Annotated in this window: 58 protein-coding genes and 3 pseudogenes (1 of these 61 only partly in view); 23 read left to right on the top strand and 38 right to left on the bottom strand. The window is 37.8% G+C overall.

The window, feature by feature from the left end; translation table 11 throughout:
• Positions 1 to 289, bottom strand: partial view of a cytoplasmic protein gene (locus AC3E7H_RS05760; protein ID WP_224212471.1) — the 5' portion only. It extends 8 nt beyond the left edge of the window; only the first 289 of its 297 coding nucleotides appear in the window; its start codon is at positions 287 to 289; its stop codon lies off the left edge, out of view.
• Between the two features lie 34 nt (positions 290 to 323).
• Positions 324 to 506: a hypothetical protein gene (locus tag AC3E7H_RS05755; protein ID WP_224212470.1), complete on the bottom strand. Its 183-nt coding sequence runs from the start codon at positions 504 to 506 to the stop codon at positions 324 to 326.
• Between the two features lie 663 nt (positions 507 to 1169).
• Here AC3E7H_RS05755 and AC3E7H_RS05750 point away from each other — a divergent pair.
• The 11 genes and pseudogenes from AC3E7H_RS05750 (at position 1170) to AC3E7H_RS05700 (ending at position 10278) form a co-directional block, all read left to right on the top strand.
• The gene (locus AC3E7H_RS05750) at positions 1170 to 1511 is read left to right on the top strand and encodes a helix-turn-helix domain-containing protein (RefSeq protein ID WP_224212469.1); all 342 of its coding nucleotides are present in this window, start codon (positions 1170 to 1172) and stop codon (positions 1509 to 1511) included.
• Between the two features lie 21 nt (positions 1512 to 1532).
• Complete coding sequence (locus AC3E7H_RS05745; RefSeq protein ID WP_004248846.1) at positions 1533 to 1685, top strand: helix-turn-helix domain-containing protein; 153 nt, start codon at positions 1533 to 1535, stop codon at positions 1683 to 1685.
• 33 nt (positions 1686 to 1718) lie between these two features.
• Positions 1719 to 2348, top strand: coding sequence for a DUF6037 family protein (locus tag AC3E7H_RS05740; protein ID WP_224212468.1), 630 nt, complete (start codon positions 1719 to 1721; stop codon positions 2346 to 2348).
• Between the two features lie 153 nt (positions 2349 to 2501).
• Complete coding sequence (locus tag AC3E7H_RS05735) at positions 2502 to 3362, top strand: ImmA/IrrE family metallo-endopeptidase (RefSeq protein WP_000344060.1); 861 nt, start codon at positions 2502 to 2504, stop codon at positions 3360 to 3362.
• A gap of 8 nt (positions 3363 to 3370) precedes the next feature.
• Entirely contained in the window at positions 3371 to 4057 is a 687-nt protein-coding gene (locus AC3E7H_RS05730; RefSeq protein ID WP_000284678.1) for a LexA family transcriptional regulator, read from the top strand.
• Between the two features lie 56 nt (positions 4058 to 4113).
• On the top strand, positions 4114 to 4320 hold the full coding sequence (locus AC3E7H_RS05725) for a hypothetical protein (RefSeq protein WP_224212467.1): 207 nt from the start codon (positions 4114 to 4116) through the stop codon (positions 4318 to 4320).
• Positions 4321 to 4936: 616 nt separating this feature from the next.
• Positions 4937 to 5014 (top strand): annotated as a pseudogene (locus AC3E7H_RS05720) (salivaricin M family lantibiotic); the annotation flags it as partial.
• A 269-nt stretch (positions 5015 to 5283) separates the two neighbouring features.
• Entirely contained in the window at positions 5284 to 6018 is a 735-nt protein-coding gene (locus tag AC3E7H_RS05715; protein ID WP_050543105.1) for an ABC transporter ATP-binding protein, read from the top strand.
• 12 nt (positions 6019 to 6030) lie between these two features.
• Positions 6031 to 8046, top strand: coding sequence for an FtsX-like permease family protein (locus AC3E7H_RS05710; RefSeq protein ID WP_490676229.1), 2016 nt, complete (start codon positions 6031 to 6033; stop codon positions 8044 to 8046).
• 926 nt (positions 8047 to 8972) lie between these two features.
• Entirely contained in the window at positions 8973 to 9701 is a 729-nt protein-coding gene (locus AC3E7H_RS05705) for a sensor histidine kinase (protein ID WP_490676228.1), read from the top strand.
• Positions 9682 to 10278, top strand: coding sequence for a response regulator transcription factor (locus AC3E7H_RS05700; protein ID WP_161544219.1), 597 nt, complete (start codon positions 9682 to 9684; stop codon positions 10276 to 10278). The genes AC3E7H_RS05705 and AC3E7H_RS05700 overlap by 20 nt, the downstream gene beginning before the upstream one ends.
• Before the next feature lie 134 nt (positions 10279 to 10412).
• Here AC3E7H_RS05700 and AC3E7H_RS05695 read toward each other — a convergent pair whose 3' ends face one another.
• The 4 genes from AC3E7H_RS05695 to AC3E7H_RS05680 all read right to left on the bottom strand — a co-directional run bounded on the left by AC3E7H_RS05695 (position 10413) and on the right by AC3E7H_RS05680 (position 12453).
• Positions 10413 to 10775, bottom strand: a complete 363-nt coding sequence (locus AC3E7H_RS05695; RefSeq protein WP_070590144.1) for a hypothetical protein — start codon at positions 10773 to 10775, stop codon at positions 10413 to 10415.
• A 276-nt stretch (positions 10776 to 11051) separates the two neighbouring features.
• Positions 11052 to 11606 (bottom strand): histidine phosphatase family protein, encoded by a 555-nt coding sequence (locus AC3E7H_RS05690; RefSeq protein WP_135782884.1) that lies wholly within the window; start codon positions 11604 to 11606, stop codon positions 11052 to 11054.
• Between the two features lie 219 nt (positions 11607 to 11825).
• Positions 11826 to 12101: a helix-turn-helix domain-containing protein gene (locus tag AC3E7H_RS05685; protein WP_135782885.1), complete on the bottom strand. Its 276-nt coding sequence runs from the start codon at positions 12099 to 12101 to the stop codon at positions 11826 to 11828.
• On the bottom strand, positions 12088 to 12453 hold the full coding sequence (locus AC3E7H_RS05680) for a type II toxin-antitoxin system RelE/ParE family toxin (RefSeq protein WP_061597416.1): 366 nt from the start codon (positions 12451 to 12453) through the stop codon (positions 12088 to 12090). Before AC3E7H_RS05680 ends, AC3E7H_RS05685 begins: the two co-directional genes overlap by 14 nt.
• Positions 12454 to 12866: 413 nt before the next feature.
• Here AC3E7H_RS05680 and AC3E7H_RS05675 point away from each other — a divergent pair, with 413 nt between their 5' ends.
• Together AC3E7H_RS05675 and AC3E7H_RS05670 are read left to right on the top strand one after the other, a co-directional pair.
• Positions 12867 to 14309, top strand: coding sequence for a serine/threonine-protein kinase (locus AC3E7H_RS05675; protein ID WP_262407533.1), 1443 nt, complete (start codon positions 12867 to 12869; stop codon positions 14307 to 14309).
• 47 nt (positions 14310 to 14356) lie between these two features.
• On the top strand, positions 14357 to 14656 hold the full coding sequence (locus tag AC3E7H_RS05670; protein WP_135782887.1) for a hypothetical protein: 300 nt from the start codon (positions 14357 to 14359) through the stop codon (positions 14654 to 14656).
• Positions 14657 to 15056: 400 nt separating this feature from the next.
• Here the strand turns inward: AC3E7H_RS05670 and rpmG are convergent, their stop codons facing one another.
• The 4 genes from rpmG to AC3E7H_RS05650 all read right to left on the bottom strand — a co-directional run bounded on the left by rpmG (position 15057) and on the right by AC3E7H_RS05650 (position 16763).
• Positions 15057 to 15206, bottom strand: coding sequence for a 50S ribosomal protein L33 (gene rpmG, locus AC3E7H_RS05665; protein ID WP_001265622.1), 150 nt, complete (start codon positions 15204 to 15206; stop codon positions 15057 to 15059).
• A 15-nt stretch (positions 15207 to 15221) separates the two neighbouring features.
• Positions 15222 to 15404, bottom strand: coding sequence for a 50S ribosomal protein L32 (gene rpmF / locus AC3E7H_RS05660; protein ID WP_003009516.1), 183 nt, complete (start codon positions 15402 to 15404; stop codon positions 15222 to 15224).
• A 148-nt stretch (positions 15405 to 15552) separates the two neighbouring features.
• Positions 15553 to 15753 carry a type II toxin-antitoxin system antitoxin gene (locus AC3E7H_RS05655; protein ID WP_075228137.1) on the bottom strand — a complete coding sequence of 67 codons (201 nt, stop codon included), beginning with the start codon at positions 15751 to 15753 and terminating at the stop codon, positions 15553 to 15555.
• A 2-nt stretch (positions 15754 to 15755) separates the two neighbouring features.
• On the bottom strand, positions 15756 to 16763 hold the full coding sequence (locus AC3E7H_RS05650) for an SPFH domain-containing protein (RefSeq protein ID WP_075228138.1): 1008 nt from the start codon (positions 16761 to 16763) through the stop codon (positions 15756 to 15758).
• Between the two features lie 184 nt (positions 16764 to 16947).
• On the opposite strand from AC3E7H_RS05650, the gene ilvD reads away from it, so the two are divergent.
• Both ilvD and AC3E7H_RS05640 read left to right on the top strand, forming a co-directional pair.
• Entirely contained in the window at positions 16948 to 18651 is a 1704-nt protein-coding gene (gene ilvD, locus AC3E7H_RS05645) for a dihydroxy-acid dehydratase (RefSeq protein WP_000137339.1), read from the top strand.
• Between the two features lie 105 nt (positions 18652 to 18756).
• Entirely contained in the window at positions 18757 to 19125 is a 369-nt protein-coding gene (locus AC3E7H_RS05640; RefSeq protein WP_000492762.1) for a VOC family protein, read from the top strand.
• A gap of 194 nt (positions 19126 to 19319) precedes the next feature.
• On the opposite strand, the gene AC3E7H_RS05635 is transcribed toward AC3E7H_RS05640, so the two are convergent.
• The 3 genes from AC3E7H_RS05635 to tgt form a co-directional block, all read right to left on the bottom strand.
• Positions 19320 to 19661: a metal-sulfur cluster assembly factor gene (locus AC3E7H_RS05635; protein ID WP_001206377.1), complete on the bottom strand. Its 342-nt coding sequence runs from the start codon at positions 19659 to 19661 to the stop codon at positions 19320 to 19322.
• Between the two features lie 263 nt (positions 19662 to 19924).
• Complete coding sequence (locus AC3E7H_RS05630) at positions 19925 to 21742, bottom strand: acyltransferase family protein (RefSeq protein ID WP_001220901.1); 1818 nt, start codon at positions 21740 to 21742, stop codon at positions 19925 to 19927.
• A gap of 132 nt (positions 21743 to 21874) precedes the next feature.
• Positions 21875 to 23017: a tRNA guanosine(34) transglycosylase Tgt gene (gene tgt, locus AC3E7H_RS05625; RefSeq protein WP_490676227.1), complete on the bottom strand. Its 1143-nt coding sequence runs from the start codon at positions 23015 to 23017 to the stop codon at positions 21875 to 21877.
• Positions 23018 to 23133: 116 nt separating this feature from the next.
• On the opposite strand from tgt, the gene AC3E7H_RS05620 reads away from it, so the two are divergent.
• A complete protein-coding gene (locus tag AC3E7H_RS05620) occupies positions 23134 to 23991 on the top strand; it encodes a DUF975 family protein (protein ID WP_000876900.1) in 858 nt (285 codons plus the stop codon).
• A gap of 47 nt (positions 23992 to 24038) precedes the next feature.
• On the opposite strand, the gene AC3E7H_RS05615 is transcribed toward AC3E7H_RS05620, so the two are convergent.
• The 8 genes from AC3E7H_RS05615 to AC3E7H_RS05580 all read right to left on the bottom strand — a co-directional run bounded on the left by AC3E7H_RS05615 (position 24039) and on the right by AC3E7H_RS05580 (position 32127).
• Positions 24039 to 24401: a DUF1304 domain-containing protein gene (locus tag AC3E7H_RS05615; RefSeq protein ID WP_490676226.1), complete on the bottom strand. Its 363-nt coding sequence runs from the start codon at positions 24399 to 24401 to the stop codon at positions 24039 to 24041.
• 10 nt (positions 24402 to 24411) lie between these two features.
• A complete protein-coding gene (locus AC3E7H_RS05610) occupies positions 24412 to 24837 on the bottom strand; it encodes a MarR family winged helix-turn-helix transcriptional regulator (RefSeq protein ID WP_000723486.1) in 426 nt (141 codons plus the stop codon).
• 158 nt (positions 24838 to 24995) lie between these two features.
• On the bottom strand, positions 24996 to 25859 hold the full coding sequence (locus AC3E7H_RS05605; RefSeq protein ID WP_000184918.1) for a DUF2262 domain-containing protein: 864 nt from the start codon (positions 25857 to 25859) through the stop codon (positions 24996 to 24998).
• A gap of 149 nt (positions 25860 to 26008) precedes the next feature.
• Positions 26009 to 27154, bottom strand: coding sequence for a LysM peptidoglycan-binding domain-containing protein (locus tag AC3E7H_RS05600; RefSeq protein ID WP_049502673.1), 1146 nt, complete (start codon positions 27152 to 27154; stop codon positions 26009 to 26011).
• A 177-nt stretch (positions 27155 to 27331) separates the two neighbouring features.
• Positions 27332 to 27946, bottom strand: a complete 615-nt coding sequence (locus AC3E7H_RS05595) for an HAD-IA family hydrolase (RefSeq protein WP_490676225.1) — start codon at positions 27944 to 27946, stop codon at positions 27332 to 27334.
• 3 nt (positions 27947 to 27949) lie between these two features.
• Positions 27950 to 29230 carry an MATE family efflux transporter gene (locus AC3E7H_RS05590; RefSeq protein ID WP_000473992.1) on the bottom strand — a complete coding sequence of 427 codons (1281 nt, stop codon included), beginning with the start codon at positions 29228 to 29230 and terminating at the stop codon, positions 27950 to 27952.
• A 60-nt stretch (positions 29231 to 29290) separates the two neighbouring features.
• Positions 29291 to 30775 carry a threonine synthase gene (thrC, locus tag AC3E7H_RS05585; RefSeq protein WP_490676224.1) on the bottom strand — a complete coding sequence of 495 codons (1485 nt, stop codon included), beginning with the start codon at positions 30773 to 30775 and terminating at the stop codon, positions 29291 to 29293.
• Positions 30776 to 30849: 74 nt separating this feature from the next.
• A complete protein-coding gene (locus AC3E7H_RS05580; protein ID WP_490676223.1) occupies positions 30850 to 32127 on the bottom strand; it encodes a glutamate-cysteine ligase family protein in 1278 nt (425 codons plus the stop codon).
• A 380-nt stretch (positions 32128 to 32507) separates the two neighbouring features.
• On the opposite strand from AC3E7H_RS05580, the gene adhP reads away from it, so the two are divergent.
• The 4 genes from adhP (at position 32508) to AC3E7H_RS05560 (ending at position 36636) form a co-directional block, all read left to right on the top strand.
• On the top strand, positions 32508 to 33527 hold the full coding sequence (gene adhP, locus AC3E7H_RS05575; RefSeq protein WP_414258442.1) for an alcohol dehydrogenase AdhP: 1020 nt from the start codon (positions 32508 to 32510) through the stop codon (positions 33525 to 33527).
• Between the two features lie 351 nt (positions 33528 to 33878).
• Positions 33879 to 34868, top strand: coding sequence for a PTS sugar transporter subunit IIB (locus AC3E7H_RS05570; protein WP_485681246.1), 990 nt, complete (start codon positions 33879 to 33881; stop codon positions 34866 to 34868).
• Positions 34869 to 34897: 29 nt separating this feature from the next.
• Positions 34898 to 35710, top strand: a complete 813-nt coding sequence (locus tag AC3E7H_RS05565; RefSeq protein ID WP_001280303.1) for a PTS mannose/fructose/sorbose transporter subunit IIC — start codon at positions 34898 to 34900, stop codon at positions 35708 to 35710.
• A gap of 14 nt (positions 35711 to 35724) precedes the next feature.
• Complete coding sequence (locus AC3E7H_RS05560; RefSeq protein ID WP_000818311.1) at positions 35725 to 36636, top strand: PTS system mannose/fructose/sorbose family transporter subunit IID; 912 nt, start codon at positions 35725 to 35727, stop codon at positions 36634 to 36636.
• A 234-nt stretch (positions 36637 to 36870) separates the two neighbouring features.
• On the opposite strand, the gene AC3E7H_RS05555 is transcribed toward AC3E7H_RS05560, so the two are convergent.
• From AC3E7H_RS05555 to AC3E7H_RS05480, 16 genes and pseudogenes are all read right to left on the bottom strand, one after another.
• Positions 36871 to 37563 carry a leucine-rich repeat domain-containing protein gene (locus AC3E7H_RS05555; RefSeq protein ID WP_490676222.1) on the bottom strand — a complete coding sequence of 231 codons (693 nt, stop codon included), beginning with the start codon at positions 37561 to 37563 and terminating at the stop codon, positions 36871 to 36873.
• A gap of 364 nt (positions 37564 to 37927) precedes the next feature.
• Positions 37928 to 38188: a hypothetical protein gene (locus AC3E7H_RS05550; RefSeq protein WP_049529838.1), complete on the bottom strand. Its 261-nt coding sequence runs from the start codon at positions 38186 to 38188 to the stop codon at positions 37928 to 37930.
• A 166-nt stretch (positions 38189 to 38354) separates the two neighbouring features.
• Entirely contained in the window at positions 38355 to 38960 is a 606-nt protein-coding gene (locus AC3E7H_RS05545; RefSeq protein ID WP_060955179.1) for a DUF4230 domain-containing protein, read from the bottom strand.
• Between the two features lie 234 nt (positions 38961 to 39194).
• A pseudogene (locus tag AC3E7H_RS05540) lies at positions 39195 to 40510 on the bottom strand (ISL3 family transposase).
• Between the two features lie 138 nt (positions 40511 to 40648).
• A complete protein-coding gene (gene pepC / locus AC3E7H_RS05535; RefSeq protein ID WP_075228148.1) occupies positions 40649 to 41983 on the bottom strand; it encodes an aminopeptidase C in 1335 nt (444 codons plus the stop codon).
• Positions 41984 to 42093: 110 nt separating this feature from the next.
• Positions 42094 to 42816, bottom strand: a complete 723-nt coding sequence (locus AC3E7H_RS05530) for a pseudouridine synthase (RefSeq protein WP_075228149.1) — start codon at positions 42814 to 42816, stop codon at positions 42094 to 42096.
• 347 nt (positions 42817 to 43163) lie between these two features.
• On the bottom strand, positions 43164 to 43388 hold the full coding sequence (gene asp5, locus AC3E7H_RS05525; RefSeq protein ID WP_075228150.1) for an accessory Sec system protein Asp5: 225 nt from the start codon (positions 43386 to 43388) through the stop codon (positions 43164 to 43166).
• Positions 43389 to 43392: 4 nt separating this feature from the next.
• Positions 43393 to 43572, bottom strand: coding sequence for an accessory Sec system protein Asp4 (asp4, locus tag AC3E7H_RS05520; RefSeq protein ID WP_049508236.1), 180 nt, complete (start codon positions 43570 to 43572; stop codon positions 43393 to 43395).
• Positions 43565 to 44911 (bottom strand): accessory Sec system glycosylation chaperone GtfB, encoded by a 1347-nt coding sequence (gtfB, locus tag AC3E7H_RS05515; protein WP_075228151.1) that lies wholly within the window; start codon positions 44909 to 44911, stop codon positions 43565 to 43567. The genes asp4 and gtfB overlap by 8 nt, the downstream gene beginning before the upstream one ends.
• Positions 44895 to 46415 (bottom strand): accessory Sec system glycosyltransferase GtfA, encoded by a 1521-nt coding sequence (gene gtfA, locus AC3E7H_RS05510; RefSeq protein ID WP_075228152.1) that lies wholly within the window; start codon positions 46413 to 46415, stop codon positions 44895 to 44897. Before gtfA ends, gtfB begins: the two co-directional genes overlap by 17 nt.
• 11 nt (positions 46416 to 46426) lie before the next feature.
• A complete protein-coding gene (gene secA2, locus AC3E7H_RS05505) occupies positions 46427 to 48805 on the bottom strand; it encodes an accessory Sec system translocase SecA2 (protein ID WP_398578194.1) in 2379 nt (792 codons plus the stop codon).
• Positions 48792 to 49232 carry an accessory Sec system protein Asp3 gene (gene asp3, locus AC3E7H_RS05500; RefSeq protein WP_000586333.1) on the bottom strand — a complete coding sequence of 147 codons (441 nt, stop codon included), beginning with the start codon at positions 49230 to 49232 and terminating at the stop codon, positions 48792 to 48794. The genes secA2 and asp3 overlap by 14 nt, the downstream gene beginning before the upstream one ends.
• The gene (asp2, locus tag AC3E7H_RS05495) at positions 49229 to 50761 is read right to left on the bottom strand and encodes an accessory Sec system protein Asp2 (RefSeq protein ID WP_000031197.1); all 1533 of its coding nucleotides are present in this window, start codon (positions 50759 to 50761) and stop codon (positions 49229 to 49231) included. Before asp2 ends, asp3 begins: the two co-directional genes overlap by 4 nt.
• Positions 50745 to 52325, bottom strand: a complete 1581-nt coding sequence (gene asp1 / locus AC3E7H_RS05490; RefSeq protein WP_000291167.1) for an accessory Sec system protein Asp1 — start codon at positions 52323 to 52325, stop codon at positions 50745 to 50747. Before asp1 ends, asp2 begins: the two co-directional genes overlap by 17 nt.
• A 9-nt stretch (positions 52326 to 52334) precedes the next feature.
• A complete protein-coding gene (gene secY2 / locus AC3E7H_RS05485; protein ID WP_490676221.1) occupies positions 52335 to 53552 on the bottom strand; it encodes an accessory Sec system protein translocase subunit SecY2 in 1218 nt (405 codons plus the stop codon).
• A gap of 484 nt (positions 53553 to 54036) precedes the next feature.
• Positions 54037 to 54921, bottom strand: a complete 885-nt coding sequence (locus AC3E7H_RS05480) for a glycosyltransferase family 2 protein (protein ID WP_490676220.1) — start codon at positions 54919 to 54921, stop codon at positions 54037 to 54039.
• Between the two features lie 281 nt (positions 54922 to 55202).
• Here AC3E7H_RS05480 and AC3E7H_RS05475 point away from each other — a divergent pair.
• Positions 55203 to 56361, top strand: a pseudogene (locus AC3E7H_RS05475) (transposase).
• Between the two features lie 122 nt (positions 56362 to 56483).
• On the opposite strand, the gene AC3E7H_RS05470 reads toward AC3E7H_RS05475, so the two are convergent.
• A complete protein-coding gene (locus AC3E7H_RS05470; protein WP_007554870.1) occupies positions 56484 to 56666 on the bottom strand; it encodes an LPXTG cell wall anchor domain-containing protein in 183 nt (60 codons plus the stop codon).
• A gap of 34 nt (positions 56667 to 56700) precedes the next feature.
• Here AC3E7H_RS05470 and AC3E7H_RS05465 point away from each other — a divergent pair, with 34 nt between their 5' ends.
• Positions 56701 to 56865: a hypothetical protein gene (locus tag AC3E7H_RS05465; protein ID WP_007554857.1), complete on the top strand. Its 165-nt coding sequence runs from the start codon at positions 56701 to 56703 to the stop codon at positions 56863 to 56865.
• Between the two features lie 30 nt (positions 56866 to 56895).
• A partial coding sequence (locus tag AC3E7H_RS05460; RefSeq protein ID WP_490676219.1) for a hypothetical protein occupies positions 56896 to 57390 on the top strand: 495 nt, incomplete at its 3' end.

Genomic DNA, 57390 nt, shown 5'->3' with positions numbered 1-57390 from the left:
TTAGTACCAATTTTTCCGCAAAGACATTGAGATAAGGTGCAACAGTATTGCCATTTAAAGCAGTGTCTGGGAAAAAGATTGGGTTAACAGTCTCTACTAGAGCATCTTCTGGGAAGACCGTTGTAGAAGCTGGTGTGATGACATGAAAGGCACCGTGCTCTGCGCTGTTTAGAATGTGACGTTGGTATTTGCCTTCTTTTCTAAAAATAAATTTAGGAGCATCTCCTAAACGTTCGTAGTAAGCAGGGCCAATAAATTCTGGTTTCATTTTAAGTGTTTCTGAGATCATAAGATTTTCCTTTCTGAGTGTAAAATAAAAAGAGTTAAGCTAGTCGCTTTACTCTTGAGTAATAGTGTGTAAAAAGTTTGCGTTTAAACATCCGACTATAGAATTGAATATCCCCATGGGCATAGCCATTTCTACGAGCATCTTGAGCCAGATGATCTAGATCTATTTGAGCTTGAGCATAGAGTTTAGCCTGTAGTTTATCAGATTCACTAAACATACCATAGGTAAATTCATAGTTATCATAGAGTCGTTTACATTGTAGTGCGAAAAAAGTTTGTCATATCATTCTCCTTTATTGTAATAAGTAAAAAAGCTACTAAGTGAAAAAAGGAAAGAACTTAGTAGCTTGAGAGTAGGTCTATCTAATTAGATAGACAGCAGTAAAGAAAAGTTATTTGGTTGGAAAGATCCCTCTTTCCACGGTGGCAACGTTTAGCAAGGTGCTTTGCGTCAATTACCATCGCTTTCCCGGCCAATCTCATTGGGGAGTCATGATCATACCCTTAAGATTCTCTTACGCCCTTTGGCGAAGCCAGTTCACTTTACTATTCGGAAAAGTGCGAAAGTCCGAAATGCGTGGAAGCCCACAAGAAATTAGTCTTGTTTTATATCTTCACTTCAACCATAAAACGGACTTGACTTTTAGTATCAAAACATTTACAATAAAGGTACGAAGTTTATGTGTAGTTCTGATGATCAGTCCTCTGGTTGTCAGACGCACTTTTTATTTAATTGTCAATGATCGTGATTTAGCCTTGAAGATAAGGTTATTATTTTCAATCGCCATACAACTATCAGTTGTTGATTATATTATACAACTGATAGTTGTAAATGTCAACGATTTTCTGCAAAATTTTAAAATAATTTTTTGAGGTCACATATGGAATTCGCAGAACGCTTGAAAACACTAAGGAAACAAGTAAAACTAACACAAGCTCAAATAGCTGAAAAACTAAATATCTCCCAACAGGCATATGCTTCATGGGAGCGAGGAGTAAAAAAACCAACACAAGACAATCTTGTTAAGATAGCACAAATTTTAAATGTGTCAGTTGACTATTTAGTAGGAAACTCAGAAGAAAAATCAGATGAACTAGATAATATTGAATTGCTTTTCCGTATGAATTCAAAAGGCTTAACCGATGAAGAAAAAGAAATCTTTAAAAAAGAATTGATTGAATTTATGGAAAAACGGAAGAAAGCGTTTAGTAAGAGAAATTAATTTTCTACGGAAATAAAAGAGTTGAGACTTGAACGTGGATTAACCAAAGTACAAGTAACTAAAGAATTGGGTGGAAGTACAGGAACTATTATTCAATGGGAGAAAGATATGATATCTAATTCTTTGGGAAATGCAGTGAGTATAACAGATTTTTTTGAGATTCAAAAGAGTTAGTATTAAAAATATAAATTTAAAAGGAGTATAGTTATGACTAATATTAGATTTAATAATTTACCCAAATTGCTTAATAGTATGAGAACAAAGGGTTGGGTGATTGATAGCTTTCTATTTAATTATAACAATCACCGATACATTGTAATCTTAAAAACATATAGTGAAGCAGAACGAAAACCTAGTAAGTTTGCACAGGTTAAGTTAGAATTTATAAAAGCAGATGAGATTGAAAGCTCAATTTATGCGTATGCTGATTTTTATGATGTTCATTTTCACACAGCAAAAGAATTTTGTGATTTTTTTAATATCGATAACCAAGGGATAGGGAGAGATATTTTTAATGATTTTTCGAATATTTTTGCAAGATTTATTCCAGAAGAAAAAGTAGTCGAAAAGGATGGGCAACTACGTCAAATTCAAGGGGGAAGATGCGAAGGTAACGATCCAAATGCAATTTACTGCTATGATGTCCAACGAAATGGAAGAAGAAATGGTCGAAACAATACCAGGAGCATTGAAAATAGTAATAAGGCTGAGACATTGAGACCAACACTCTACAACAAATATAAAGATGATACAAATCTAAGTTTTTATTTCTCTGCGAATCCGGAAGATCATCGAACTGATGAAGAAATTTTTCAATTAGTAGCGGGTAGAATTTAACTCATCTTTAAGTCAGATTCAAGTGTAACAAATTATTTTTAGATAGCAGTTGGTTTCTAAGACTGTAGTGGACATCTGTCCACTTTTTTTATATAATAAACTCAACCAAATTAGTTTAGTTTTGTAATTTATACTTAAAGGAGGTATCATTCTTTGGATGAATTGTATACAAGAATAAGTAAGTCTACAAAACATGTGTTATACCAGTACATGAAAGATAATGATATTTCATTACTTAACTATAATTTCAATTACTTCTTTCAACATTGTATTCAAAAATCTCAGATTCAAGTGATTAGTCACCACTTCTCAAATCATAAAATTGAAGGATTGACTGTTATTGATGAATTAGGTATTAGTTTTTCTTATGAAAAGGATAATCCGATTGTAAAGCAGAATTTTACTCTGTGTCACGAACTGGGGCATTTCATACTTAAGCATGAAGGCACTTATTTTGCTGAATCTATTGATAATCAAGAGAGCCTACTAGAGCGAGAAGCAAATATTTTCTCTGCTGTAGTATTAATGCCTGACATTGTTTTGCTGTCTAAGATTTATTATAGTTGCGACACCTTTCAACATATTCAAAATAGCCTGGATGTTTCAAAACAAGCACTGTTTTTTCGCCTCTTAGATCTTTTACGAGAATATTATCCTGGGAAAGAAGGATTCATTAAGCAAGCTATTGAGGAATATATAGAAGGACAAAATGCTACACTCCTTCTTCTATTTCACAGTGTCAAAGAACAAATTATTAAAGAGTTTAATAACTATCAAGCTTCTCTTATTACAAGGATAGAGCAATCTATGAACAAAAGAGCCTTTGTTACTAGCCAAGAGTATCCAGAACTTCTAGATCAAGAGAATTGGAAAACAATAAAGACTTACTGTGACAATTTAAAAGTATGGCTTATTTATGATAGAGGAAAATCAATAGCTTATGTTTGGGATAAAAATAAGCTAACAGACAAAGAAGCAAAACAAAAAGCTGAATTGAAATTATTGTTAATGTGAGGTAAATGATGTACCAACCAGAAAAACTAAAAGCTCGTAGAAAAGAGCTAAAAATGACTCAAAAAGATATTGCAGATCAATTAGGTATTACCTACCAGGCCTATTCTGCATGGGAGCGTGGAATAAAACAACCATCTAGAGTAAAAATAAAGCTTTTGGAGCAGATTCTAAATGTTCCAAAAGGTTATTTTACAGAGGTCGAAATCATCCGACTATATAATACTTTATCGGATGAAGGTAAGAATAATGCACTTAGTTATGTCAGAGGACTAGTTCAAAAAGAAAAATGTAAGAACATTGTTTCAATGTCAGAAAAACTATACGAATACCATGTTTACGAACAAATGTCTGCTGGTATCGGTTCATCGGTGTACAACGATCAAAACTATGATACTGTCTATTTTGATGAAGAACTAGCCCATGACTTTGCCTCATGGATTTCTGGTGACTCAATGGAGCCCAAATATCAAAATGGCTCTGTGGCTCTCATTCGTGAAACAGGGTTTGATTATGATGGTGCAGTATATGCAGTAGTCTGTAATAATCAGACATACATTAAAAGAGTTTACCAGGAAGAACAGGGTTTACGGTTAGTTTCTATCAATCCAAAATATCGAGATATTTTTCTTTCGTATGATGAAGATCCTAGAATTGTAGGGATTATTGTAGGGAATTTCTTACCTGTTGAACAGTGATATTGTTAATGTAAAATAATAATAGTGTATTATTTTTTTGTTTATGGAGATTGAAAATGGGAAAAGAAAATAATGAAATAAAAAAGGCATATGATGAATTACTGAAAACTAAAAATAAATGTGGGAAATATAGTAAAACATTGTTTCACATCCATACACCAGCATCCCATGATTACAGGTTATTTAAAGTTTGGAACGATTTATCAGAGAAAGAATGGAATAAACTATCTGTAGAAGATTATCTTTTAGAAGTAAAAAAATAATAAGCTTTTTCCAGAGGAATATTTTAAAACAAAAGATGGTGATAGTATTATTTATAATAACTATCAAAAAAATGATTTTGAAAATGAAAAAGAGCAAATATCAAGATTGTTCAGCTACTTTTTAATTGGGAACTATAAAAATTTTTCTCGAAAATAAGAAACTTGCACGATTTACTCATTACTTAGCCAATACTAGAGTTTATACTAGTTACTGTAATGATGATCATCTAAAAGAAGGAAGGAGGCAACCTTATGTCTAAAAATACAAGTCGTCCAGAGATTGATTCTCTAAGTTTCGAGGTTGAAAACCAAGAACTTTCCGGGAAATCAGGAGCTAGTGGTGCATAGCTTTTAAAATGACACTAGCAGGTCGCTGTGGATTGTGTTTCACCTGTTCCTATGAGTATACAAGAAATAATGTTTGTTGTTAGATAAAACAAAAGGAAAATTCTTGAGTTTTATTACAAAACATTGACAACACTTTGATTTGGTGTTATATTTACGAGGAGAAATACAAATGAAACAAGACCATTTTGAGATTGATTCTTTGGATTATGAAATTAATAGCCAAGAGTTAAATATTAAATATACTGCTGGGTGACGTACGACTGTTAGATTAACAGTACAAGGTCGCTGTGGTTGGTGGTTTACATATTCTTATGAATGTACTTCGCCAAACGTGCGCTGTGGATAAAACTACCTCTATTTTTTGATAGGAGGATAAAATGGAAGGAATTATTGGAACACTAGAATTCTATGCACCTGTACTGGTCTTAGGAGTTATTGTCATAGGGATTGTTTACTTTATGAAAAAAAGAAACGATCGCAAATAATCAACATCGACCGATACCTGAAAAAGGTATCGGTTTTTTATAACTTGAATATACTGCACAAAATACTCATGGAAAACCTTGAAAGAAACCGTATAATGAGAGAGTAATAAAGAAACGGAGGAATGAAATGATGAAACAGCTTATTGTGACAGGATTAACGAAAACATTTGGTCAAGGGGATAATATCGTTCATGCTTTATTAGATGTGAACTTGTCCGTTGAAAAAGGTGAATTTCTGGCAATTATGGGTGCCAGTGGTAGTGGAAAAACAACACTCCTCAACTGTATTTCAACGATTGATAAACCAACATCAGGTGAGATTCGATTTGAAGATTTTGACATCATCCATGCCAAGGAAAATGAACTAGCTGACTATCGTGCTAAAAACATTTCCTATATTTTCCAAGCCTACAACTTGGTGGAAACCTTGACGGTCTATGAAAATATCATTCTACCTCTTCAAATTCAGGGGAAAAATATCAAAAAACATCAGGATAAGATTGAGGAAATTTTGGATAAGTTGGCCATTCAAAACTTAAAAGATAAGTTTCCTAATCAGTTATCAGGTGGCCAGCGACAACGTGTGGCAACTGCTAGAGCCTTGATTGATGATTCTAAACTGATTATCGCAGATGAGCCGACAGGAGCCTTGGACTCTGCCAATTCTGAAAAACTGATGGCACTTTTGCAGGAAATCAATAAAAGTTTTGGTATTACCATTTTACTGGTTACGCATGACCCTGCCGCAGCCAAGTACTCTTCACGGATGGTGCTACTTAGCGATGGAAAGATTATGGATGATTTGGAACGTAACAGCTTATCTAATGAACAGTATTTGCAAGAGATTTACAGCCGTACCAGATAGGAGGAAGAGAGTATGTATCCAAAATTAATTTTACGAAATGTATTTCGAAATTTACAGACTTACACCATCTACTTTTTCAGTCTAACCTTGATTTATAGCTTGCTCTATGCTTTTAATGCTTTACCAAGCCATCCAGTGATGCAAAGTTTATCAGGGGCAAAGGAAATGTTGACGACGGTGATGAGTCAGTACATGGGCTTGCTTTCCTATCTGATTCTATCGGCGATTGCCTTTCTCGTCGTTTATTCCACAAACTTTGTCCTGGGACGTCGTAAGAAAGAGCTGGGACTTTATGCAACGCTGGGAATGAAGAAGAAGCAGATTATCCGTACCCTGTTCTTTGAAACCATGCTGGTCAATATCTTTTCCTTGATTCTAGGTTTCTTGCTTGGCTTGATTTTACTGGTCATTCTATCTAAGGTTGCATCTGAGTTTTTTATGGCCAATTACTTTGGTAGTCTGCTTTTTTTTGATAGCAAGTCTGTCATCTTACTAGTTTATTCCTATTTGGTAACCAGTTTTATTGTTGGTGTCATGGACATTCTTACCTTTAGAAAGCAAAATATCATTGCACTCATTCAAGAAAATGGGGTCAAGAAATCTGTCTTGGCAAAAGGCAAGCCAGTTCTTCAAGCACTTCTCTTTATTCTTTCGACAGCTGTTATCGGTTTTGGTGCTCTCTATTTTTCAGACTATCACCATCTATCATTCTTGAAAAGCTGGGGTATCTTGCTGGTATCTGTCTTCGTGATTTTTGTGATTTTATTTTACAATACCTTGAGCCATTTTATCTTGGTTTCCCTTAGAAAACTGCCTCAAACCTACTATAACAAACTAAACAGTTTTAAAATTCGTCAATTTTCAAAACAAGCTGATAGTAATTCGGTAACGTTGGCTGTCTTATCCTTGACCTTGACACTGGCTCTCAGCTTACTAGTTTTTAGTGGTAGTGCCTATACGACTATGAACCGAGAGCTGAACAAATACTCACCTTATGATGTAACTGTCAATCTTTATCGTGGTCAAGAGTTCCAGTTTTCTCAGGAATCTGTCAAAGACAGATTGAAAGCAGATGGATTTGACTTTAACCTCATCAAAGAGGAGTACAGCTATCCTATCTATTCTAGTGATTTAACCTATAAAGATTTGATTGATACTAGCAATCTCTGGGCGCATGATAAGGAACTTCCTGAATCAAAAGTACCGATTTTAGGAATTTCTGTCTACAATCATCTCCGCAAACTGCAAGGGGAAAAAGCGGTTGACTTGGCAGATAACCAATTTCTGGTCAATGCAAACTATAAAGGAACTGCCAAGCAGATCCAGGACTTTCTATCAACGACCAAAACCCTCATGATTAACGGTCATTCTCTCAACCTTGCCTCTTCGAATCCACTTGAAACAGTTTACTTTTTATCGTCAGTGGGTACAAATGATACAGGAACCTTAATTGTACCAGATAAGGTAGTAGTTGGATTGACGGAAGACCACACGACCTATGTTGCCAATTTCAAAGAAAATATCGACAAACGGAAAGTAGAAACATTCTTAAGTCAGTGGATAGAAAAATACTACTTCACTCGTGATGGAGCAGAGTTGAATCCGTTCACCTATCAAACCAAAGGAAGAATTTTTGAGATTTATCTTGGATTTATGGGCGTCATTGTCTTTGTCATGATTTTTGTCAGTGTTATTTTTATCATTATTTCCCTCAGTATCTTGTCCCTTCAAACTTCTACAAGTGCTTTGGATAGTGTCAATGATTATCAAATCTTATATCTTCTTGGGAATAAGAGGAAGCAAAATCGCTCTATTCTTTTGCAACAGATTCTAAGTTATTTCTTGGTTCCGCTGGTCATCGCAGGTCCGCTAGCATTTGCCTTGAGTACCGCTCTTTTGGGCTATTTTGAGAATTTCGCTAATACCAGCATTTCTATTGATATCACCTATCTGGGAGTAGCGGTTTTACTCTTTGTCCTTTACTTGCTAGTGACTTACAGAGTAAGTTGGCAAATTATTGAAAATTAAGTCAAATACCAGAGTTGCCTATCCTGCAATTCTGGTATTGTGTTATAATAATATTAAAGTAGTTCAGGAAGTAGATACATATGAAACAGTTTGTCAAATTGTTCTCGAAAAACTCACTTTTATTGTGGTGGTTGACGATTTTGAATCATCTAGCTTTAATGATTTATATTTATCATAGGATCCCTCTGGACTTTTCGACAGATTTTTCCTTGCAGATGGTTTTATTGCTGATTATTGCTTTAATTGTATTTAGCTATATTTGTAATATTGTGACCTTTCGGTATAGTGAGTTGAAACTTTGGTTGCTCCTGATGATGTTTCTCATTAGCTGGCAATCCATATTTAATCAAGGAGTTGCGAGCACCCTGTTGCACTTTTTTGATATTCTTCATCCGCTCAACTCTTTTTTATTGGTGTATAGTTCTCTGTCTATTATCTTTCTGGGAGAGAAAATAGGAGAAGAACTGTTGAGTGTGTCCTTTGTGTTGACACTAATCACCATTAGTTCATATCTGTTAAGTCCTTCAATTTTTCTATTTCTGTCCTTGTTTGCGTCTTTCTTTTTAAACCTTGTTCCCTTGATTTTACTGATTTTATATCATAAAGAGTTGAAAAGTAAACTCAAGTATCAGAGACGAAATTTGTGGATATTAGCTTTGATATTGCCTCTTTCTTATTTCTTTTTGTATATCAATACGAGGGGCTCAGGAGTGATGAACCTAGTCTGGTATCTAGAAATTCTTGGTATCTTAGCTTTTTTACACTTCAAAACAATTATCAGCTCTCTTCAAAAAAAGGTATCAGAGTTAAAATTGTCCTATATAAAAGCTTTTTCACGCTTGTTTTTACTGGTTATGTTTTTGTTAGTAGGCATTTTCATCATCTTTCGTCTAGATTTAAACACGAGCTTTTTGGTCTTGAATATCATGTTACTATTGTTCGGGATTTGTTCGGAAGAATTGATTCGCCTCTTTCGTTCTGCTGAAATGCTAGATTCTGGGGATTATGTAAAAGTTCTCTTTTTAAAGCGTAACCGTATGGTGAAAAATCTGCTGGCAAATGAAGATACAGAACAACAGTTCTCCGAATTTCTTCACAATGAAATCCTGCAAAATGTTATGGCAATAAAAAATTTCAATAAATATAGTAGCAATCAAGCTTTTGGTGAACAGATCAATCTGGTAACAGAGGAGTTGGTTCAGCGGATTCGTGAGCGGATGGATTATTATCAGCCAATGGTAGAAACAGACGAGCAGTTAGACATCCAGTATCAAGGGCTGATTAATCGGATTGTCAAACGCTATCACGCAGAAAATGAAGTAGTCACACAGTTTCCTGCCCACTTTAGGCTTTTATCTCCTTACGATAAAATTGCCTATCGTCTGGTTGAGGAGTTGGCGACCAATGCCGTTAAGTACGCTAGTGGTGGAAGGATTTCTTTGAAGATTGATGTGCATGATGACGCTATTTTTATCATTTCTGAAAATGACTGTCTTCAAACAGAAAAATCCTTAGGTTATGGCTTGAAAAATATGTCTAATAAAATTAGTGTTTTAGGTGGTCAAATGCAGATTTTTGAAAATAATAAGAAATTTCGTGTAGAAATTACTCTCCCGATTGATAAGGAGTTGTGTTATGAAAATTTTGTTAATTGATGATCATAAATTATTTAGCCAAAGTATCAAGATGATTTTAGAGTTATCGGAAAACATTAAAAAGGTCCAGTTAGTGGATAATTTTTCGACTATTTCGGAGATTGCTTTTAATGACTACGACATTATTTTGATTGACATCAACCTGACGAGTCTGTATCAAGATGATGGGCTGACCTTGGCACAAGAGATTATCGACAATGGTTGTTCTAGTAAGGTTGTGATTTTGACAGGTTACAGTAAAAAAATGTATGAACACCGAGCTAAAGTTATGGGGGCTTATGGCTTTCTGGACAAAAGTATGGACCCAGATGAGTTGGTGAAAAAACTGGAAAAGATTTATCTAGGTGGTAAGGTCTTTTCAGATGAAGTGATGGTAGAGGTGCTAACACCACGAGAAATCGAGATACTAGAACTGGTTAGAAATGGCTTGACCATTGATGATGTCTGTGACAAGGTCTATGTTAGTAAACGTACAGTTTCCAATCACTTGGCCAATATCTTTTCAAAATTGGAAGTGACTAACAGGCAGGAGGCGATTCACATCGCTGAGCAGTTGGGTTATTTTCCACCAGATTAAAAAGCTGCAGAAGATGTAGCTTTTTTATTTTAAAAATTTTCAATTACAGTATAGCACAGGAAGTGATTTTTTGCGCTTTTTTCTGCTTTTTTTCAAATAAAAACACCTATTCGGTAAAATAGGTGTGAATGATCTTATTTATATCCATATTGTTTTAGAGCCTTCTTATACGCTTCGCTACCTTTAAGATAGTAGTCATGCTTAACTCCACTAATATCAACAGAAAAGACCCCATCTTTAAATGAATATTCTTCTGTTCGACTTGCAATATTTTGTCCAGTTAATTCGATCGTATTCTTTTGTTTGTTAATGGTAAAGCCGTCGGCTTCTCCATGCTCAATGGAAGCATTATTTCCTTTAATAGTAAACGCTAACTCGTTTCTTTCACTTGAGATCCAATAATACTCCCCATCTAAAGATTGGTAGTTGTTTTTAGAGCAAGCAATTAACGTAATTATTGATAATGAAAGTAGTAGTATACCTATTAATTTTCTCATAATCTGTGCCTCCTTCTATAATTTTAATTATACCAAAATAATATTACAAGAGTATGTCAGTGTCTGTTATAACGGAAAAATGAAGAAATGTCTATTATAACCTCAAATAACTATTCAGAATATAATTTCAAGCAAAGTCAACGAATCCATAATGGGTTTGGCCAATGTTCTGACACACTTGAAAGCTTATTTGATTAAAACTCCATAACTCTACTAGGGCGTTTACACAAAATTATTGACAGTATCAAATAAAATCAGATAGATTGAACTAAATGATTACCCAGAAGTAACTTTCATAATTCTTTTCACACTATCATCTTTGTCAACTAGAAGGCAATCTGGAAAAGTCATCTGCTTCCATTTTTTATAATCAAAATTTGGATCAAAATGATTGATTAAGATTCCTAGCAAATTTCCATGAGAACTCAGTAAAATGGTTTTATCTGAATACCTTTCTTCTAAATCCTGCAATAAATCTAAGATTCTCATTAATGCTTCTTGATTAGATTCACCTCCAATAAGTGATTTATCTGGATTTTGCCATAAATATTGAATCGTTTCTTCAAACTCAGAATCTTCAATAAATCTTGAAGATAATTTTCTCTCACGCAAACGATCATCAAGCACTATCTTATCAAATTGTACAGGAGAACTATTTACTGTCTCAAAAGCTCGCTTATAAGGACTAGAAAAATAGTAATCAATATTAAAAGAATTCAAAAACTCCAATTGCTTTAGAGATACAAATCCTTCTTCCGATAAAGTTCTATTAAAATCATCACTCGAAAATCTCGAATGAGCATGTCTAAGTAAAATATAAGAATTGTTCATGAATTATAATTACGCTGAAAATACATATAAGGAGGAAAGTTGTTTTATAAGCTCATATTATCTTACTTAACTATTAATTGTCAAGTAGATTCATTCATTTTACTCACACCCCCCCCACCCAATGGGCAGGTTTTATCTGTTTTATTCAGCTAAATTAAGCTCTCAAAAAAGCTGATGAAATATAAATTCATCAGCTTTTTTGAGAGCTTAATTTGACTATTAGCTTATGTTGATAGTTAGATTTTTATTCAGAGCAAGTGCAATTTTGCTCATTGTTTCAATGCTTGTGTTATTTCCACGTTCAATGCGAGCAATGGTAGACTGTGGGACATGAGATAGGGAAGCTAGCTCTCTTTGGGTGAGACCTGCTGTTTGTCGTGCGTCATAAACTGCAATAGCACTTTCCAAAATAGCTTTTTCAGTTAAAAACCCTTCTTTAAATTTATTGTCTGCTAGTTCGTTTTCTAAAAAATCATCAAATTTAATTGTGGTCATGGTTGTTGTCCTCAAATTCTTTCTTTAAATCCTTAGCGTGTTTTATCTCACTCTGGGGTGTTTTTTGTGTTTTTTTGGTAAAGCCATGGGTGATGATATAGCGTTCATTGATAACATGAAAATAAAGTGCCCTTTGAATGTTAGAAGCAACCTTTGAGCGGATTTCAAAGATGTCGTCATCTAGCTTTTTCACCCATTCCATACGTTGAGCAACTAAAAGACCATGCTCTTGTATAGTGGCGATAGTTGCCAGTAATTTTTGTTTGTCTTTAATTGGTATAGTTTGTAAAAATTCTAGGAACTCGGTGTGTCCATTTAACCGAGTATAAAACTCAAATTTTGGCTTTTTCATTGTACCTCCATGATAGCATATATTGTTCTTTTCTTCAAGAATAATGGTGTGAACTTTATCCAAATGCTATGCTACAATCATATAGTCATTATGTATTTTTTATTCTTAATCTTAGTTTTGGTTGTGAAAATAGTAGTAAATTTATTCCATCTATTGACGGTTGAGATAAACTCTAAGTGACATATATGTATGCCAAAGGAACATTTTGGGTATTTCTTGTAATTTTAGATGAATTTCTATATTAGGATAGTGTTGTATCATGTTGTTAAAAAATTGAAAAGATAAATATCATAGATTCGATTTGGTATAATAGTAATTGAAATTGATGTGCAGTAATTTTTGTTTAACTTGAGAATTGTTTTATAAGTTAGAATGGGATCATAATGTCGAAAATCACATTTCATGATAAAAACATGATAAAAAAATTTTTTAATGAGGGTGGATATGTTCTAGATTTTTCAAATCGTACTTTTGATAAATTTACTTATCACTCCATTGGTGTAAAAATTCAGGAAAAGTACGGTTTGTCAAAAGGAAAGTCATTTGAAGCATATATAGATGAAGCTCTTGATAACGATATTATTAAGTTGGTAAGGGATTTACTAACTTATTATGATGACCTTCCAGATAGTAGTTCTGAAAAGACTGATATTAAGAATAAACAAGCAGAGAAGTTAAAAGAAATGCTAAATTCCTATGCCCATATGGGGAAAGAAATAATAAAAACTGACGAGTCCTTTCTCACTAAAGGTGGCTTTGCTGAAATTTATTTACAAAAACATTCTCAACGGATTGTGAAAAAGTTGAAAAATGAATATAAACAGAACTCTGCTCTAAAAAGTCGCTTTAAAAGAGAGTTTGAAATTATGCAGTCTCTATCGCAAGTAAATGGGATTATTAAAGTTTATGAATTCGATGAGTCAGAGTTTAGCTATACGATGGAGAAAGCTGATTTTACTTTAAATGATTATATTGTAAATAATGAATTAAAATTAAACCAAATATTTAATCTGTTGTTTCAAATATTGACAATAATGGCTGATGTTCATTCTCGAGGTATCTATCATAGAGATTTGAGTCCAAGCAATATTTTTCTATGTGATGGGCTTATAAAGATATCTGATTTTGGATTGGCTAAAGATTCTACTGTCAATCATTCTCATTTGACTATGAACACAAATAATTATGGGCAGTTTTATTATTGTGCGCCAGAACAGATAACTGGTCTAAAAAATGCAACTAAAATGAGTGATGTCTATTCATTAGGAAAGGTGGTTAATTTTTGTTTAACTGGAAACCCAACTAACGAAAAACATGTTCTACGAACTTTTGTTCAAAAAGCCACCTCTTATCAACCAGAATTAAGGTTTAGAGATGCAGGGGAAATGCTTGAACAACTAAGTTATCACCTGCGAATTTTTCATCAAAAGGATTCAAAGCAGAAAATATTAAAAAAAATTCAACAGAGAGAATATGATGAAACAATAACGATATATCTTAATAATATTTCGAATGTGGATTTGTGCCGGGAACTTATTGACATAGGAGAGAATTACAAATTGGCTTGCATTAAATTTATGAAAATAAGCCCAGAAAATGCACTATTCTTGATTCAAAAACTTTTTCCATCATTAAAAGAAGTTGCAACCTCTTTTTCTTCAAATGATATTTTTGCATCTCTTGCATTTGATGTATTAAAAGATGAACATTTTGATTACTTGAGTAAAGAAATGGCTGCAAGGATGTTATATTATGTAGCTCGGGAAGTAAATCGTTTCTATGCCCAGAGGCTTATAGAGGACTTGAAACATAGTTCTATCGAACCAATGTTAGAAAATATTTTAGATGGTGAGTAATTATGTAGATTTGGCTTAAGTTGGGAATAAGATCTTGAAAAGGAATAATGTTTAGTGTACAAAGTGTTGATTTTGCTTTTGTATGTAATAACTCCTTTGATGACTTTGAGGTTATACCATATGATGAACCGATAACATATACTCGAAGTGGAGAAGCATTCAAAAATTATTCTAATGGAGAGCGTAAATACATAAATGCGATTATAAGAACTTTATATAGGATTTTAACTCCTGGTAAACCATTTAAAGGTTTAATAAAGTCAAGAAAATCCCCTCTAAATTTTGAAAGAATAATTCATGTCTTATCAGAAACCGATGTAAAAGAGTTAAAGATAATTTGGGAATGATATCTCCAGATGGTGTGGACTTTTGGTAAAATTCTAGCTCAATTAGTGTATTTTAAGGTTAAAATTCACACCATTCAGATGAAATTAGTTGAAATTGAATGAAGTAACGCTTTCAGAAAAGTCTAAAAGCACTTGATATTAAAGGCTTTTGAGATTTATTTAAACAAAAGTTGTTCAAACCAGGTCATACGATTTGTAAGAAAAAGAACACATAACAAAAAGAGGAGCTTCACAATAAAGTTCCTCTTCTTTTAAATATCCGAATCATTACTCTTATTTCAAAAAAGGTAGTGAAAAAGGTAGTGATTCGGTTGATTTATATTGCAATGTAGTGAAATTTAGAATTTCAAGAATCGCTTAAAATCAAGGTTTCTCACATCTATTGACGTGTAGTGAATCCCTATTTCACCTCTGTAAACACAACGTGTTTGCGAAGTTTTGGTGAGTATTTCTTCAATTGAAGACGGTCTGGAGTGTTACGTTTGTTTTTAGAAGTAAGGTACAAGCGTTCACCAGATTCTTTGTGTTCAAGTGTAATATTTACGCGCATGGTATCTCCCTTCTATTATTCAGCTGATGCAGCTTTAGCGATCTTACGTCCTTTGTAGTATCCTTTAAGTGATACACGGTGAGAACGTGAGTAATCTCCAGTTGCTTCGTCAAAGTTTACAGATGGAGCTGTTACTTTGTAGTGCGTACGACGTTTGTTTTTCTTCGCTTTTGATGTGCGACGTGCAGGTACTGCCATTTTGATTTCTCCTTTTAAGATATAAATTCAGTTAGGTTTGATTTTCATCAACTTTAATAGTATATCAAAACTTTTTTGTAAAGTAAAGTTACTTGACAAAAAAAGATAAAAAAATTTTCCTATCCAATCTTCTGGATAGGAAAATAAATTAAATATCAATCTCGAAGGGTTCATCAATGGTTTCTGGGATGTATTTCCCGTCTTTTTTACGTTGCTTGACACATTCTGTAAGGAGATATTCAATCTGCCCGTTAACTGATCGGAAGTCATCCTCTGCCCATGATGCGAGTGCAGCATATAACTTTGCCGAAAGTCGAAGGGGGATTTGCTTTTTTTTAGCTTCTGCCATTTCTAATAAAGGCTTCCTGTATTGACAATTGGTTGTGCATCATGATTGCCACAGAGAACTACTAGAAGATTTGAAACCATAGCAGCCTTCCGTTCTTCGTCTAGCTCTACAATCTCTCCTTCGCTCAGGCGTTCAAGGGCCATTTCAACCATTCCTACAGCGCCGTCTACAATCATCTTACGTGCATCAATAATGGCTGATGCTTGTTGACGTTGAAGCATGACAGCTGCAATTTCCGGTGCATAAGCTAAGTAAGTAATACGTGCTTCAAGAATTTCCAAGCCAGCATCCTCTACACGATTTTGAATTTCCTCACGAATGCGACTAGCTACAATTTCACTAGAACCACGGAGGCTTCCTTCGTCGGCTTGTCCATCACCTGTAGTATCTACATTAGGAGACACATCGTAAGGATAGATGCGGACAATATTACGAAGGGCGCTATCACACTGCAATGACAGATATTCTTTATAGTTATCAACGTTGAAGACTGCTTTTGCCGTATCAACTACACGCCAAGTAACGGCAATACCGATTTCAACAGGGTTCCCTAAGCAATCGTTAATTTTTTGGCGAGAATTGCTCAAAGTCATAACTTTGAGAGAAATCTGCTTTTTGCCAATTTCAAGATTTACGTCATTACCATTTGATGATTTAACTCCTGAAAAAGGAGATTTCGTGCTAACATCCCCACTTTGACCAAGTCGAGTGTGGTTTGCAGGATTGACTGCTATACTGAAGGGATTGACAAAGTAAAAACCAGGTTCTTTAATGGTACCCGTATAGTTACCAAAGAGGGTCAAAACCAGAGCTTCCTGAGGTTTGACAACTTTTAAACCAGCATGAGCTAGACCTGCAATTAAGCTTAATAAAAGTCCGATAATAATTCCAAAAATGTTTTCTGAACCAGCACCCATTATAAATATAAGGAAACCAAGTACGAGTGCCAACTCAATGAGTACCAATGCTACTACACCATTTGGTTTTGAATTGATTAGTTTTTCAGTCATCAGAATGACCTCCTGTATTTGATATCTAAATGATATCACTTTAATTTTAAATGTCAACAAAAATATGCAATCTTTTTTAAGAAGATTTCAATGGTTTGAATTGTCTGAAAATTCAAGAATTTTCTTCTGTTCATTGTTTTTAAAATGTGCTATAATGGTAAAAACTGAAATGGGAGGGAACTTAATGACAGAATTAGATAAACGTCACCGCAGTAGCATTTATGACAGTATGGTTAAATCACCAAACCGTGCCATGCTTCGTGCGACTGGTATGACAGATAAGGACTTTGAAACACCAATTGTGGGAGTCATTTCGACTTGGGCAGAAAATACACCATGTAATATCCACTTGCATGACTTCGGTAAGCTTGCAAAAGAAGGTGTCAAATCTGCTGGTGCTTGGCCGGTTCAATTTGGAACCATTACGGTAGCAGACGGGATTGCCATGGGAACGCCTGGTATGCGCTTCTCTTTGACATCTCGTGATATCATCGCGGACTCTATCGAAGCTGCTATGGGTGGTCATAACGTAGATGCCTTTGTAGCTATCGGGGGCTGTGATAAGAACATGCCTGGTTCTATGATTGCCATTGCCAATATGGATATCCCAGCTATTTTCGCTTACGGTGGTACTATCGCCCCTGGAAAACTGGATGGCAAAGACATCGACTTGGTTTCTGTATTTGAAGGAATCGGTAAATGGAACCACGGTGATATGACAGCTGAGGACGTGAAACGTCTCGAATGTAATGCCTGCCCTGGGCCTGGTGGTTGTGGTGGTATGTATACTGCCAATACTATGGCGACTGCTATCGAAGTTTTGGGGATGAGCTTGCCAGGTTCTTCTTCTCACCCAGCAGAATCTGCTGATAAGAAAGAAGACATTGAAGCAGCTGGACGTGCTGTTGTTAAGATGCTGGAGCTCGGTCTCAAACCGTCTGATATCTTGACTCGTGAAGCCTTTGAAGATGCCATTACTGTGACTATGGCTCTAGGTGGTTCTACAAATGCTACTCTTCACTTGCTCGCCATTGCCCACGCAGCTAATGTTGACTTGTCACTTGAGGACTTCAATACTATCCAAGAACGTGTGCCTCACTTGGCTGACTTGAAACCTTCTGGTCAATATGTCTTCCAAGATCTTTACGAGGTTGGTGGTGTACCTGCAGTTATGAAGTACTTGCTGGCAAATGGATTCCTTCACGGAGACCGCATCACATGTACTGGTAAGACTGTCGCTGAAAACTTGGCTGACTTTGCAGATCTTACTCCAGGTCAAAAAGTCATCATGCCACTTGAAAATCCTAAACGTGCGGACGGTCCGCTTATCATCTTGAACGGTAATCTTGCTCCTGACGGTGCAGTTGCCAAGGTGTCAGGTGTTAAGGTTCGTCGTCACGTTGGTCCAGCCAAGGTCTTTGACTCAGAAGAAGACGCTATCCAAGCTGTCTTGTCAGATGAAATCGTTGATGGCGATGTTGTCGTTGTTCGTTTCGTTGGACCTAAGGGTGGTCCTGGTATGCCTGAGATGCTATCACTTTCATCAATGATCGTTGGTAAAGGCCAAGGAGACAAGGTTGCCCTCTTGACAGACGGACGCTTCTCTGGTGGTACTTATGGATTGGTTGTTGGACATATCGCTCCTGAAGCTCAGGATGGCGGATCAATTGCCTACCTTCGTACAGGCGATATCGTCACTGTCGACCAAGATACGAAAGAAATTTCCATGGACGTTTCCGATGAAGAACTTGAAAAACGCAAGGCAGAAACAACCTTGCCACCACTCTATAGCCGTGGTGTTCTTGGTAAGTATGCCCATACCGTATCTTCTGCATCACGTGGTGCCGTTACAGATTTCTGGAATATGGAACAATCTGGTAAAAAATAACTAGAAAATAAGCAGTCGCTAAATGACTGCTTTTTCTAGTTATTTGTATTTTCTCATAGAATGTTATAAAATCTTTGCTCTAACTATGATTACAAAGGAGAAATGATGTTTTCACAAAATACAGGAATTATGCTCTACGTAGATGATGTAGCAGTGGAGAGAGACTTTTGGTTTGCCATTGGATTTGAAGTTTTTAATCAACCAGAAATAATGGAATTTGAAACTTTTGAGATGAAACCTCACGCTGACAGTACGCTGACTTTCACTATCTATGCTAAGGATTTTATTCGTCAAGTATCACCGGAGGTAGTCGATATGAAACCCAGCCTACTCTTTGAGTCAGCAGACCTTCACGGTCTTCATCAACGCCTAGCTGCAGTGACTGATACCACTAGTTCGATCAATACTCAGCCTTTCCCTAACTTTAACTTTGCAAATCCAAGTGGACACTATTTTGCAGTTAGAGGAATCTAATAACAAAAAGGAGCCTGGGACAAAAGTCCTAGCCTCTCAATTGTCTTTGGATTGTCGAGCAAGACGCAGTGGTTGAGTGGGCTCTACTACGCTGATTTCATCAGCTTTTACAGCCCTACTCAACTGTGCGGAGGTGGGACTACGAAATCGAATTCTATCGAATTACCGATTCCTGTCCCACTCTCTCTTGTTTTTTAGCGCGGTGGTAGTCCAAGTGCTATACGTCCATAGCGACTGATGCGTGTAATCTTCCAGGCAGGTGACCAGGTAACTTTAACCCTAACATCCTCAATTCCTTCAATCTGTTTCAGACCTGCCACAATTTCAATAGGTAAACTTTCTGCACAGTCACAGGCTGTATCGGTGAAGGTCATGACAATTGTACAAAGACCAGCCTCGTCCAAATGAATCTCGTAAATCAAGCCAAGATTATAGACATCTAATTCCACATCTGTATCGTAAACTTTTTCTAGCTTGTCAATGATTTGATTTCCTAATGCTAAAGCACGGTCATTAATCTTGATGTCTTCTCTCATTGCATTCCCTCCATTTTCTGACTGCACCTATTTTCTCATAATTCTGACAATTTGGCAAGCTTTTCCCAATCAAGACGTGATCCGCCATAAAAACGAAAGCCTAGAGATTGCCAGAGTTGGGCCAAATCACCCAAAGATCTAACAACCTAGAGTAAGACGATATTGCCATAAGTTAGAGAGAGAAGCTTAGAGAATGAATTATTTTCTAAGAAGTACTTTTTAAAAAGAAAAAGTAGAGAAAGGTCATCTCTACTTTTTAGATATTATTTTGACTTCACAGGCTTATCTGCCAAGGCCTTGATAGCTGATGCTATCGTTTCTGCGTAGAGCTTAGCACCCTCTTCTAATTTGGTATTATCACTTCCAAAGTGAACCTGGTCCGTTCCTTTCCAGATGTCTGGATGATCTTTAGACACCTGATTCCAGTCTGCAACCTCAATGTAAGGATACTTTTGAGCTACTTCACGCACATAGCTAGCATACTGTTCTACATAAGGCTGAGTTGCTTGAGTTGTATCACCCTCATAAGGTGTCACAAGTACAAGCTGATGTCCCTTAGGTAGATTTGTTATCAAAGAATCAATATCAGCCTTATAATCCTCAGGGTTATTCACTCCAGTAGCAATAACAACTATTTTAGGGAGGACTTTATTCTGACTGTGGTTGAGCATAATAGCATTGGCTTGCTTGGTATTTCTGCTTACTTGACCATCTGTCTGAGCGTCTGGTAGAACCTCTTTAAGTCCAGGTGTTGCACGCAAGGTTACAGAATCTCCGATAATGGATACACCTTCAGCAATATTGTAGCGACTGGCTTCTGCTTGATCCGCCATGGTTTTTGTACGGGTAATATTGGTTTGAGCTTGATTGAGGCCATTTACCATCAAATCCGTTTCAAAAGCACCGACTTGGGGAGCTATGAGCATCACAATCAGTGTCAGCAAGCTAAGAAAACCGACGCTACCCGCAAAGATTGGTTGAATATGCGGAATTTCTTTTACCCTTTGCAATAAGCTAGTGTTCTTCCCGGCAATGAAAGGTTCAATCACATAGAAAGAAAGGCTTGCAAAGAGATAAGAAAAGATAGTGGTGAGAATCACTGCCGGTAGATTGCTCATCAACTGAGAGAAAATGATATAAAACGGCCAGTGGAAAAGATAAACGGCATAGCTCGTATCAGCTAAGAAGCTAATTACCTTGGGTTCTTCAATCGTCGGAGTTTTCTCATGTAAAACTCGTGCTGCAACGATCATCAAAAGGGCAGCTAAACTTGCCAACAAGAAGCCAAGCAAGTAGGCAAAGAGATAATTGAATTTCACAAAGAAGGTCAATAAGAGTAAAACTCCGAGACCAGCCCCAAATACTAGCAAGGTCTGTTTCAAGTCTAGGGTTTGATTCAAACGTTTGAGAAGAGGTGTCGTATGACGAACTCCTATCAAGGTCGCAAGCACACTTCCTAAAAAGAATGGATAAACATGAGTCAAACTTGAAAAGTAAAGCGTTGAGTATGAGCTAACGATAAAGCTACCAATAAACATTGAAAGAAAGCTAACGACGAAGGTAGCTGAAGATAGTAGAAAGACCATTCCCCGTAGTTGCCCACCTGTTTTGGCTTGCTTAGACATGAGCCAAACTGCCAAGCCCCACAAGATATAGTAATGAACTTCAACCGCTAAACTCCAGTTGTGAACAAAGAGGTGAGGGATAAATTGAGATTCATAACTTCCTCCTGTCAGCATTTCATAGAAGTTAGTCATAAAACCAAGGACACCAGCAATCTGACCACCGATTCCTGCCACATAATCCTGTCGAACCAAGAAAGTAAAAGGCATAACAACCAGGATCATCAAGACGACTGGGGGAAAAATCCGATAGAAGCGTCTCCTGAAAAATCCTAAGATATCGATTTTCCCTTTTTGTCCAAATTCTTCTAACAGGAGTGACGTAATTAGGAAACCTGAGAAGGTGAAAAAGACATCAACCCCGAAGAAACCTCCTGGAAAAACCGTCTGAAAGAAATGGTACAAAAGCACCAAGAGTAAGCCTGTAATCCTGATCAAGGAAAACCATTTAATACGCATACGAGTTTATTCTCCGTTCATTAGAGTAGTTAAAAAACCATCTAATGTTCATTCCATATTACCTTTATTTTATCAAAAAAAGAAGAAAAATCCTAAGAGAAAACTTAGGATTTCAGCTTTAGATTGATAATCTTAGAAATTACGACCTGATTTATTGTAGCCATATTTTTCAACAAAATGCTCACGGAATTCCAAGAGATTGTCATCCATAATAGCCTGACGGACCTGCTTCATGAGATTGAGCAAGAAGTAGAGGTTATGGTAACTTGTCAAGCGGATACCAAAGGTTTCGTCAGCCTTGAGCAAGTGACGAAGGTAGGCACGGGTGTAGTTCTTACATGTGTAGCAATCGCACTCAGGATCAAGTGGGGTAAAGTCCTCCGCAAACTGGGCATTCTTGACAACCAAACGTCCTTGGCTAGTCATACAAGTTCCGTTACGAGCGATACGAGTCGGCAAGACACAGTCAAACATATCAACCCCACGAATAACCCCATCAATCAAGCTATCTGGTACTCCCACTCCCATCAAGTAGCGAGGTTTGTTTTCAGGAAGGAGTTGAGTGGTGAAGTCCAAAACTGCGTTCATCTCTTCATGAGTTTCACCTACTGCCAACCCTCCGATAGAGTATCCTGGGAAGTCCATGCTGACAAGGTCATGAGCTGACTGACGACGAAGATCTTCAAATCCTGCACCTTGTACAATCCCAAACAAACCTTGGTCATGTGGACGACGATGAGCTTTTAATCCACGCTCAGCCCAACGGCTGGTACGTTCGATTGACTTCTTCACATAATCATAAGGTTGATAAAATTGAGGACATTCGTCAAAGGACATCATAATGTCTGACCCTAGATTGTTTTGGATAGAGATGGCTTTTTCAGGTGATAGAAACATTTTAGAACCATTGAGGTGGTTCTTGAACGTTACCCCTTCTTCTGTGATGTTACGACTATCCGCTAGAGAGTATACTTGGAAACCGCCACTATCTGTCAAGATAGGCTGGTCCCAGTTCATGAACTTGTGAAGACCTCCAGCACGGGCAATGAGTTCATCTCCAGGACGCAGCCACAAGTGATAAGTATTAGATAGGATAATTCCTGACCCCATCTCTTTTAACTCTTCTGGTGATTGGGTTTTGACCGTTGCTTGTGTCCCAACTGGCATAAACATAGGAGTTGGGAAGGTTCCGTGTGGCGTGATAATCTCACCCAGACGAGCTCCCGTGTGTTTTTCTTTTTTAATCAAACGATATTTGATTGGTGAATCTAACATTTTTTACCTCCGAAGCTGGGAAAGACAGTCCCAGTTCTTACTTTGTGCCCAAGGGCATACTGTATGATTCTATCAAAAAAAACAGGAACTGTCACGAACTATGGTATAATGAAAGAATGAAATACCCAAAAATTGATTTAAAAGAAGTTCGTCAACAAGCTAAACAGTTTCAAGCTGAACATCCACGTTTATTGCTTGTCTTTTTATTACCAAGCATTTTCTTGATTCTATCCAGCTTTATCAGACCTTTATCCCTACTTGATGAGGGAATTCTTGAGCAATCCTTCTTTACTTTTTTGATGAGCTTGATCCAGTCCTCACTCTTTCCTCTAGCAGTTGGATTCACAAGTGCTATTATCCTAGCTGGTGCTCTTTTTACAACCATTAATCTTTACAGAATTTCCGAGATAGAGCTTTCTTTTAAAGATAGTCTGTCCTTACTTGACAATCGCTTCTTCACCCAGACCTTTCTGACTCTCTTGCTCAAGCGTTTCTATCTCTTTTTGTGGAGCATCCCTAATCTTTTTGGAGTTTACTTGCTCTTTTACAGCAGTGCTATGGCTCGTAAATTTGTAGAACTTCATCCCGAATTTCCAGCTGTCGACGTCACCAATTCAGATATCGAACACTTCCTACTTACTTTTGCACTTTACTTCTTTGGTAGCGTCTTTCTGATGATTTTGGGAACCATTGCCTATCTGCCGCAATACTACGCTTATTCCCAAGTAGAGCTACTCCTTTGTGATACCCTTGCAATTGGAATTGCCAAGCCAAGTCGCGTACTCAAAACCAGTCGCTTCCTTATGAAAGGCTATAAGTTCCAACGCTTCGTACTTGATTTACAACTCCTACCATGGTATCTTCTTATCTGGATCAGCTTTGGAATTGCGAGCATCCCTTCTTTCCCTTATATCTATAGTAGTCAATTCTTCTTCTATCAAAGATTACTCGAAATCAAGCGGAGAAAAGTTTAATGTGAATGATTAAAACCAGCACCTTCTATGGAAAGTGCTGGTTGTTTTTATTTTAAGAAAAGGATACTCAAGAGTGCTAGGATTGCTGGTCCGCCTTGCTTGAGAATGTTTTTTTTATCTGCTGTTAAGGCACCATAAGTCGCTGCTCCTATGACAAACAACACAAAGATTGTTACGATTTCTAAGCTATGTGAGAAATAAATTCCGTAAATAAGAAATACCCCAATCAAGGCATTATAAATTCCTTGGTTTTTAAACAGTGAGGTGACAGATGGTCGAGTCAACTCTTCCTTGTCCATAATAAAGACACGACTGGTTGCATCTGATTGGGTTGCCATACTCTCCAAATAAAAGATATAAAAATGCTCTAGAGCAACAAGGGTTGCTAAAATAGTAGTAATGGTTGACATCGTTTTCTCCTTAAAATTCTATTTTTTCTAAACCTGAGACTAGTTTTGTCAGTAAGGTTGTCAGTTCTTTTTGCTCACCAGTCGATAAGATGCTCTCCATCTGTTCCTTCACCTTCAGGTGACGTTGAGGCGGATTAACCAAGAGTTGATTCTTGGCTTCTTGGGTTAATTCAACTAAGACTTCTCGCTGATTGGCCGGATTACGCTTGCGACTGACATAGCCCTCTGACTCTAGTATCTTAAAATGACGGGTCAAGGCCGCCTGGTCAATCTTTAACTTCTCCTGAACGGCAATCTGGTTGCAGGGTGACTGTTGCAGTAAAAACTGCAGGATTTGATAGCGGGTCAAACTAATTCCCAATTGTTTCTTAAAAAGTTGAGTGATCATCTGATCTGTTAAATGGAGCTGGTACAATAAGTCGTTAATTTTTTTCATTTCTACCTCCCTGCGTAAACTTGATTTGTCAACTATTGACTTATCAAGTATATTGCAGAAAGATTAAAAACGCAACTATTTTGCTTACTCACGAAAAATAGCCTCTTGGTTTCAATCCCAAAAGGCTATTACTTCTATATTCTAGATAAAATCCAGCACTAACCTACCAAATCTGCTCGAAGGATTTCTCCCTCTTTATCAATGACCACTTCGATGGCATGGCCTGCAAAAATTTCTTCACGATCATCATAGTAGAGGGTCAATTCTCCATCTTCGTTGATTGATAGTTCACTCAAGGAAAGTGAGTTGGTAAAATACTCTTCTGTTAACACTACATCATTTTCATCTGAATCTATCCAGTCTTGAGCTGTTTCCCACAGTTCTTTGACAATATAGTCTTTAATCCGAGTATCTTGAACTTGGAAAGTTCCCATAAATTTCTTTAGATCATCAAAAGAACTTGGTGGGAGACTTTCATCTGCACTCGCAGCAAAGATAGCATGAATCTTACCACCCTCGTAAGTGATAAATCCTTCAAACCAAGAATAGGCTCTGTTTAAGGTGAATTCGCCAATATCGTCTTGAATGATGACCGGTTTTTGATAGGTTTCAATCAAGGTCTCTAACCTAGAGTCTGTGGATTGGTCATCTAGGTATTCCAGCAAGTGGTAGCAGTTATTAGCTACTTCTGACATATATGGCTCTAACTCCATGAAGGGGCGTTTTTGGCATTTGATATGATGAATTTTGTAGGGTTCAAAACTAAAGCCCCATCTCTTTTCTTCAAATTCCTCAGGAGTCAATACCCATTCCAAACGTCCCTCACGTTCAGAGAAGTCCTGAGTTTCAACATTGACACTAGCTTTAAAATGAACGGACGGCATTTTACAGCCATCTTTTAAAGAAGCAGCCCCATTTACATTTTGGAGGGTAAAAATCAAGAGTTCAACGATTTCTCCAGTAAATTCCTGTTCAAAATCATCTCTTGTTTTCTCAAATGGAGTTTTTAATCGGTTTGTCATCCTTATCACCCTTTCTCTCTATGCTTAAAATCGTTAGCATAACCTTGTATCCGCTTACATTATATCGTGTTTTAGATTTTATTTCACTTATAAAGTGTGTCATAACAAAAAAAGAAGCGGAAACTCAAGTTCCCAACTTCTCATTATTCTTAGTTCATCGATACGTGTACGTGGTCATAGTGGTTTTCTGTAACGCTTCCACGATCTGGCATTGGATTCCAAGTGTAGGCTGGTCCGTATTTGCTATCGAATGGTGCATAGAAACGTTGTTTCCAGATGATGTAGCTGATGCCACGGCTAGCCATATTTTGGATAGCATAATCTGCAATTTGGTCCCCAAGAGCAGAGCTTACTGGAACCATAAAGTCAATGGCAAGACCTTTTCCGTGGTCGCCACTATCTCCTGGACGGTAACCACTAAATGACGTGATTCCGAACAAATTAGCTACTTCCTCTTTAAAGGCAGCCGTTTGTGGCTGAAGACCTGCATTTTCTGATTTTGAAGCTGCAATACTTGCATAATCAGGTGCTGCTGGTGCTGCATAAGTCGCTGATGAACCTTGGCTTGCTTCAGCTTGATAAGTTGATGGTGCTGATTGAGTCTCTGTTACAGTCTCTGTAACTGGTGCTTCTGTTGTAGTCGTTTCTTCCACTACAGGTGTTTCTGCGACCGGCTCTTCTACTGGTGCTGAAACTTCTGTAACGGCTCCTGTTGTTGTTTCTGCTGCAGATTCTTCTGCTGGTGTTGCAACTTCTGTAGTGGCTCCTGTTGTTGTTTCTGCTGCAGATTCTTCTGCTGGTGTTGCAACTTCTGTAACAGCTTCTGTTGTTGCTTCTGCCACTGGCTCAGCTACAGTTGTTTCTGCAACTGGTTGAGTTAAATCTTCAACCTGTACAGTTTGGTCATCTACAGTGACTTGGTTGGTTGTCAAATCTGCTGTTGCAGTTGTACCTTCGCCTCCTTGAACTGTATCAGGGGTTTGAATTTCAACCTCTGTCACTTCTTCTTTTTCATTTACAGTTGTTGTAAGGACTGTCTCAGGGAAGATCAAATCAATATTGCTGATCTTGTTCAAGTTAGCAAGAACGGTCACATCCACTCCCAAAGCTTCGGCAATGGTACTTAAGGTATCACCATACTGAATCGTATAGCTTGTTTTATTCTCACTCTTGGTAACATCGTTTTGAATTTGCTCAACACTACGCGCTGTCCACACTAATTCTTCTGCTTGAGTTGCCAAGGCAGGGGCAAAAGATAATGCTACTGTTGATGCTAAAATAATTCTTTTCTTCATACTATTCAAACTCCTTTTCAAATGTAGTACCTGTCTATCATAACACAAAGAAAATAGAAAAAAAGCCCTTTTGGGGCTATTTAACAGAACTGTACATTCGTTGTAACAAATCACATTACTTGAAATAGTTTGTTAGTTTCCTGTCATCAGGCTGACACATTCTTCTTGAAGAAAATTCTAGAAGGAAAGCGAACTAATATCTTCTAAACGCTCTATCTGTTGATTACAAGTTGCAGGTGAGGCAAGAAAATTGATACTCTGAATCCCACTATTTTGAGCAAATTCGATATCCAAAGTCCGATCACCGATATAATAAGTTTGCTGAGGATCTAGTTCATACTTATCTATAAGATAAATCGCAGCTTCTGGACTAGGCTTCCGAGAAAAGCCACTTTGATTGGTTAAAATTTCTGTGAAATAGTGGGCCAAACCCAAATTCTCCAAAATTGTAAAAGCATTGTCCCCTTTATGGGTATAAACAAACTGCTCAATCCCTTGCTGATCTGCCCAAGCTAAGATTTCACGCGCCCCTGGCATCAGAACAACTTGAGCATTCTTCTCAGCCAAGCTCTGAGCACGAACCTGATTGAGCATATCTGCATCCAAGCCTCTTTCTTCTCCCACCTTTTCCAACAGATCTTGAACGGAAGTTTGTAGAATAAAGGCACGAACCTCAGCCTTATCATAAGGAATGTCAAACTGGTCAAAAGTCTCTTCGATTCCTGCTAAAATAGCCTCATAAGATTCCAACAAGGTCCCATCTAAATCCCAGATAAATCCAATTTTTTTCATATGTCATCCTTTCAAAGAGATATATTGCTTATAACGATAGTGCAGGAAGAACCAGCGAAAACCATTATCCAAAAGCGTTCCTGCCCAAATACCAGGCAAGCCCCATCCAAGAACAATTCCCATCAGATACCCTGTTCCGATACGGATACACCACATTCCGATACTTGTCGCATAAAAGGGGAGGCGTGCATTTCCCAAACCCTGCCAGACAGCTGTATAAATGACTGTTCCCGTCGTCATAGGAGTTCCTAGTAGAGAGAACAGCGTCACCATAACACTGGCTTCAATAGCCACAGGATTGCTGGTATAGAGGTGACTTAGGGGCGTTCCGAGAGCATAGATACTAAGAGTTAAGGGCAACATAAGAAAGAGGGATAGCCAAAAAGTTTGCTTACTTAAGTTGTCTACCCTTGCCCAATCATCTTCTCCAACTGCTCGAGCTACCTGCATGACTGTTGCTGTAGCAACACCAAAGGCTGGCATATAGTTAAACTGAGTCAAGACTTCACCGATAGCATTTCCTGCGACTGCCTCAGTTCCGAAAGAAACAACCAAGGCAATAATGACCACATCTCCAGCTCGCATCATGAGACGTTCTCCCGCTGCAGGTAAAGCCAAAGTCAGTAAGTCTTTGTCCAGTCCAAAGCTTGGTCTCGTATATGGAAGTTTTAATTGTGACCATAAAATCACAACCCCAACCAAACGAGATAGGATGGTTCCCCAGGCTACACCAGCTATGCCCATATCAAGGATGAAAATAGCTAGACTTGAAAAGAGAATATTCAAGGCATTGGATAAAAGACTCACATAAAGGGGAAGACGCGGATTGTGGGTGGCACGAATCAAGGCACCCAGACTAGTCATCAAGCCCAAGAGAACAATTGTCCCACCGACCAAAGCTAGGTATAGTCCTCCACTCTCAGCTACAGACGCTTCTGTCCCCAAAAGACCAATCATCTCTCGACCGGCAAAGATGGACAAGAACCCTAAAATCAAGCTCAAAAGCAAGGTTATCTTGAGCGCTTCTGTCACATGGTAGGCTAGTCTAGACTGGTCCTTCTGCCCCAAACTTTTTGAAATGACGCTGGAAATAGCTGCTCCCAAAGCAATAAAAATAGCCTGGTAAATGGTGATGATATTACCCGCTACAGACACACCCGAAATGGCGATTAAGCCCAGATGGGCCACCAGATAGCTATCCACCATGCCCATGAGCATCTGCAAGAAATTTTCACCCATGGCTGGCAGGGCTATGTTGAGAATGTCTTTATTTTTCTTAAACAATCCTTCCTCCTGATGAAAAGAAACTCAGTTAGTTGCCCAACCGAGTTTACTTCCTCTGTTTTAAAGTCCTAGATAAGATTCTACTGCTGCCTGCATATCTGCCGCTGCAACAGTTGTCTTGTGACGAACCGGAGCTGTTTCGAGGCCATCAACTGCTGGTGGCACTGCCACTCCTGAAATTTTGTGCAACTGAGCCAAAGCTTCAAAGTCGGTCAAGCCTGATTTCCCTGTTACAGCTTCTACTGCAACTACTGGGAATTTATATGGACTAGCTGTTGAAGCAATTACGGTCTTAGCCACATCACCTGTCCCCGCTTGGTATTTTTTATATACGGCCGAAGCAACTGCTGTATGAGGGTCCTCAATATAAGCATCTGACTCATAAACACGCTTGATTTCTGCTGCAGTTTCTGCTTCCGTCGCATACTCAGCTGCAAAAAGGTCAAGGTTTTCTTCATCAAAATCTGTCAACTCATACTGACCTTGAGTGTTCAAAGCATTCATAAGTTCAGCTGTCTTAACCGCATCATTTCCCAAAAGATGGAAAATCAAGCGCTCTAAGTTTGAAGACACTAAGATATCCATAGATGGACTAGTGGTTACCTTAAACTCACGCTTCTTGTCATAGACACGAGTTTTAAAGAAGTCTGTCAAGACATTGTTGTCATTTGAAGCACAGATCAACTTGCCGACTGGTAGGCCGATTTGTTTAGCGTAAAAGGCAGCCATGATATTTCCAAAGTTTCCTGTCGGTACTGTGAAGTTTACTTTTTCACCAGCATTAATTTCGCCAGTTTTAACAAGCTGAGCGTAGGCATAAACATAATAGACAATCTGTGGTACCAAACGACCAATATTCATAGAGTTAGCTGACGAGAACTGGAGCTTGTTGGCTGCCAATTTCTCACGAAGAGCCACATCATTGAACATATGTTTCACGTTTGTCTGAGCATCGTCAAAGTTTCCATCAATGGCGATAACATGGGTATTTTTGCCCGTTTGAGTTGTCATTTGCAACTCTTGTACCTTGCTGACACCGTCTTTTGGATAAAAGACGATAATTTCAGTACCTGGAACATCCGCGAATCCTGCCATAGCAGCTTTCCCAGTATCTCCAGACGTCGCTGTCAAGATGACAATCTTGTTTTCCAAGCCGTGTTTCTTAGCTGCCGTTGTCATAAAGTAAGGCAAGATAGACAAGGCCATATCCTTGAAGGCAATGGTTGAACCGTGGAAAAGTTCCAAGTTGTATTGGCCATCTAGTTTCACAAGAGGAGCAATGGCTGGCGTATCAAACTTGCTGTCATAGGCGTTGGTGATACAGTAGTCCAACTCTTCTGCTGTAAAGTCATCCAAGAAAGCTGACAAGACAAGCTTAGCTACTTCTTGGTAAGAAGCGTCCTTTAATGTTTCAAAATCCAAATCAACCTTTGGATAGCTAACTGGAGTAAATAAGCCTCCATCTGTTGCCAAACCTTGCAAAATCGCTTGGCTGGCTGTTACTGTATTTTTCGCATCACGCGTTGATTGATAAACTAATGTCATAAATCTCTATCCTTTATCTATAGTCTCATCCATTATAACATGATTTTTCAGAAAATTCTCCCTTTATAAGAAAATTATAGAGTCAATTTTTCTTTCAAAGGCTCTAAATAGGTCATTTCTTGCTGATCTCTCATCTTAAGACCTTGCTCTGCTATAGCTAGCAAGTCTTTTGAGAACTGGACAATCCCAGCTGTTTCTTCATCTGTGAGGTGTTTCTTTGAAAATTGTCTTCTCAAAGACTTGTAGTCACGACCAAATATTTCAAAGAAAGGAGCTGTTTCTAGGTAAATTTCAAGCTTGTCTAGATTTACCAGCAAGCCTAAATGAAAGGCTGCCGAAGAAAAGGTTCGATCTAGTGGCTGTGTACAAACACTACGAAATTCGACCGTTCCTCGAGTTGTTAAGTCTTGGAATTGGTAACTACGGTGCGTTTGGAAATCCTTCTCTTGAGGAACAAGCAGAGTTTCTTTTCCATTTAGAGTATAGGCAGTAATCTCATCAGTATCTAAGTAATCTCTAGCCCGAATTGGAGAAAAATAGTAGGTTTCCCCATAACGTTCTGCTGTAAAAATCGCAGAGTGGTCTAGAAAATCAAAGAAATCATCCTCATCTTTGAAGAGTTTTGAATTGACACCGACATTCTCTGGATAAATTCCATGCATGGAATTTTCCCAAAAAATATCTCGTGAAATCAAAGTATCCCATTCTGCTCCCGAAAACTCAGAATTGGCAAACAGATAAGCTTTGGCTGCCTCAAGCTGAGTGAAAGCATTGATGACACGTAGGTAGTTAGATTTTGAAACATCCAACTGAACTTGACTCCCACAGATAAAGGCTCCATATTGTGGAAAGTCATGTAAATGCGCACTCTCTTGGCGACTCCCCATACGCAGATAATCCATCAGCATCTGGTAGCGTGGATAGGCCACAGGTCGATTGTCATTACTATCCCAGTTCGGGTGAATCCCCCAACCCTGGATAGCATGATCCTTTTCGCCTAGTTTTTCCTGAATGACCTTCATATAAGCTTGAAATCGACCTTGGACCTCTTGGATTTTCTGGGCTCTGCCAAAGGCAAACTCCAAGGTCGTGTAAGAAACCTCAAACAGAATCCGATCCTGACTTTTTGGTTCTACAAGTTGTATTGGATTGCCATCCTGGTCCTCCTTTTCAACTTTCAGACTGAGAGCATCCACCAAAAAGCGCATCAAATTCTTGCTGACTTCAATATCTGTAGGTTTCCCTTTCGTATGTACGATAGGAAACTCCAACTCAATACCAATGTAGAGTTCTGGATTTTCTTTGATATTTTTTAGATAACGATTTTTCAATAACTTGATAGAAGGGGACATAGATACCTCTCACTCTAACTTCTCTTACTAGAATACTAGAAACGATAATTGCTTTCTATATTATACCAAAATCCCCTCAATAAGGAACTCAGAAAATTTGCTGAAAATCTTAAAGAGGCGATCTAAAGTCAACTTTTCTAGCATTTATAGTTATTTACTCGCCAATGCATCAATCTTACTTGTTCAATTTTCACAGTCTTATCAACCGGTTAAGCGATTACATAGTTTTTTACCTCAAAACCATTGTACTATAGTAAACATCGTGATATACTTCACATATAAGTAAATAAGAGGGCAGTTCAAATTCGACTTCACTTGAAATCTTCTCAAGCCAAGCCCCTTTTCCTCTGCACCTCAACGACTAATCAAGGAGGATAGCTATGAAAGCTGTTGTTGTAAATCCAGAAGGCACTGGTGTTGCTATTGAAGAAAAAGTTCTCCGTCCACTCGAAACAGGGGAAGCTCTTGTAGAAGTTGAGTACTGTGGTGTCTGCCACACTGACCTCCACGTTGCCCATGGTGACTTTGGTAAAGTTCCAGGACGCGTTCTCGGTCACGAAGGTATCGGTATCGTAAAAGAAATCGCCCCTGATGTTAAAAGTCTCAAAGTTGGCGACCGTGTCAGCGTAGCTTGGTTTTTTGAAGGCTGTGGTATGTGTGAATACTGTACAACTGGGCGCGAAACTCTTTGCCGTACAGTAAAAAATGCTGGCTACTCAGTAGATGGTGGTATGGCAGAACAATGTATCGTAACTGCAGATTATGCCGTTAAGGTTCCAGAAGGTCTCGATCCAGCCCAAGCTTCTTCAATTACTTGTGCCGGTGTTACTACCTACAAGGCTATCAAAGAAGCAAAAGTTGAACCAGGCCAATGGGTTGTACTCTATGGTGCTGGAGGACTTGGTAACTTAGCTGTTCAATACGCTAAAAAAGTATTTAACGCTCACGTTATCGCAGTAGATATTAACAACGATAAACTTGCCCTAGCTAAAGAAGTTGGTGCTGATATCGTGATTAATGGTCTTGAAGTCGAAGATGTCCCAGGCCTTATCAAAGAAAAAACAAACGGTGGGGCTCACTCAGCTGTCGTAACAGCTGTATCAAAAGTTGCCTTCAACCAAGCAGTTGACTCTGTTCGTGCAGGCGGTCGTGTAGTAGCTGTCGGGCTCCCTTCAGAAATGATGGATCTAAGCATCGTTAAAACAGTTCTTGATGGTATTCAGGTCATCGGTTCTCTCGTTGGAACACGTAAAGATTTGGAAGAAGCTTTCCAATTTGGTGCTGAAGGTCTGGTTGTACCAATCGTTCAAAAACGCCCTGTCGAAGATGCCATTGCTGTCTTTGATGAAATGGCTGCCGGTACCATCCAAGGTCGTATGGTTCTAGACTTTACTCACTAAGATAAATAATAAATGCCAAAACGAGGTCGGGACAGAAGATTCCACCTCGTTTTTTTGTAATAAAATTTTGACACGACAACTAATTGAACTTGGGGCATTTTTTAGACACCCAAGAGCACTACTGACGTAAACTTTCTAGTCCCTCTGCTTTTTTATATTAAATTTTTTTACCATTTTATAGACGATTTTATAAAAAATTGATATATCAATATTTGTAAAGATGGGGATTTGAGATTTTTTTCACTCTTTATTATAATTAGTTGCTTTTTTTCTGAAATCGATTTATACTTAAGGAGTCTTAAAGTTTTCTTAAACTACAAGTCAAACATTTTATAAGGAGGAATGACAATAATGAGTATCGGAATCATTATTGCGAGCCACGGTGAATTTGCCGCGGGTATTCATCAGTCAGGATCTATGATCTTTGGTGAACAAGAAAAGGTTCAAGTTGTAACCTTTATGCCAAACGAAGGTCCAGATGATTTATACGCCAAGTTCAACAATGCTGTGGCTGCATTTGACGCAGAAGATGAGGTTCTAGTCTTGGCTGACCTTTGGAGTGGTTCTCCATTTAACCAAGCTAGCCGCGTAATGGGAGAAAACCCTGAACGTAAATTTGCCATCATCACTGGACTTAACTTGCCGATGTTGATCCAAGCCTACACAGAGCGCCTGATGGACGCTGCTGCTGGAGTGGATAAAGTCGCTGCGAACATCATTAAAGAAGCCAAAGATGGTATCAAGGCTCTTCCAGAAGAGCTAAACCCAGCTGAGGAAGTTGCAACTGCTGCAGCTGCTCCAGTTGCCCAAGCTGCTATTCCAGAAGGAACTGTTATCGGAGACGGTAAATTGAAAATCAATCTTGCTCGTCTTGACACACGTCTTCTTCACGGACAAGTCGCAACTGCTTGGACACCAGATTCAAAAGCAGACCGTATCATTGTTGCTTCAGATAACGTAGCAAATGACGACCTTCGTAAAGAATTGATCAAACAAGCAGCTCCTAACGGAGTGAAGGCTAACGTTGTACCAATCAAAAAATTGATTGAGGTTGCAAAAGACCCTCGTTTTGGTGAGACACACGCCCTTATCTTGTTTGAAACACCTCAAGATGCTCTTCGTGCTATCGAAGGCGGTGTGCCAATCAAGACTCTTAACGTTGGATCAATGGCTCACTCAACTGGTAAAACAATGGTCAACAACGTATTGTCAATGGACAAAGACGACGTTGCTACATTTGAAAAAATGCGTGATCTTGGTGTTGAATTTGACGTACGTAAAGTACCAAACGACACTAAAAAAGATTTGTTTGACTTGATTAGCAAAGCTAACGTTCAATAATTAACATTAAATAGAAAAGGAATAAAACCATGTCAGATATTTCATTCATTTCTGCTATCTTGGTTGTAGTTGTTGCCTTCTTCGCAGGTCTTGAAGGTATCCTCGACCAATTCCAATTCCATCAACCAATCGTTGCATGTACCCTCATCGGTCTTGTAACTGGTAACCTCGAAGCAGGGGTTATGCTTGGTGGATCACTTCAAATGATTGCCCTTGGTTGGGCTAACATCGGAGCTGCCGTAGCTCCTGACGCTGCCCTTGCCTCTGTTGCTGCTGCAATCATCATGATCAAAGGTGGTAACTTTACTACTGAAGGTATCGCAGTCGCAACTGCAACTGCAATCCCTCTTGCCGTAGCTGGACTTTTCTTGACTATGATCGTTCGTACAATCTCAGTTGGTTTGGTTCACACTGCAGATGCTGCTGCTAAAGAAGGAAACATTGCTGCTGTTGAACGCGCTCACTACTTTGCCCTTGCTCTTCAAGGTCTACGTATTGCTATCCCAGCTGCACTCTTGCTTGCAATGCCAACTGAAGCCGTTCAAGGCGTATTGGAACTTATGCCAGAATGGCTTAAAGGTGGTATGGCTGTCGGTGGTGCCATGGTCGTTGCCGTTGGTTACGCTTTGGTTATCAACATGATGGCTACTCGTGAAGTATGGCCATTCTTTGCTATCGGTTTTGCTCTTGCAGCAATCTCTCAATTGACTTTGATTGCCCTTGGTGTCATCGGTGTTGCCCTTGCCTTCATCTACCTCAACCTTTCTAAACAAGGCGGAAACGGTGGCGGAGGAGCTGCAACTTCTAACGATCCAATCGGTGATATCCTAGAAGACTACTAGAAAGGGGAACAATCATGGCTGAAAAAATTCAATTATCAAAATCAGATCGCCAAAAAGTTTGGTGGCGTTCACAATTCCTTCAAGGTTCATGGAACTACGAACGTATGCAAAACTTGGGTTGGGCTTACTCTTTGATCCCAGCTATCAAGAAACTTTACACTAAAAAAGAAGATCAAGCTGCTGCTCTTGAGCGCCACCTTGAGTTCTTCAACACTCACCCATACGTAGCTGCTCCAATCATGGGGGTTACTCTTGCACTTGAAGAAGAACGCGCAAACGGTACTGACATCGATGACGCTGCTATCCAAGGTGTTAAGATTGGTATGATGGGACCTCTTGCTGGTATCGGTGACCCAGTCTTCTGGTTTACAGTACGTCCTATCCTTGGTGCCCTTGGTGCATCACTTGCTGCGACTGGTAATATCGTTGGACCACTTCTCTTCTTCTTTGGATGGAATGCAATCCGTATGTCTTTCCTATGGTATACACAAGAGTTTGGTTACAAGGCTGGATCTGAAATCACTAAAGATATGTCAGGTGGTATCTTGAAAGACATCACTAAAGGAGCTTCTATCCTTGGTATGTTCATCCTTGCCGTTCTTGTACAACGTTGGGTATCAATCAACTTCACTATCAACCTTCCAGGTAAACAATTGTCAGAAGGTGCCTACATCGTCTTCCCAGAAGGTCCTGTTACAGGTGGAGAATTGAAGGGAATCCTCGGCCAAGCACTTAGCGGATTGAGCTTGGATAGCGTTCAACCACAAACCCTTCAAGGACAGTTGAACTCATTGATCCCAGGATTGATGGGACTTCTCCTTACTTTCCTTTGCATGTGGTTGCTTAAGAAAAAAGTATCTCCAATCACAATCATTCTTGCCCTCTTTGTAGTTGGTATCGCAGCTCGTTTCTTCGGTATCATGTAATCTCGGTGAGAATTTACAAACAAAAAAAGAATCAGGTTTATCACCTGATTCTTTTGGCTCTTTGTCAAATAGTGTTGATGAAGAACCTAATGAAAAAAGAATCCAACAAAAATTGGACTACCTGTCTCCGGTTGGATACCGAAGACGGTAGCCCTAGGGTGTTTTTATTAAATTCTCACTTTTTGGGGTCAGTCCCTAAGCCTGATAGTAATTTTTTGTTCATACTATTCCCCTTTAGTCATTTACTACTTTAAGTTGCATTGCTTTAGCTACTTCTTCTGCCTTTGATCCCTTAGGTGTATGGATTTCTACATCTGGGTTACAGTTATCCACAAAATAGAAGTATTCTGTAATTTCTGTTACACTTGCTGGAATTGTAATAGATTTAATTGATGATGTCCCCCAGAATACTAATGTTCCAATACTCTTTGTTCCTTCTGGGAATACAACTGATTCTAATGAACTGTCAGAGTTGAAAACATCATCTTCTACTGTTTCTATTGACTTACCAAAGTGGACATACTTTAGAGCTTCATCAATCGCAAATGCAGTTTTTCCAAGATACCGTACTGTATCTGGAAAAACGATTGCCTCACAATGTTCCAAGTTCGCAAGACCACGTTCTCCTATTGCGATAACAGGTTTACCCTTAATTTCCTTTGGTACACGAACAACCTTATCGTCAGAAGTACAACTATAGATAACATAACCTTCTTGCCATTCATCATATGTGAAGTACTTTTCATCTGTCTCTGGGAAGTCTTTGAAGTTCTTCTCTGTTACTTCAGAGTTATTTGTTGTGTTATTTTTTGTTTCTATTGTAGAAGTACTTGTTGTGGTATCTTGTTTTGACTCCTTAGGTCCGCATCCTACTAAACCTGATAAGAGTACTGCTGCACATAAGCCTGATAATAGTTTCTTGTTCATTATTTCTCCTCCTAATATTTTATGAATATATTAACACCTGTATTGTTATAAGATGTAGATATTGTTGCTAATATCAAATATTTCTATTTAATCTTCTCATAAATATATACATGTTAATATGTTGAAGTCTTTAAGTATTTATAACTTTTATAACTATAGTTCCTTAATTTTTCCAGTAAAAAAACGAAAGGCACCACAAGTTATTTATGTATTTTCTTTAAACGATTCATGTACTTCTGTCGCAACTTCTCGCCCGCCTTTAATTGCGGTTGCGATAGATTGAGGACCTAAATATGCATCACCTGTTATTATTTATTTCTATTGTTTTCTGATGTTGACCGAAAGTCAAATTTTTACCTTTCATCTAGAACACTAAAGTATACTTTTGTTCAATTGCTGCAACGACAAGGTCACATGGAATAATATGTTCACTACCTGCCACTTCATGCGTTGATCTTCTTCCACTTTCATCTGATTCACCAAGTTCCATTGTAATAACCTTTACACCAGTTACTTTCCCACTCTCATCACGCAATACTTCTTTAATATTCTCTAAGAAATGGAATGTAACACCTTCATTGTGTGCATCTTTGATTTGTAGTGTAGCTTCTAGTATATTGTTCATATGGTCATTATCCTTTTGTTTTAGGTTTAGGCGCTTTTAATATAATGGATGTTGGCCTTTTTGTATACACTAAAATAGGGTTGGTAGAAAATTTCCACCAACTCTAAAAATTATAGAACCACACAAAACCCTGACCAGAGATGGTCAGGGTTTTGTATTTCAAAAATTATTCTGTAAATTCTATAGTTACTTTTACTTCAGAATCCATTGAAGAAAATATTGTTTTATAATAATTGATTGCAGATTCTTTAATTTCACTCTTAAATTTATCTAAATACTCTGCTTGTTTATCACTAGAAAGTTGGTTTGTGACCAATTTCCCAGTATCAACATCTTCTGTAGTCCCACTTAACAACTCTCCATGATCATCATACAAATTGTAAGGATTATCTTTTGAAAGTTCCACACCAATTACTTCAAATTTTGGAACAATAACCTTATATTCTTTTTCACCTATTTGTTCAATCTTTACACTACTTTTAATCCCAAATTTAGCTTTATAATTTAAAATTACTAATGCTGTTTTTTTAGAGAACGGCACATCAAACCCAAAAACTTGAGTTGTTTTTGTTTCAGAAATAATTTCATTAATTCCCGCATTCAAAAATACAACTTCATTCACTTTTTCAATACTTTCGATATTAATTGACGATTTGACTTCTGATTTATGTTCCTTAGGTAAGAAAAATAGCACTCCAATAGCTATAATAGCTATTAATACCAGATTCAATAGAACACTAAACTTATTAAATTTCTTCTTTAATATAGACAAGATAAAAAAACCTCACTTTAAATAATCTATCTAAATTTTACACATTCTAAAGAAAACAGTCAATATTTTTTCGTACTATCTTCTAAAATTAATTGTGCCTATTAAAAATGAAATTAGTTTGTTGCATTTGATTATATTTTTTGAACACCAAATCCATTTAAAATTGAGTGCTATTTTGAGCACTAAAAAAGGGCTCTTTGTCAAATAGTGTTGATGAAGAAATTTAGGAAGGGATTAAGCAACTAATTGTTGCTTAATTCCTTTTTGTTTTGGGCCAAACATTTTTGTTATTAAAATAATCCTATTTCTAAAATGGTAATAGTTTCTAAAGCCGTAGGCATTTCTTTTAAGCACTTTTATTTTATTGTTTATTCCTTCAATAGGGCCATTTGTTCTAGTTGGATACTCACAAGTATTTTGAATATATGGCAAGTAAGTCATAAGAGTCTTTAATACTCTTTTTAAACCAGGAGATAGGTCTAATTGCGTAGCTGCTTCAATCGTTTCCTTGAATTCTATATAATCTCTATCCTGTATACATTCACGAAGTGAATGTACAACCTCATAATCATTTTTAAGAGATGGATTTTTTTCTAAGATATAATCTACGATTCCTTTACTTGTTATGAAGCTTTCAAAAAGCTTATAACGATTATATTTATAGTTCTGAAGTTCATTAGGGTTCTTTAAAATTAACTTCCAATAATGTTTTAACTTTCGATATAATTTAGGATTTTTATAACGATGCTGATTCATGATACGTACCCGAGTTCAATTTAATTCTCTATTCAAGGCTTGTACAATGTGAAAAGGATCAATGATAATTTTTGCGTTAGGAAACATTTCTTTTATTAATTGAATGTATGGCAACTACATATCGATGGAGATAGTTTTCACCTTTAATCTAGTCTTAGGCTCAAAACGATAAAAATATTGTTTCAAACTGTAAGATTTTCTATCTCGTACAACATCGACCAACTTGTGTGTAGTGCTATCACAAATAATGAAGCTCATATTGCTATCGGAAGATTTAACAGATTTAAATTCATCAAAACACAAATGCTCAGGTAAATCATGTAATGGTTTAATCGTTAATAATCGTGCTGTATCATCTATGATACGTCTAACGGTATGAATTGAAACATTTGTTTCTTTGGCAACATATGTTTCAGATACTGTTTCACTTATTTTGCCTTAATTTCATTTTTTAATCGTTTCGAGATATGACAGTATTTTTCTACAATTCGACTAGTATCTGCAGTAAATGAAGAACCACATTCTCTACAGAGAAACCTCTGCTTTCGTAGCTTTAAGTAGGCCGGAAGGCCTGAAACAGAACAGAGAGTGATACGAGATGTTTTCGTGCCGTTTTTAACGATATTATTATTTCGGCTAACACACCCACAAACGGTACAAAATTCTGGTTTATGCGTATAAGTAGCTGCATAAAATAAAGATTTTCTCTTTTTAAATATCTTCTCTTGAACTTTATTATCCCAAATAATGTTTTTATCTTTGATTTGTAGTGTAGCTTCTAGTATATTGTTCATATGGTCATCATCCTTTTGTTTTAGGTTTCAGCGCTTTTAATATAATGGATGTTGGCCTTTTTGTATACACTAAAATAGGGTTGGTGGAAAATTTCCATCAACCCTAAAAATTATAGAACCGTTCTTTTTATATCTCATTTATTCAGCCAAGGCACCCATTGGATCCCATGGTGCAAGGACGATTGGTTCTGCTTCATAGGCAGCTTGTTCTTCTGCTGTTAGTAATTCTTTACGAACAACGATTTGGTAAGTGTATTCGTCCATCCAGGCATCTGAGGCAACAAAGTAACCATCTGTCCCAACCTTGTCTCCCCAAGAGTTTTCAACTTTCCACTTGATTGATTTACCATTTTCATCCAAATCAACACCTGTCAAGACCATGGCGTGAGTCATCAAGCTTTCGCTGTAGTCCAAACGTCCTGCCTTGTCTTGAGTGAGTTGAATGTCCATGCTTGATTCAAAGTCATAGACATCTGTCGCAAGGATTCCGGCTTTACGGTTGCTGAGCTGGCCAACATCTGAACCAAACCAAACAGTTTCTCCTGTCTGCATTTGGGCAATCGCCAATTCTTTCAAGCGTTCCATCGGTACATTGATGTAACGAACCGCACGGCTACCAACGACATTTCCCAACATCTCAACTGTGTAAGATTTACCGTAAGGTTTGTCAGCAGTTGGAGCATTGATCACAGAAACGTAGTCTTCTAGTGGAAGGTCAACGTATTTCTTGTAAAACTCTTGTGGCGTGATGCCTTTTTCGCTTTGGTAGTTGTTGTCCTTATCACGATAAGCAAAGTCAAATTGACGTGGTGGAAGACCTAGTGACATAGCAAGGAAGTTAAAGATTTCTTGCAAGAGGTCTTCTTTCTTAGCTTGAACAGTCGCTTGGTCTGCACCAGAAGCGAGCAAGTCACGCAAGATTTGAGCATCTTGACGAAGCAATTTGTTAAGAATTGCATTGAGCTCACGGCTGTTGCTAGATGAAACTGACTCAGGATAAACAGACTTGGGAACGACACCGTATTTCTCAAAGAGGGCAACCACCATATCCCACTGTCCACCGTCTTGTTGAGGGGTTTGAAGTAGGAAGCTAACCTTGCGGCTTGTCAATTCTTGGTCTGCAGTCGCAATGACTTGCTCCAAGAACCAGTTTGATTTTTCATACTTGTCCCAGAAGAAGGTGTGGGCTTGTGACAATTCAAAGTTTTCAAGTTTGTATTGAGAGATGAGTTTGTGACGGAAAGTGTTGAGGGCCGCAAACATCCAGCAACGACCAGAAGCCTTCTGGTTAGTGACCTTGTCCTTTGTCAAATCAAGTGAGAAAACAGGTGTGTTATCTACATGGCTTTGACGACGCTCAAGGGCTGAAAAAATTCCATTGTGGCTGGCAGCATTTTCGATAGCTTGGTATTTGACATTTGCTTCATAATTAGCAAATAATTTATCTGTAAATGATTCTTGAATCGCGTTCATAAAATCCTCCTTTTATTCTACAGTCTATTATAACTCTTTTCACAAAGGAAGCAACCAAAAACTGAAAAAGGTAAGGATATTTTCCTCACCTTTTTCAAAGATTACACAGTTTACCCAACACTTTCGAGCAAACCTTCTAATTCCTCTGTGGTTAAGCGACGCCATTCTCCACGTTTCAAATCCTCATCCAAGGTCAAAGTTCCCATGGTCAGACGTTGCAAGTCCATCACTTCCTTGCCACAGTAGGCTACCATTCGTTTAACCTGGTGAAATTTCCCCTCGGCAATGGTTACACGAACCAGACTTTGGTTTTTTTCTCTATCAAGAGACACAAGCTCCAGCTTAGCAGGTTGGCAGGTAAAGTCTTTGAGCGGAATCCCTTGTGCAAATGTCTCAATGTCTTTATCCGTCATGATTCCCTTGACCTGTGCCAGATAAGTCTTATCCACATGGCGTTTTGGTGAAAGAAGAGCATGAGCCAACTGGCCATCATTGGTCAAGAGTAAGAGTCCATGCGTATCAATATCCAAACGACCGACAGGGAAAACTTCCTTTGAACGAGCCAAGTCATCCAACAAGTCCAAAACAGTCTTGTGTTTAGGATCTTCAGTCGCTGAGATAACCCCCTGGGGCTTGTTCATCATATAGTAAACAAACTCCTCGTAGTCTAGCTTTTGCCCGTCAAAACAAATCTCGTCTGTCTCTTCATTGATTTGCAGCTTGGCAGATTTTTCCTTTTTACCATTGACCATCACGCGACCAGCCTTTAGAAAGTTTTTTACTTCTGTCCGACTTCCTACAGCGCAGGCAACTAAAAATTTATCTAATCTCATAGCACTATTATACCATGAATAAGCTTAATCTTATACTCTTCGAAAATCAAATTCAAACCACGTCATCGTCCCCTTGCCGTACTCAAGTACAGCCTGCGGCTAGCTTCCTAGTTTGCTCTTTGATTTTCATTGAGTATTAGTACAAAAATAAGCCGCCTGATTGGGCGACTTTATTTTATAGGGAGATTATTATGAAAAATTTTTAGGAGTTAAAGTTAAGTTCTTCTTAACTTATGCTTACAGTATAAACTAGATTCCTAAAAGTTTTCTTAAAATTTTCTCATCAAACTTAAATTTCTTTAAATCTTCACTGTTAAAATCAAACGTTCTATCAATACAGAAAAAGATTAGTTAAAAGTTAAAACCATAAAGAGGAGCAACAACACAAATAGTGATAAGCTAACGAGTAAGGTTAAGACTTTAACAAGCGTATTGCTTTGCCAATAGCTGGGCTTTCCGATATTACTAGTAGCATCCATAGAAAAAATTTGAGTTTGCCTTGGTTGAATGGTCACAAGGATGATTAAGACAATAGCTAAAATAATGGTTAAAATTATCAATAATTCTGTCATTTAACTACCTCAAAAGTCCTATCAAAGTAAATAATAAACCAATCAAAATGATGAATCCTATCAAGAAAGAAAATGTCTTACTAATTTTTTCACCACGTGTAGATTTTTCTTTTTTGATGGGTTGTTGTTTCATCTCTTCCATGCGACCTTCAACATCTTGATAAAATAGATCTTTTTTAGTCATGGCTTTCTCCTAAAATGGTTTCCATCCGCTCCTGATACATAATTGGATCTACATAATTGGCATGGTACCCTTGATCTCCAAGAGCTCGACCCATCTCTTTGACATGAGAAAGGGCTAACTCAATGGTATGAATCATGTCATCAACTGCTTCCTTAGCGAAAATATGATTTGGAGCTGTATAGCGGTGATTATGGGCTGTTTCCTCAAAAGCTAGGACCAGTTGGTTGTGTTCAAAAGCCTGTCGAACAGCCTGAAGCAGTTCATTCCCATAGTTGATATCCAGGTAGATATCTGATAACTGATAAAGCTCCTGAATCTTTTGGGGACTGGCATTCTGATAGAGCACAACATTTGGATAGCGGAGCATATCCAACAACTTAGATGACATCTCTGTCACTGCTGCGATTCGGAAAGTAACCCTTGGTAAACTCTCCACCAGTTTTTCGATTTGCTCTAGTTGGTCCGAATTGGTCACTATCAAGGCATCAGGACGAACAAAATTATCGCGCTTAAAGTGATAATGATAGCCTAGATGACTAAACTTATGATGGAATTTTTCATCCGTCAATTGCAAAGCACGTTCATAAGTCGCATAATCTGGAATGATAATGGTCTTAGCTCGAAGTTGGTCATTCTCCAAGATCAGTTGCATATTTCCCGGAATATGATCCTGCAATGGTTCTTGCCAAACTAGGATATCTTGACCTGATTTGTCTGGGAAATGGAAGGAAGTCAAAAACGAGGTAGATAGGGTATTAAAGAGAATGTGATCAAGATTCACTTTCAAACCTTGTAAGAAGTCTATAATAAAGGCCACTCGACCAGAAAAATGGCGCAATCCTTGACCTTCCAAGGTCAGCAGAATATCACCTGTGACATGGTTTTCTAAAATCACTTCCTTTTGATCTACGTCCCGATAAGAAGTCATAATAGCTTGACCAGATCCATCAAAGGTGGTCTTAGCAAAGCAAGCTCCAAAACGATTGTAGTGATCTACTTGAAAGATGCGGCCTGCCGGTGTCTTCCATTCGACTTTTTTCACCAAACGAGCCTGTAAGCCATCTGCAAAATGAATCACTGCTCGTTCTTGATTGAGATCATTGATAGTCCCAAATTGATTATTACCAGCAATCTCCCAAAAGTCTGGGACGGGAACTTGGTTAAAGTACAAGGGTTTACCACTGTCATAACCCAAATAATAGGTGAAGGGTGAGACAACTCCATCTGGTAAAAATCCATCTGGTTCAATAACCACAGTCAAATCAGACAGTCCTGCCGCAGTCAGACTATAATGCAAATCTTGGCTTTCTTGATTGTATACATCAAATAACTGAATCATCCACTACCTCCTTGATTGTTTTTTCCCATTTGTTCAAAATCTCTTGAGTCAAGAATTTCTCAGCAATCTGATAGGATTTTTCTCTCATACTTTCCAAACGATTTTCCAAATACAGTTGGCAGATTTTTTCCGCATAAGCTTTCTTGATTTCATCTTCGACATGGTCAGATGAGCTTGGAATCAAATATCCATTTTCGCCATCTTCGATGAAGGTTTGATTTCCATAAGGAACATCAAAACCAATCAATGGCAAGCCTGAGCCAATTGCTTCCATGAGTGTCAAACCAAATCCTTCACTTGTAGAAGCAGTTAGATAAACTTCATACTGTGAATAGATTTGGGAGAGTTCTGCATGACCCTTGAGTTTAATATACTCTTCTGCATGACCTGCAGCGATAATCTCATGAAGACGTCCTTCCTCACCACCACTACCGTAGATATCAAAGGTTAATTCTGGCAATTCCTTATGAGCCTCAATTACAGCCTTGACAAGCCAATCAATGTGTTTTTCCTTGGCTAGACGCGAAGCTGTAATAAGAGAAAATGGTTTCCGACTCTTTTGTGGTTTTGTTAATTGGTCAACACTTCCAACTGGAATGGTCACAATCTTAGGAGCATGCGAGGTATAGCGAGCAAACTGTTGCTCTAGAACTTCCTTTTGACGATCCGTTGAAACGATAAAGAGATCGACCTTATCTGCATTGGTAAACTGGTAGTCATAATAGTTGTTCCAAAGGATATAATCATCATTGGTCGCATTTTCACTATAGTGCTCAGCGTGAACGACAACAGCAAGGTGAGCTGCACGCGCTTCTTCAAAAACCACCTGACCAATCCCTGTCTCACGATCCAAAATCACTAGATCTGATTTACTTAACTGAAGTGTCTGCATGAAATAACGGATCAAGGCAGGCTTCCCGTATAAGATTCGATCCTTGAAACGGTAGACTTCCTCAGTCCCTTGATTCATGAACATCTCATAAGCTGGAGTCCCATCTTCATTGTAGAAGGTTCTTTGGTAGAGTGTCGCTACATTATCTTTAGGAGCAAAATACTCTGTGCAGTAGCGTATATATGAGAAGTAATCCTTGCGGATCAATTTACCAGCATATACATACTCTACGTGTTGGACGAAATCTTTTTCCTCATCAACCAAATAACAAGTGATAAACTTGTCTTCATCTGAGAAGAAGATTCGTTCAATTCTCCCATTTCTTTCACGACGGCTTTCTACACCTTCAAAATAAGCCAAAACATCATCTACCGTCACACTGGTCGGTGCAATCTTGATATCTGTGAAATGAGTGTAGAGCCAGATAACCTGATCATCATCAAAACCGATATTTGCGGTTAAGTGCTGGATATTATCGGCCAAAATCATGTCTGTAAAGATAAACTTCGACGGCAGATTCAGGCTGCGAAAAATACCCGCACGATAAGCTTGGGCATATTCAACACCACTGCTGGCCCAGCCAATTCCTAAATTTATATTGTAAATTGTCATATATTCTCCTTTTATGGAAAATGGGTTACGATTTCGCCCTTAGGTCCCATCTGAACTAATCCCATCAAGATATTCCGTACCATATCTGAACGAATCTGCTCTTTCATGGCTTCAAATCCCATATAGGCTTCTCGGTAGTATTCTACGATAGGGTTCGTTTGACTGGCTGTTTGCCCGCCAATTGCCATCATCAACTGTTGCAGGTAGTCCACCTGTTCTACCCAGTTATCATCAATGGCTTTAAGCATGGAAACTCTCAAAAATTGGTCATATAAATCATGAGGTTCTAACAAGGTCTTCTTATCATTTAACTCATTGTTAATGATTTGAATCAAGAAATTTCTCAACGCTTGTTCATCTTCAATGACTAAATCAAGAGGCAATTCTCTGATATTAAAACTGATATTCGTGACAATATAGTGAAATAATTCTTCTCTGGTTTTTATGTTTTCAGATAAAATTGTTTCAATATACTCGTCAATCATCTCAGATAATACATCTCGAAGATCCCTATCTCCGTTTATTAAACGATTTCTTTCCTTATAGATGAGATCACGTTGGATATTCATACTCTCAGCATATTCTAGTGTTCTCTGTCTGTTTGCACGACTAGCACTATCACTTGCATTTTGAGCTTTCTCAACTAGTCTGTGATATTTTCTTCCCTCAAGGATTTGTGGTTGAGTAATATCAGCAACACTATACTCTTTGTACATTCTGTGAACCCAGGATGGACCGAACTTCTTGATGACATCATCTTCTAATGATACAAAAAACTTCGACAGTCCTGGATCTCCTTGTCTACCCGAGCGTCCTCTGATTTGCAGATCAATTCGCTGACTTTCCATTCGTTCTGTACCGATGACTACTAGGCCACCAAGTTCAGCAACACCAGGTCCCAATTTAATATCTGTTCCTCGACCTGCCATGGATGTTGCAACCGTCACGGCTCCCATCTGACCTGATTCAGAGACAATTTGTGCCTCGCGTGCAGCATTATTGGCATTCAAGACGTTATGGGCGATTCCTTCCCGCAACAGTAGGGACGAATAGAGATGCGACATCTCAACAGATCCGACAAAGACTAGTAGTGGGTTTCCTTTGAGATGGTATTCCTTGATACACTCAAGTGAAGCATAAACCTTTTCTGGTAGTGTTACATAAAGATTATCTGGATAGTCTTTTCGGATTAAGGGACGATTGGTTGGAATTCGAATAACAGACATATTATAGGTTTCCAAAAATTCCTTCTCTGCGACCTTCCCAGTCCCAGTCATTCCTGATATCTTATTAAACATTTTGAAAAGACTTTGATAGGTGATAGAAGCCATTGCCCGCGTTTCAGGAGAGAGTTTCACATGCTCCTTGGCTTCGATGGCCTGATGAAGTCCTCCCTGCAACTTGGTCATTTCCATCAAGCGACCAGTTCCTTTATCCAGGAGAATCATCTCATCATCCCGAATGATATATTCCTTATCTCTCGTAAATAACTTATGCGCTCTCAAGGAATAGACTAGGTGTCGTACATAAGTGGCGTATTCTTCCTTATACAAGTTATCAATTCCTAGGAAGCTTTCAGCAGTTTTAGCCCCCTTTGTAGTCAACCATATCTCTTCTTTTTCTTCTTTAAAGATATAGTCTTCATTTTCAACCATGGTTGTTACTAAAGTATCGATGATTCCATAGTAGTTGGACTGAACGCGAGGAGATCCCGCAATGATGAGTGGTGTCTGTGCACTATCTAGTAAAATATCATCAATTTCATCAATGATTACATAGTCAAACGGACGTAAAAACTTATCTTTACTACTGGAAGCTAGATTATCATTTAGATAATCAAAACCTAGACCATTATTTGTCAAATAGATAATATCTGAGTTATAGATTTCTTTTTTTTCTTTGGATGTTAATTCCTCTTTAGGATCATCAGTGAAAGGTAAACCTAAACTTAAACCCAAGAAACGATAAACCGGCCCCATTTCCTCTGAGTCACGCTTAGCTAGATACTCATTGGTCGTAATCAACATAGCACCTTTACCAGTAAGGGCATTGAGATAAAGAGGCATAGTCGCAGTCAAAGTCTTTCCTTCACCGGTATTCATCTCGGCAACATTTCCTTGGTGGATGACAATCCCCCCCATAACTTGAACATCATAAGGAAACATTCCTAGGATTCGCTTATCAGCTTCTCGTACAACTGCAAAAGCTTCAACAAGTAAATCATCTAAGGTTTCCCCCTCTGCTAAACGTTGACGAAACTCTACCGTTTTTGCTGCCAAGGCTTCATCGCTAAGAGCTGCCATCTCATCTTTAAGACCATTGATCTTTTTTAAAGTAGCTCTGACTTTTCTAAGTTTTCTATTTTGATACAAACTATTAAACACGATCATACTCCTTAATTAAGAAAGAATAAAAATCGAGTGACTCAAACCCAGCAGCAATGAGAGAAACTCTATATGTATAAGCCTCCTCAGGATAAATGAAAGAAAAAGATAGGGTTTTCTCCACTTTTTCTTCCAGCACTTCTTCGTAACGGTCCAAGAAAACTAGTTTGATGTAAATGCTATTTTCAGGATAACAAGTCATATTCATGGTGAATTGATAGCGATGATTTCTTTTTAAGAGAGGTAGGCTGGGTTGGCTTCTATCACCTTGATAATTCGAGCTTGAAAGCCATGATTTGAGAACTTCTCCTGAAGCTAGTAATGGATTTGAAAGACTGATATGGCCATCTTCCCAAAACTGAACTCGAGTTCCATACAGGTAAGTTGCTCCCATATCCTCCCAGAGTATGTCTTCTCTTTGATTTATAATCATGTCTCACCTCTTCCAAATTCTGCTTGTAATATCATGTTATAAAAATGGATAAACCAGGTAACGTTGGTTCCTGTATCATCATTGTGTCGACCGGCTGTTCCTTTTGATAAGATCTTCGCTCCAGTTTGACAGAGCGTAGTGACTAGCTGATCATAAGCATGACTATCCATATCTTCATCCTTCATGTAAGAAAGACCAAACGTCGTTTGAGAAAAATCTGCTTGTTTGAAGGCAGACCAAAAACGGTTATCCAACTCATCCATGTGGGCTGGGCTGATTCCTCCAGTTTGATGATGAAGCACGTCGAATCCTGTTGGAAAGACACCTGGTGCTTCCAATCTACCACGTCTTGCAATTGTTCCTAAATTTGCTAAGGGTTTACCCACAACGATTCCTTTCGGTTCAAAGAATGAGCCATAGTAAAGAGAAGGGAAAGTTCCCATTGATAAACCTGATAAGATTAGATCTTTTTTATCAAAACCTAAGTATTCCTGATAATGTTCAATCGTTTGTTTGATTTTTTCTTCCAGTTCTTCACTACCCAGGTAAAATGCTCCACCTTCTAATCGAGGATCAGAGAACAGAATGAAGGGACACTTGAAATTTAGCATCATTCTGTATCCTTCAAATCCCTCGGCAGGTCGAAATCCTGAAAAGTAGACAGCCAATGGTGGTTTAAAATCTCCAGGATGGAAGAAGTAGTTAATCTCATCACGCTTATTATCGTGTAAGATATTCCCCCCAAGAACAAATTTCCCAAAGTACTTCCGACTCCAACGTTGATGTAGACTTCCCAACTTTAGAGTTCCTTGACCACGCGCCTCGACAGACAGACATAGGTAGGCATTGTAATCCTGATCCATGATTAGGGCTGTCTTCAGGTCTTCTTCTGTAAAGATCAAGTCTTCCACAATATCTGAAACCGAACCTTCAGGCATTTTTTTAACCCGAAACTGAAATTCTACACCTTCACTTTTTTCATACTCTAGCCACAACTCGATTGGAAGTTTTGTTGCAGAGACAAAGTTGTATTTCCAATGAGCTACTTGAGAAAACTCAGAACCAAAATCCCCCTCTAAGAGCAGATACTCAAAGCCTTGATAAGAAACAGAGCCTTTAAAACTTGGATGAACTTCTATTGTAGCTGGTTTCATCTTATCCCCGTATCCACCACCGAATAAGGAAGTGGATAAATCTTTTAAGAGCTTCTGTGGGTCTGAAAAGTCAATTGCTTGGGCACAGCGTTTTTTGATTAAATCCGAAATAAGAGGATTGCTTGTTTGAAACTCTTGGTTATAGAAAACCGTATAGGGCTCAATTATTTTAATGATTGGTAATAGGTCAACCAAGTAACGGCCATCTTCGATGAGAATGGCATTGAACTTGCGAATCTCATCCATTTTTATCGTTTCTTTAAGAGCCTTAGGAGAATTAGGATAAAAATAATACCAATCCATCTTTTTAGGGATCTCATAACGATGCTTCCAATTTTCTGTCCCTATCTGTAGGATTTTAAGATCCTTTGACATTTGTACTCTCCTCTATCCATTGATCTAGTTTCCCCACAAATTTTTCACCTGTATGTTCCTTGATTTTATCAACCGAGTAGATCAAAGACTGATTCCATTCTTTTAGGGTATCCAGGTAGTAATGGGCCGCTTTCTTAAATTCTGTGATAGTAGAAAGCAAGTAGCCATTTTTCAAATGGTCAACATAGACAGTCTCTACTTGATTCACCTGAGGAATTCCTGCACTAATTCCCGCTATTTGGGTATATAGGTGAGGTTGTGGATTCAAATCAACAATCAAACGAACATATTCTAAGGTCTTAATCATTTCCAATTCATCATTGATGTTTAACAAGCGATAGCGAAGTTTCTGTTGGACATTTTCCTTCAAAGGATTTTCAGCCCCTTCATAGTCGATTGCTTTCTCAAAAATTTCTGCCGAGAATTTTTCATTTATAATTTCCTGAATGGCCTCTGCGACTCTATCCATCTGGTCGTTACTGGCAGCAAAAGCACCGAAAATTACCTCAGTGTCTTTGGTCTCTGCAAGGAAGGATAAGATTTGAAAAAGACCTTCTTTGTCCAATTCTTCTTCAAAATTAAGTTGATAATAAATTATAGATTCTCTCTTTGTCTGACTTTTTCCCAATCTCAAACGAGTATCAAATGGCGATAAATGTTTGAAAAGATTGTATTTATCTGGATACAATTCCTGCAACAGCTGAAGGCTATCCTCTCTATCAACTAAGACCAAATCGACTTTGGATATAGACCCAAGTAGATCTCTCATGCTCTCCTTTGGATTACGACCGATGAAAAGGCTCAATATTTTAGGATTTGCTTCAGGCAAGCGATTTAGAACAAAATCGTTATGTCGAGAGTCAGATGGAATAATAAATAAATCACTACTCTCTTTAATCTTTTCGAGTCGTTTTTCAAAGAATTCAGCCACCAACTGCTCCATATCACTATAGTGGAGCGAATCAAAACGAAAGGCAAAAATAGGATTAATCTCTACCCTACCATCCTCTTGTAAATACTCTCTGAACTGCCAAATTCCCTCAGAATTCAGATAATCTTGATAAGATGGATAATTATCCTGATAATAAATGACACTCGAAACCAGGCCACGGTCATCCATAATATAGTGCTCGATCATTTGCCCTTGGGTATCAAAATATTGAATATCACTAATAAAACCTTCCACACCATGCTCAATTTGAGCATAGCGTTTCCCATCTTTGTGGATAACAATAGCGAAAGGACTGTACATAAATTCACAGTCCTTATCCCACTCAATATCTCTGATATTCAGTACTTGTGGAGAAATATCCGTAATATCTTGCATTTCATCAAAAATAGAATATATTTCAGCCTCTAATACACTATGACGATGTAAGAAATAGCGAAGATGTGGTTGATAGGCTAAAACAAAAAGGCTTGACGGCAGTTCTTGTCTATCTAACAGACGAATCTGATTGAAGGTATCGTCAAACTCCAACTTAAAAGAAGACCGATACCAAGGGATGATATCTGCATGCCACTGACGATGACTACCATACCAAGCCGGAATAAAATAATACATAACACTCTCCTAAATCAGTGGTTTATAAGTTTCGTTTAACTTCAGTGCACTAATTTCATCTTTAATGTTAAAGATCATACCACTTAAAATCATAAACAAACCTGGTATCATACTCACTCTCAATAATTGTTCATCAACTAAAACAAATAACATCGGTAGACCTGCGAATAACACATTAAAGATACCACCTACAATAGCAAATTTGAATACTAGATTATTAATAAAATTACTGGTATCCTCACCTGGATAAACGCTATAAATGTACTCACCAGAGCTTTTCATCCGTTCTGCCACTCGTTCCCCACTAATATTGACAAAAGCAAAGGCAATACTAAAGACAAACAAAGTCGCTATATAGGTATAAATCCACAAGGGTTTCCCCGTTGCATATTGGAAAATTATATGTTGATAAACCGTGTTCTCTGGATTTACTAATTGTAGCAAAAGAAATAGGTAAGTTGGTAAGTTAATTAAACTCATCACATACATGAAGGGCATCCCACCTGCAGGATTCAACATAATTTCAAAATAAGAATAACGCTTAAAGCGAGAGTGGAGACCAATCTTATTGACTGGAATCCGATAACGAGCACGATAAAAAATTGCAATGAGATAGGCAAAAACGGCCCCCATCGCTCCAAGTATTACGATAATCCACATAGGAATCCCGAGTTTTTGTATTGATTCCATGATGTCTTGAGGAAGATAGAGAATCATACTAGTCAATAAGATAGCAAGATAGCCTCCAATCCCCATAGTAGAGTTAATATCTGATAACCATATCAAGAAAAAAGTTCCGGCTATCAGCAAGGTTGTGTTTAGTATGAGTACCAAGAGTGTGTTATAGTTGTCCTTGATTGGTAAATTTACTACTAAAGCTAGCGATTGAATCAAGGCAATTGTCAAAGTTAGATACATCTTTCTCCGATCCTGAACCTCAGCAGAGCCAGAAGCAAGATTCAAACGTTTAGATAAGGAGAACATTTGCCATAAAATCATCGATGACATCCAGGGGGATAAACCGACTGAAAAGATTGACAAACTACGTAAATCGCCCCCTGTAATTGCAGTTGAAAAAGCTAAATAAGCAGTAGACCCCCCAAGAAAATCTCTACTATTCAAATCAATAAAAGGAAGAGTTAATCGACTACAAAGAACATAAATAAAAATTAAGAAAAGAGTTATAAAACCTTTTTTTATAACTATAGATGAAAAATAATTTTTCAAAACAATTCCTTCCATTCTATAAATAAACATCAGAAAGTTCAAAAATATATACTTCTTTAGTTTTCTTTATAAATACATAAAACCATGGCACAAAACTACTAGTTTTTAGTATAAAATACTATTTCCCTCCATAAATTCAATGTCATTATTATAACAAAAAAAGCAGAAAAAATCTGCTTATAAGAAAATAAAGATAAATATCGTTGTTTTTCATCAAAGAATTTCTTGTTGTCTTAAGATAAATTTCAGAGTCTGATTGATCGTTTCCACACTTTTATTTGAAATCAATCGGATAATTTGAGATCCTCTACTTCAATCAGTCAAAATAAATAAACAATCATTTTTAACTCTTATTAATAGCACTGGATCAATCTCATAATCACCATTTTCTCATCACAAATTAATAGGAGGCTGGACTATGCAATACAGAACTACATTCTTTGGATAAATTCTTTGTTTAACTTCAGGGAAAGTTTACAATTCTCTAATTAATAATATGATCTAGTTTTAAAGCCTCTATTTTCTGTTCCAATTTTTGTCTTTCTTCCAAGTATCCATGATTTGACAATTCTGTCAACATACGCCTCAAAACATAGTCATACATTTTATAAGTTTTCCCCATATCAATCCCATCTAAATGTCTAGTCTTCTCAATCCGTTCTTCTAGTGCTTCAATGTAGTCCAGATGAGACAAATCAAAATTACTTGTTAGGCCTGAATAATTGATACGATAGGAATAGATAACATGGTTACAAATAGATATTGTAGAAGCCTTCATGTATAATTTCCAAGTTATAAACTGATCTTCTGCATATTTCCCATAAGGAAAACGAATCCCCTCAAATAAACTACGCTTGTACAGTTTTCCCCAGACAGTTGAATACATAATAAATTGGAAGTCCGTAAGTTCGTCCATTTGATTCATAGCAAAGCTTTTATCCACAAAAGTAACAGGTAAACTCGGTAAATTTTCTTTTGAATATAAGAGAAAATTTGGTTCATTAAATCTACAATAAGCTCCCACAACTAGATCTGAGTCTCCTAATAGTGCTGTTGCATATAATTTTTCTATAGCATTATCCATTAAAAAATCATCCGAATCTACAAAAGTAATATACTCCCCTTCTGAACGATCTAATCCATAATTTCTCGTATCTGAAATACCTCCATTTTCCTTTTCAAAATAGCGACATCGGTTATCATATTCCGCAAATTCTTGACAAATTATTCCAGAAGAATCGGTTGAACCATCATTTATCAGCAACACTTCTATTTCTCGATAAGACTGTTTTAAAATGCTTTCAATACACTGTCGTAAATACTGTTCTACATTATATACTGGAACAATCACACTAATCAATGGTCTCATAAATAAATTTTCCTAACTTTCTAACCTAATTTCAATCCTCAGCGAAAAGTTTAAAAACTCATACAATTAGTACAATTTAAACGAGTTTCGAATAATTTCTTTGTATTCATTGTCTAACAGGATTATATATAATAAAGTATTATACACTTAACCCTTATAATTTTCACTACTAATTATATCATTTTTTATATCACTTAACTAACAAAAAAAGTCCCATAAGATCTCTAATGAGAAGCGCCTAAACAACTCATTAGAAAGGATCATTTGAACAATCATATTTTATCACAAAACTGCTTGATATTAAAGACCCAAACATAAAGATTGTAGATATCATCAATTTGGATACACACAAGGAAATCATAGCTAAATTAGACTACAATGCCCCATCTTACCCTGATTACGGAAATCAAATGAAGAAATATGACTTTCAAAAACCGTCTGAGATTCCTTACCTCGAAAAGACTGGTATGGCTGCTAGAATTCTTCTGAAAAAAAGTCGTTTCAAGTGCTATCATTGCTCGAAAATAATTGTCGCTGAGACTTCAATCGTCAAGAAAAATCATTAAATTTCTCGTATCATCAATTAAAAGATTGCTCAAAAGTTAATTAAAATACTTCTATGACCGATATTGCCCATCACCTTGCCATTTCAACTTCAACCGTCATCCAAAATCAATTTCTTCGATATAATAGAGCTGTTAGTTGTCAAGTGAAAATCATTACTATGGATATGTTAGTCCCTACTATGCTTCGCATTCGAATTTCGAGGCTCAGGCTGAAACAGTCTCCCAGACTGTTTCACTTCAAAATGCAAAAATTGTCCTTGATTGCTTTCCCACTTCATTATTATATTTCTAAACTCAAGCTAAAAGAGTTCACTGGACTGTTTTACTCCAACACTTAAGTCGTGCTTTAAGTCGTGTTCGTGCCCAAATCATGAAACAATTCGATTGAAAATCTTGTGAATACAAAGCTATCAAGCGCTACTGGAAACTCATTCAACAGAATATCCGTAAAGTCCGTGATAAACGTTTTTATCGCCCTACTTTTCGTATGCACTTAACGAATAAAGAAATTCTAGACAAACTCTTCAGCTATTCAGAAGACTTAAAACACCATTATAATTTCTATCAACTCTTGATGTTCCACTTTCAGAATAGAGAGCCTGACAAATTTTTTGAACTCATTGAGGACAATCTAAAGCAGTTTTTTCCTCTTGTTCAGACTGTCTTTAAAACGTTCCTCAAGGATAAAGAAAAGATTGTCAACATCCTGCAATTTCCCTATTCCAAGGGCAAATTGGAAGCTACTAATAATCTCATCAAACTTATTAAACGAAGTGCCCTTGATTTTAGGAACTTTGACAACTTTAAGAGACGAATTTTTATCGCTCTGAACATAAAAATGGAGAGAACAATCGTTGTCTTCTCCAGATGTTAGTTTATCTTCAAGTCACTACAGTTGACAAAGAACTCAAAACAAAAGAAATCCTGAAAAGTTAAACTTTTCAGGATTTTTTCTTATCTTGTCGTTATAGAACTACTCTATATAACATAGATATCTTAGATTTCATCTTCATTTTCATCTTTACGACGTTTGGCTACTAAACCTAATCCAGTTAGACCTGCTACAACTCCAAGGAGAGCATTTGCAGCTGAAGCTGTTTCACCAGTATTTGGTAATTGCTTACGGGCCTTAGTGGTATCAGTTTGTGGAGCTTGACTAGTTGAAGTCGAATGAATCATAGATGCGCTTGTTGATGCTGATTCTGAAGCTGATGTGCTTGCTGAAGCTGATGTACTTGCTGAGGCTGACGCACTTGTTGATGCTGACTCAGACGCTGATGTGCTTGCTGAAGCTGATATGCTTGCTGATTCTGAAGCACTTGTCGACACTGACTCTGAAGTAATTACGCTTTCGATGTTTAAACTTTCAATAGAATAGATCTCTGGCATTCCCTTACTTGTAACGATTGTGTCAGATGTTGATTCAGAAGCTGATGTGCTTGCACTTGTTGAAGCTGACGTGCTTGCTGACGTACTTGCGCTTGTCGAAGCTGACGTGCTTGCTGATGTGCTTGCGCTCGTTGAAGCGGATGTACTTGCACTTGTTGACGCTGATGTGCTTGCACTTGTTGAAGCTGATGTGCTTGCTGATGTGCTTGCGCTTGTTGAAGCTGACGTGCTTGCTGATGTGCTTGCGCTCGTTGAAGCGGATGTACTTGCACTTGTTGAAGCTGACGTACTTGCTGATGTGCTTGCGCTTGTTGAAGCTGACGTACTTGCTGATGTGCTTGCACTTGTTGAAGCTGATGTGCTTGCTGAAGCTGATGTGCTTGCGCTTGTTGAAGCTGACGTACTTGCTGATGTGCTTGCTGATGTGCTTGCGCTTGTTGAAGCTGACGTACTTGCTGATGTGCTTGCACTTGTTGAAGCTGATGTGCTTGCACTTGTTGAAGCCGATGTGCTT

It is taken from the genome of Streptococcus sp. SCPM-O-B-15304 (M98) (assembly GCF_058200215.1).
The sequence above is the reverse complement of the archived record's forward strand: the minus strand, read 5'-3'. Positions and strand labels throughout refer to the sequence as shown.

Excerpts from the sequence above, each read along its gene's own strand:
- asp1 (WP_000291167.1), bottom strand. The coding sequence starts at position 52,325 with ATGTATTATTTTATTCCGGCTTGGTATGGTAGTCATCGTCAGTGGCAT.
- ilvD (WP_000137339.1), top strand. The coding sequence starts at position 16,948 with ATGACAGAATTAGATAAACGTCACCGCAGTAGCATTTATGACAGTATG.
- AC3E7H_RS05580 (WP_490676223.1), bottom strand. The coding sequence starts at position 32,127 with ATGTCCCCTTCTATCAAGTTATTGAAAAATCGTTATCTAAAAAATATC.
- AC3E7H_RS05630 (WP_001220901.1), bottom strand. The coding sequence starts at position 21,742 with ATGCGTATTAAATGGTTTTCCTTGATCAGGATTACAGGCTTACTCTTG.
- AC3E7H_RS05700 (WP_161544219.1), top strand. The coding sequence starts at position 9,682 with ATGAAAATTTTGTTAATTGATGATCATAAATTATTTAGCCAAAGTATC.
- AC3E7H_RS05550 (WP_049529838.1), bottom strand. The coding sequence starts at position 38,188 with ATGAACAATATACTAGAAGCTACACTACAAATCAAAGATGCACACAAT.
- adhP (WP_414258442.1), top strand. The coding sequence starts at position 32,508 with ATGAAAGCTGTTGTTGTAAATCCAGAAGGCACTGGTGTTGCTATTGAA.
- asp4 (WP_049508236.1), bottom strand. The coding sequence starts at position 43,572 with ATGACTAAAAAAGATCTATTTTATCAAGATGTTGAAGGTCGCATGGAA.
- AC3E7H_RS05565 (WP_001280303.1), top strand. The coding sequence starts at position 34,898 with ATGTCAGATATTTCATTCATTTCTGCTATCTTGGTTGTAGTTGTTGCC.
- AC3E7H_RS05690 (WP_135782884.1), bottom strand. The coding sequence starts at position 11,606 with ATGAACAATTCTTATATTTTACTTAGACATGCTCATTCGAGATTTTCG.
- AC3E7H_RS05610 (WP_000723486.1), bottom strand. The coding sequence starts at position 24,837 with ATGAAAAAAATTAACGACTTATTGTACCAGCTCCATTTAACAGATCAG.
- rpmG (WP_001265622.1), bottom strand. The coding sequence starts at position 15,206 with ATGCGCGTAAATATTACACTTGAACACAAAGAATCTGGTGAACGCTTG.
- tgt (WP_490676227.1), bottom strand. The coding sequence starts at position 23,017 with ATGTTAGATTCACCAATCAAATATCGTTTGATTAAAAAAGAAAAACAC.
- AC3E7H_RS05635 (WP_001206377.1), bottom strand. The coding sequence starts at position 19,661 with ATGAGAGAAGACATCAAGATTAATGACCGTGCTTTAGCATTAGGAAAT.
- AC3E7H_RS05680 (WP_061597416.1), bottom strand. The coding sequence starts at position 12,453 with ATGAAAAAGCCAAAATTTGAGTTTTATACTCGGTTAAATGGACACACC.
- AC3E7H_RS05725 (WP_224212467.1), top strand. The coding sequence starts at position 4,114 with ATGGGAAAAGAAAATAATGAAATAAAAAAGGCATATGATGAATTACTG.
- asp2 (WP_000031197.1), bottom strand. The coding sequence starts at position 50,761 with ATGTCAAAGGATCTTAAAATCCTACAGATAGGGACAGAAAATTGGAAG.
- gtfA (WP_075228152.1), bottom strand. The coding sequence starts at position 46,415 with ATGACAATTTACAATATAAATTTAGGAATTGGCTGGGCCAGCAGTGGT.
- AC3E7H_RS05620 (WP_000876900.1), top strand. The coding sequence starts at position 23,134 with ATGAAATACCCAAAAATTGATTTAAAAGAAGTTCGTCAACAAGCTAAA.
- AC3E7H_RS05695 (WP_070590144.1), bottom strand. The coding sequence starts at position 10,775 with ATGAGAAAATTAATAGGTATACTACTACTTTCATTATCAATAATTACG.
- AC3E7H_RS05685 (WP_135782885.1), bottom strand. The coding sequence starts at position 12,101 with ATGACCACAATTAAATTTGATGATTTTTTAGAAAACGAACTAGCAGAC.
- AC3E7H_RS05675 (WP_262407533.1), top strand. The coding sequence starts at position 12,867 with ATGATAAAAAAATTTTTTAATGAGGGTGGATATGTTCTAGATTTTTCA.
- thrC (WP_490676224.1), bottom strand. The coding sequence starts at position 30,775 with ATGACATTAGTTTATCAATCAACGCGTGATGCGAAAAATACAGTAACA.
- AC3E7H_RS05650 (WP_075228138.1), bottom strand. The coding sequence starts at position 16,763 with ATGACTGAAAAACTAATCAATTCAAAACCAAATGGTGTAGTAGCATTG.
- AC3E7H_RS05595 (WP_490676225.1), bottom strand. The coding sequence starts at position 27,946 with ATGAAAAAAATTGGATTTATCTGGGATTTAGATGGGACCTTGTTGGAA.
- asp5 (WP_075228150.1), bottom strand. The coding sequence starts at position 43,388 with ATGACAGAATTATTGATAATTTTAACCATTATTTTAGCTATTGTCTTA.
- asp3 (WP_000586333.1), bottom strand. The coding sequence starts at position 49,232 with ATGATTATAAATCAAAGAGAAGACATACTCTGGGAGGATATGGGAGCA.
- AC3E7H_RS05730 (WP_000284678.1), top strand. The coding sequence starts at position 3,371 with ATGTACCAACCAGAAAAACTAAAAGCTCGTAGAAAAGAGCTAAAAATG.
- AC3E7H_RS05640 (WP_000492762.1), top strand. The coding sequence starts at position 18,757 with ATGTTTTCACAAAATACAGGAATTATGCTCTACGTAGATGATGTAGCA.
- AC3E7H_RS05605 (WP_000184918.1), bottom strand. The coding sequence starts at position 25,859 with ATGACAAACCGATTAAAAACTCCATTTGAGAAAACAAGAGATGATTTT.
- AC3E7H_RS05740 (WP_224212468.1), top strand. The coding sequence starts at position 1,719 with ATGACTAATATTAGATTTAATAATTTACCCAAATTGCTTAATAGTATG.
- AC3E7H_RS05750 (WP_224212469.1), top strand. The coding sequence starts at position 1,170 with ATGGAATTCGCAGAACGCTTGAAAACACTAAGGAAACAAGTAAAACTA.
- AC3E7H_RS05615 (WP_490676226.1), bottom strand. The coding sequence starts at position 24,401 with ATGTCAACCATTACTACTATTTTAGCAACCCTTGTTGCTCTAGAGCAT.
- AC3E7H_RS05710 (WP_490676229.1), top strand. The coding sequence starts at position 6,031 with ATGTATCCAAAATTAATTTTACGAAATGTATTTCGAAATTTACAGACT.
- rpmF (WP_003009516.1), bottom strand. The coding sequence starts at position 15,404 with ATGGCAGTACCTGCACGTCGCACATCAAAAGCGAAGAAAAACAAACGT.
- gtfB (WP_075228151.1), bottom strand. The coding sequence starts at position 44,911 with ATGATTCAGTTATTTGATGTATACAATCAAGAAAGCCAAGATTTGCAT.
- AC3E7H_RS05470 (WP_007554870.1), bottom strand. The coding sequence starts at position 56,666 with ATGATTCATTCGACTTCAACTAGTCAAGCTCCACAAACTGATACCACT.
- AC3E7H_RS05570 (WP_485681246.1), top strand. The coding sequence starts at position 33,879 with ATGAGTATCGGAATCATTATTGCGAGCCACGGTGAATTTGCCGCGGGT.
- AC3E7H_RS05655 (WP_075228137.1), bottom strand. The coding sequence starts at position 15,753 with ATGGCAGAAGCTAAAAAAAAGCAAATCCCCCTTCGACTTTCGGCAAAG.
- AC3E7H_RS05560 (WP_000818311.1), top strand. The coding sequence starts at position 35,725 with ATGGCTGAAAAAATTCAATTATCAAAATCAGATCGCCAAAAAGTTTGG.
- AC3E7H_RS05705 (WP_490676228.1), top strand. The coding sequence starts at position 8,973 with ATGTTACTATTGTTCGGGATTTGTTCGGAAGAATTGATTCGCCTCTTT.
- AC3E7H_RS05670 (WP_135782887.1), top strand. The coding sequence starts at position 14,357 with ATGTTTAGTGTACAAAGTGTTGATTTTGCTTTTGTATGTAATAACTCC.
- AC3E7H_RS05555 (WP_490676222.1), bottom strand. The coding sequence starts at position 37,563 with ATGAACAAGAAACTATTATCAGGCTTATGTGCAGCAGTACTCTTATCA.
- secA2 (WP_398578194.1), bottom strand. The coding sequence starts at position 48,805 with ATGATCGTGTTTAATAGTTTGTATCAAAATAGAAAACTTAGAAAAGTC.
- AC3E7H_RS05480 (WP_490676220.1), bottom strand. The coding sequence starts at position 54,921 with ATGAGACCATTGATTAGTGTGATTGTTCCAGTATATAATGTAGAACAG.
- AC3E7H_RS05600 (WP_049502673.1), bottom strand. The coding sequence starts at position 27,154 with ATGAAGAAAAGAATTATTTTAGCATCAACAGTAGCATTATCTTTTGCC.
- AC3E7H_RS05530 (WP_075228149.1), bottom strand. The coding sequence starts at position 42,816 with ATGAGATTAGATAAATTTTTAGTTGCCTGCGCTGTAGGAAGTCGGACA.
- pepC (WP_075228148.1), bottom strand. The coding sequence starts at position 41,983 with ATGAACGCGATTCAAGAATCATTTACAGATAAATTATTTGCTAATTAT.
- AC3E7H_RS05755 (WP_224212470.1), bottom strand. The coding sequence starts at position 506 with ATGTTTAGTGAATCTGATAAACTACAGGCTAAACTCTATGCTCAAGCT.
- AC3E7H_RS05715 (WP_050543105.1), top strand. The coding sequence starts at position 5,284 with ATGAAACAGCTTATTGTGACAGGATTAACGAAAACATTTGGTCAAGGG.